The 47,255-nt window shown below is 73.6% G+C and carries 45 protein-coding genes; 16 read left to right on the forward strand and 29 right to left on the reverse strand.

What is annotated here, in order from left to right; translation table 11 throughout:
• A partial coding sequence (hemW, locus tag KC207_RS12615) for a radical SAM family heme chaperone HemW (protein WP_211603530.1) occupies positions 1 to 1,273 on the reverse strand: 1,273 nt, incomplete at its 3' end.
• A 58-nt stretch (positions 1,274 to 1,331) separates the two neighbouring features.
• Between hemW and KC207_RS12620 the strand changes: the two genes are divergently transcribed.
• The 3 genes from KC207_RS12620 to KC207_RS12630 all read left to right on the forward strand — a co-directional run bounded on the left by KC207_RS12620 (position 1,332) and on the right by KC207_RS12630 (position 3,733).
• Positions 1,332 to 2,117 (forward strand): tyrosine-protein phosphatase, encoded by a 786-nt coding sequence (locus KC207_RS12620; protein ID WP_211603532.1) that lies wholly within the window; start codon positions 1,332 to 1,334, stop codon positions 2,115 to 2,117.
• A gap of 155 nt (positions 2,118 to 2,272) precedes the next feature.
• Positions 2,273 to 2,857 carry an NUDIX hydrolase gene (locus KC207_RS12625; protein ID WP_211603534.1) on the forward strand — a complete coding sequence of 195 codons (585 nt, stop codon included), beginning with the start codon at positions 2,273 to 2,275 and terminating at the stop codon, positions 2,855 to 2,857.
• Between the two features lie 60 nt (positions 2,858 to 2,917).
• Positions 2,918 to 3,733 carry a GNAT family N-acetyltransferase gene (locus tag KC207_RS12630; protein ID WP_211603536.1) on the forward strand — a complete coding sequence of 272 codons (816 nt, stop codon included), beginning with the start codon at positions 2,918 to 2,920 and terminating at the stop codon, positions 3,731 to 3,733.
• Here the strand turns inward: KC207_RS12630 and KC207_RS12635 are convergent.
• On the reverse strand, positions 3,694 to 4,941 hold the full coding sequence (locus KC207_RS12635) for an MFS transporter (protein WP_211603538.1): 1,248 nt from the start codon (positions 4,939 to 4,941) through the stop codon (positions 3,694 to 3,696). The two genes, KC207_RS12630 and KC207_RS12635, sit on opposite strands and share 40 nt — an antisense overlap.
• Positions 4,938 to 6,791, reverse strand: coding sequence for a translation elongation factor 4 (lepA, locus tag KC207_RS12640; protein ID WP_211603540.1), 1,854 nt, complete (start codon positions 6,789 to 6,791; stop codon positions 4,938 to 4,940). Before lepA ends, KC207_RS12635 begins: the two co-directional genes overlap by 4 nt.
• Before the next feature lie 176 nt (positions 6,792 to 6,967).
• Here lepA and KC207_RS12645 point away from each other — a divergent pair, with 176 nt between their 5' ends.
• The 5 genes from KC207_RS12645 (at position 6,968) to KC207_RS12665 (ending at position 11,860) form a co-directional block, all read left to right on the forward strand.
• The gene (locus tag KC207_RS12645; protein WP_249138720.1) at positions 6,968 to 8,326 is read left to right on the forward strand and encodes an ABC transporter substrate-binding protein; all 1,359 of its coding nucleotides are present in this window, start codon (positions 6,968 to 6,970) and stop codon (positions 8,324 to 8,326) included.
• Positions 8,323 to 9,267, forward strand: coding sequence for a carbohydrate ABC transporter permease (locus KC207_RS12650; RefSeq protein WP_211603542.1), 945 nt, complete (start codon positions 8,323 to 8,325; stop codon positions 9,265 to 9,267). The genes KC207_RS12645 and KC207_RS12650 overlap by 4 nt, the downstream gene beginning before the upstream one ends.
• A 41-nt stretch (positions 9,268 to 9,308) precedes the next feature.
• Positions 9,309 to 10,136 carry a carbohydrate ABC transporter permease gene (locus KC207_RS12655; protein WP_249138721.1) on the forward strand — a complete coding sequence of 276 codons (828 nt, stop codon included), beginning with the start codon at positions 9,309 to 9,311 and terminating at the stop codon, positions 10,134 to 10,136.
• 48 nt (positions 10,137 to 10,184) lie between these two features.
• Complete coding sequence (locus tag KC207_RS12660; RefSeq protein ID WP_211603545.1) at positions 10,185 to 11,219, forward strand: phosphotransferase family protein; 1,035 nt, start codon at positions 10,185 to 10,187, stop codon at positions 11,217 to 11,219.
• Between the two features lie 95 nt (positions 11,220 to 11,314).
• On the forward strand, positions 11,315 to 11,860 hold the full coding sequence (locus KC207_RS12665) for a type II toxin-antitoxin system PemK/MazF family toxin (protein WP_211603546.1): 546 nt from the start codon (positions 11,315 to 11,317) through the stop codon (positions 11,858 to 11,860).
• A gap of 63 nt (positions 11,861 to 11,923) precedes the next feature.
• On the opposite strand, the gene rpsT is transcribed toward KC207_RS12665, so the two are convergent.
• The 4 genes from rpsT to KC207_RS12685 all read right to left on the reverse strand — a co-directional run bounded on the left by rpsT (position 11,924) and on the right by KC207_RS12685 (position 16,274).
• Complete coding sequence (rpsT, locus tag KC207_RS12670) at positions 11,924 to 12,184, reverse strand: 30S ribosomal protein S20 (RefSeq protein WP_211603548.1); 261 nt, start codon at positions 12,182 to 12,184, stop codon at positions 11,924 to 11,926.
• A 179-nt stretch (positions 12,185 to 12,363) separates the two neighbouring features.
• Positions 12,364 to 13,356, reverse strand: coding sequence for a DNA polymerase III subunit delta (holA, locus tag KC207_RS12675; RefSeq protein WP_437179133.1), 993 nt, complete (start codon positions 13,354 to 13,356; stop codon positions 12,364 to 12,366).
• A 65-nt stretch (positions 13,357 to 13,421) separates the two neighbouring features.
• Positions 13,422 to 14,663 (reverse strand): MFS transporter, encoded by a 1,242-nt coding sequence (locus KC207_RS12680; RefSeq protein ID WP_211603552.1) that lies wholly within the window; start codon positions 14,661 to 14,663, stop codon positions 13,422 to 13,424.
• Between the two features lie 9 nt (positions 14,664 to 14,672).
• Positions 14,673 to 16,274, reverse strand: coding sequence for an SLC13 family permease (locus KC207_RS12685; protein ID WP_211603554.1), 1,602 nt, complete (start codon positions 16,272 to 16,274; stop codon positions 14,673 to 14,675).
• A 111-nt stretch (positions 16,275 to 16,385) separates the two neighbouring features.
• Here KC207_RS12685 and KC207_RS12690 point away from each other — a divergent pair, with 111 nt between their 5' ends.
• On the forward strand, positions 16,386 to 16,946 hold the full coding sequence (locus tag KC207_RS12690) for a P-loop NTPase family protein (RefSeq protein WP_211603556.1): 561 nt from the start codon (positions 16,386 to 16,388) through the stop codon (positions 16,944 to 16,946).
• Positions 16,947 to 16,950: 4 nt separating this feature from the next.
• Here KC207_RS12690 and KC207_RS12695 read toward each other — a convergent pair whose 3' ends face one another.
• From KC207_RS12695 to hflX, 3 genes are all read right to left on the reverse strand, one after another.
• On the reverse strand, positions 16,951 to 19,209 hold the full coding sequence (locus tag KC207_RS12695) for an ATP-dependent DNA helicase (protein ID WP_249138722.1): 2,259 nt from the start codon (positions 19,207 to 19,209) through the stop codon (positions 16,951 to 16,953).
• 9 nt (positions 19,210 to 19,218) lie between these two features.
• Positions 19,219 to 20,286 carry a GNAT family N-acetyltransferase gene (locus tag KC207_RS12700; RefSeq protein ID WP_211603558.1) on the reverse strand — a complete coding sequence of 356 codons (1,068 nt, stop codon included), beginning with the start codon at positions 20,284 to 20,286 and terminating at the stop codon, positions 19,219 to 19,221.
• Positions 20,287 to 20,347: 61 nt separating this feature from the next.
• Entirely contained in the window at positions 20,348 to 21,808 is a 1,461-nt protein-coding gene (hflX, locus tag KC207_RS12705) for a GTPase HflX (RefSeq protein WP_211603560.1), read from the reverse strand.
• A gap of 73 nt (positions 21,809 to 21,881) precedes the next feature.
• Between hflX and KC207_RS12710 the strand changes: the two genes are divergently transcribed.
• On the forward strand, positions 21,882 to 22,493 hold the full coding sequence (locus KC207_RS12710) for a class I SAM-dependent methyltransferase (RefSeq protein WP_211603562.1): 612 nt from the start codon (positions 21,882 to 21,884) through the stop codon (positions 22,491 to 22,493).
• Here KC207_RS12710 and KC207_RS12715 read toward each other — a convergent pair.
• The 5 genes from KC207_RS12715 to ggt form a co-directional block, all read right to left on the reverse strand.
• Complete coding sequence (locus KC207_RS12715; protein ID WP_211603564.1) at positions 22,486 to 24,126, reverse strand: chitobiase/beta-hexosaminidase C-terminal domain-containing protein; 1,641 nt, start codon at positions 24,124 to 24,126, stop codon at positions 22,486 to 22,488. The genes KC207_RS12710 and KC207_RS12715 overlap by 8 nt on opposite strands.
• Positions 24,123 to 24,650 carry a hypothetical protein gene (locus KC207_RS12720; protein WP_211603566.1) on the reverse strand — a complete coding sequence of 176 codons (528 nt, stop codon included), beginning with the start codon at positions 24,648 to 24,650 and terminating at the stop codon, positions 24,123 to 24,125. Before KC207_RS12720 ends, KC207_RS12715 begins: the two co-directional genes overlap by 4 nt.
• Positions 24,647 to 25,780, reverse strand: coding sequence for a COG1470 family protein (locus KC207_RS12725; RefSeq protein WP_211603568.1), 1,134 nt, complete (start codon positions 25,778 to 25,780; stop codon positions 24,647 to 24,649). Before KC207_RS12725 ends, KC207_RS12720 begins: the two co-directional genes overlap by 4 nt.
• A gap of 94 nt (positions 25,781 to 25,874) precedes the next feature.
• Positions 25,875 to 26,375 carry a hypothetical protein gene (locus KC207_RS12730; RefSeq protein ID WP_211603571.1) on the reverse strand — a complete coding sequence of 167 codons (501 nt, stop codon included), beginning with the start codon at positions 26,373 to 26,375 and terminating at the stop codon, positions 25,875 to 25,877.
• A gap of 216 nt (positions 26,376 to 26,591) precedes the next feature.
• Complete coding sequence (gene ggt / locus KC207_RS12735) at positions 26,592 to 28,472, reverse strand: gamma-glutamyltransferase (protein ID WP_211603573.1); 1,881 nt, start codon at positions 28,470 to 28,472, stop codon at positions 26,592 to 26,594.
• 79 nt (positions 28,473 to 28,551) lie between these two features.
• Here ggt and KC207_RS12740 point away from each other — a divergent pair, with 79 nt between their 5' ends.
• The gene (locus KC207_RS12740; RefSeq protein WP_211603575.1) at positions 28,552 to 29,430 is read left to right on the forward strand and encodes an LLM class flavin-dependent oxidoreductase; all 879 of its coding nucleotides are present in this window, start codon (positions 28,552 to 28,554) and stop codon (positions 29,428 to 29,430) included.
• 19 nt (positions 29,431 to 29,449) lie between these two features.
• Here KC207_RS12740 and dapF read toward each other — a convergent pair whose 3' ends face one another.
• From dapF to def, 3 genes are read right to left on the reverse strand one after another with little or no spacing between them, the layout of a single operon-like run.
• Positions 29,450 to 30,328, reverse strand: coding sequence for a diaminopimelate epimerase (dapF, locus tag KC207_RS12745; protein ID WP_211603577.1), 879 nt, complete (start codon positions 30,326 to 30,328; stop codon positions 29,450 to 29,452).
• A complete protein-coding gene (gene miaA / locus KC207_RS12750; protein WP_249138723.1) occupies positions 30,321 to 31,313 on the reverse strand; it encodes a tRNA (adenosine(37)-N6)-dimethylallyltransferase MiaA in 993 nt (330 codons plus the stop codon). Before miaA ends, dapF begins: the two co-directional genes overlap by 8 nt.
• Positions 31,314 to 31,317: 4 nt before the next feature.
• Positions 31,318 to 31,938 (reverse strand): peptide deformylase, encoded by a 621-nt coding sequence (def, locus tag KC207_RS12755; protein ID WP_211603579.1) that lies wholly within the window; start codon positions 31,936 to 31,938, stop codon positions 31,318 to 31,320.
• Positions 31,939 to 32,158: 220 nt separating this feature from the next.
• Here def and KC207_RS12760 point away from each other — a divergent pair, with 220 nt between their 5' ends.
• Entirely contained in the window at positions 32,159 to 32,362 is a 204-nt protein-coding gene (locus KC207_RS12760; RefSeq protein ID WP_211603581.1) for a hypothetical protein, read from the forward strand.
• 72 nt (positions 32,363 to 32,434) lie between these two features.
• On the opposite strand, the gene miaB is transcribed toward KC207_RS12760, so the two are convergent.
• From miaB to KC207_RS12790, 6 genes are all read right to left on the reverse strand, one after another.
• A complete protein-coding gene (miaB, locus tag KC207_RS12765) occupies positions 32,435 to 33,952 on the reverse strand; it encodes a tRNA (N6-isopentenyl adenosine(37)-C2)-methylthiotransferase MiaB (protein WP_211603583.1) in 1,518 nt (505 codons plus the stop codon).
• Between the two features lie 92 nt (positions 33,953 to 34,044).
• On the reverse strand, positions 34,045 to 34,854 hold the full coding sequence (locus KC207_RS12770; RefSeq protein ID WP_249138724.1) for an ABC transporter permease: 810 nt from the start codon (positions 34,852 to 34,854) through the stop codon (positions 34,045 to 34,047).
• A complete protein-coding gene (locus KC207_RS12775; protein WP_211603585.1) occupies positions 34,851 to 35,855 on the reverse strand; it encodes an ATP-binding cassette domain-containing protein in 1,005 nt (334 codons plus the stop codon). The genes KC207_RS12770 and KC207_RS12775 overlap by 4 nt, the downstream gene beginning before the upstream one ends.
• A 116-nt stretch (positions 35,856 to 35,971) precedes the next feature.
• Positions 35,972 to 36,811: a transglutaminase family protein gene (locus KC207_RS12780; protein ID WP_211603587.1), complete on the reverse strand. Its 840-nt coding sequence runs from the start codon at positions 36,809 to 36,811 to the stop codon at positions 35,972 to 35,974.
• Positions 36,812 to 36,813: 2 nt separating this feature from the next.
• Positions 36,814 to 37,740 carry an alpha-E domain-containing protein gene (locus KC207_RS12785; RefSeq protein WP_211603589.1) on the reverse strand — a complete coding sequence of 309 codons (927 nt, stop codon included), beginning with the start codon at positions 37,738 to 37,740 and terminating at the stop codon, positions 36,814 to 36,816.
• Positions 37,734 to 39,386 carry a circularly permuted type 2 ATP-grasp protein gene (locus KC207_RS12790; RefSeq protein WP_211603610.1) on the reverse strand — a complete coding sequence of 551 codons (1,653 nt, stop codon included), beginning with the start codon at positions 39,384 to 39,386 and terminating at the stop codon, positions 37,734 to 37,736. Before KC207_RS12790 ends, KC207_RS12785 begins: the two co-directional genes overlap by 7 nt.
• Positions 39,387 to 39,538: 152 nt before the next feature.
• Between KC207_RS12790 and KC207_RS12795 the strand changes: the two genes are divergently transcribed.
• A complete protein-coding gene (locus KC207_RS12795) occupies positions 39,539 to 39,949 on the forward strand; it encodes a YccF domain-containing protein (protein WP_211603591.1) in 411 nt (136 codons plus the stop codon).
• A 19-nt stretch (positions 39,950 to 39,968) separates the two neighbouring features.
• Here KC207_RS12795 and KC207_RS12800 read toward each other — a convergent pair whose 3' ends face one another.
• The 5 genes from KC207_RS12800 to KC207_RS12820 form a co-directional block, all read right to left on the reverse strand.
• On the reverse strand, positions 39,969 to 40,679 hold the full coding sequence (locus KC207_RS12800) for a regulatory protein RecX (protein ID WP_249138725.1): 711 nt from the start codon (positions 40,677 to 40,679) through the stop codon (positions 39,969 to 39,971).
• An 84-nt stretch (positions 40,680 to 40,763) separates the two neighbouring features.
• Positions 40,764 to 41,828, reverse strand: coding sequence for a recombinase RecA (gene recA / locus KC207_RS12805; RefSeq protein WP_211603614.1), 1,065 nt, complete (start codon positions 41,826 to 41,828; stop codon positions 40,764 to 40,766).
• Positions 41,829 to 42,222: 394 nt separating this feature from the next.
• A complete protein-coding gene (locus KC207_RS12810; RefSeq protein WP_249138726.1) occupies positions 42,223 to 43,041 on the reverse strand; it encodes an ABC transporter permease in 819 nt (272 codons plus the stop codon).
• A complete protein-coding gene (locus KC207_RS12815; protein WP_211603593.1) occupies positions 43,038 to 43,883 on the reverse strand; it encodes an ABC transporter permease in 846 nt (281 codons plus the stop codon). The genes KC207_RS12810 and KC207_RS12815 overlap by 4 nt, the downstream gene beginning before the upstream one ends.
• On the reverse strand, positions 43,883 to 44,851 hold the full coding sequence (locus KC207_RS12820; RefSeq protein ID WP_211603595.1) for an ABC transporter ATP-binding protein: 969 nt from the start codon (positions 44,849 to 44,851) through the stop codon (positions 43,883 to 43,885). Before KC207_RS12820 ends, KC207_RS12815 begins: the two co-directional genes overlap by 1 nt.
• A gap of 155 nt (positions 44,852 to 45,006) precedes the next feature.
• On the opposite strand from KC207_RS12820, the gene KC207_RS12825 reads away from it, so the two are divergent.
• From KC207_RS12825 to KC207_RS12840, 3 genes are all read left to right on the forward strand, one after another.
• A complete protein-coding gene (locus tag KC207_RS12825) occupies positions 45,007 to 45,846 on the forward strand; it encodes a peptidoglycan-binding protein (protein ID WP_211603596.1) in 840 nt (279 codons plus the stop codon).
• A 64-nt stretch (positions 45,847 to 45,910) separates the two neighbouring features.
• A complete protein-coding gene (locus tag KC207_RS16945; RefSeq protein WP_249138728.1) occupies positions 45,911 to 46,780 on the forward strand; it encodes a peptidoglycan DD-metalloendopeptidase family protein in 870 nt (289 codons plus the stop codon).
• Positions 46,781 to 46,892: 112 nt separating this feature from the next.
• The coding region (locus KC207_RS12840; protein WP_211603598.1) for a peptidase inhibitor family I36 protein at positions 46,893 to 47,255 on the forward strand (363 nt) is incomplete at its 3' end.

The raw sequence follows: 47,255 nt of genomic DNA on the forward strand, positions 1-47,255 counted from the left end.
GCGGGGGCGGGGGGGGGGGGGGGGGGGGGGGGCGCGCCCCCGGGGCCGCCCCCCCCCCCCCCCCCCCCCCCCCCACGACCGTGTCGGCGAGCAGCCGACCGCGCCGGGTGAGCACGACGCGGCGGTCGCGGACGGCCGCGGCGCCGTCGACGAGGCCCTCGGCGACGAGGCCCGCCACCGCCGTCCGCCCCTCGGGGCCCAGCCGGTCCACCGCCAGCCCCTCGCGCAGCCGCACCCCGAGGAGCACCTCCTCGTCGTGTCGCTGCTCCTCGGTGAGCACCTCGCGCCCCGCGGCCGGTGACTCCCCCACCGCGAGCCGGGCGGCGTACGCCCGCGGGTGCTTGACGTTCCACCACCGCACCCCGCCGACGTGCGAGTGCGCGCCGGGGCCCACGCCCCACCAGTCGCCCCCGGACCAGTAGCCCTCGTTGTGGCGGCAGCGACCGGCCGGGGTCCGCGCCCAGTTGCTCACCTCGTACCAGTCGTACCCCGCCGCGACGAGCGACTCGTCGGCCGCCTCGTACTTGTCCGCCTCGTCGTCGCCGTCCGGCAGCGGCAGCTCGCCGCGGCGCACCTGGGCGTCCATCCGGGTTCCGTCCTCGACGACGAGCGCGTACGCGGACACGTGGTCGGGCTCGAGCGCCAGCGCCGCGTCGAGGCTCCTGCGCCAGTCCTCGAGCGTCTCCCCCGGCGTGCCGTAGATGAGGTCGAGGCTCGTCGCCAGCCCGGCGTCGCGGGCCGCGTCCACGGCGGTGGCCACCCGCGCCGGATCGTGGGTCCGGTCGAGGGTCGCGAGGACGTGCGGCACCGCCGACTGCATCCCGATGCTCACCCGGGTGAACCCGCCGTCGGCCAGCGCGCGCAGGTCGGCCGCCGTCACCGAGTCGGGGTTGGCCTCCGTCGTCACCTCCGCGCCGGGGGCGAGCCCGAACCGCGCGCGCACCTCGTCGACGAGCCGCACGAGGTCGGCGGCCGGGAGCAGGGTCGGCGTCCCCCCGCCGACGAAGACGGTGTCGACGGCAGGTGCCCCGTCGCCCAGGACGCGGGCGGCGAGGTCGAGCTCGCCGACGGCGGTCGCGGCGAAGTCCTCCGTCGAGGCGCCGGGGCCGAGCTCGGGGAGGGTGTAGGTGTTGAAGTCGCAGTACCCGCAGCGCACGGCGCAGAACGGCACGTGGAGGTAGATGCCGAAGGGCCCGTCACCGAGCCGGTCCGTCGCCGATGCGGGGAGCCGGCCGTCGTGCGGGGCGGGGTCGCCGTCGGGCAGTCGGGGCACCGCCTCATCGTGTCACCCGCCGCGGGGCCCGTCCGCGCCCGGACCTAGGATCGGCCCCATGCCGGAACGCTGGATCCACCTCGACGGTCTCGTCAACATGCGCGACCTCGGCGGGCTGCCGACCCGCGACGGGGGCACCGTCGTCCCGCGCCGGCTCATCCGGTCCGACAACCTCCAGGACCTCACCCCGCAGGACGTCGACCGGCTCGTCGGCGAGCTCGGGGTCACCGACGTCGTCGACCTGCGCACCGAGACCGAGCTCCACCTCGAGGGCGAGGGCCCGCTGCGTCGCGTCGATGCTCTGACGCACCACCACCACTCGCTCCTGCCACGGCGCGAGCCGCTCACGGCCGACGAGGTCGCCGCCCGCGCGTTGGCCCTGCCGCCGCGCGAGGAGCGCTCACCGCAGGGCGCGCAGTTCTGGACCGAGCACTACCTCGGCTACCTCGCGAAGCGCCCCGACTCGGTGTCGGCGGCGATGTCCGTCGTCGCCGACGCGGCGGGCGCCGCCGTCGTCCACTGCGCGGCGGGCAAGGACCGCACCGGCACCGTCGTCGCGATGTGCCTCGACGTCGCGGGTGTCCCCACGGAGGAGATCGTCGCCGACTACGTCCTGTCCGCCGAGCGGATCGAGGCGATCATCGCCCGCATCGTCACCACGGACAGCCACGGGCCCGCCCTGGCCCGCCAGGCGGTCGCCGACCAGACCCCGCAGGCCGAGACCATGACCGCGATCCTCGAGGCCGTCCGGGACGGCTGGGGCGGGGCCGAGGGGTGGCTGCGCGACCAGGGCTGGACGTCCGAGGACGTCGACCGCCTGCGCCGACGGCTCACCCGCGCCTGACGGACCCGAGCCCCCTGCTCGGCGGCACGCCCGGCGCGGCGGGCCCTCGCCCACGGTGGGCGGTGACGACGCCCTGGACCGGGACGGTGCCGCCGGTCCGTCCCGGCAGGCTCCCGGCAGGCTCCCGGCGGGTACGGCGCGACTACGGTGGCGGGGTGAGCGCCCAGCCCCTGCCCGGCCAGCCGGGCTTCGTCCGACCGGACCCCCGGGACCGGCCGCGCATCGCCCGGCGGGCGGTCCGGCTGCTCGTGCGCGACCCTCGGGGCCGGGTCCTGCTCTTCCTCGACTCCGACCACGGCCTCGAGCCGTCGGTGCACTTCTGGGACACCCCCGGCGGAGGCGTCGACCCGGGCGAGACCGACCGCGAGGCCGCGGTCCGGGAGCTCGCGGAGGAGACCGGTGTCGTCCTGTCCCCCGACGCCGTCCGCGGGCCCGTCCTCGAGCGGCTCGTCGTCCACGGCTACAGCGACAAGGTCGTGGACCAGACCGAGGTCTGGTTCGTCGTCGACACCCCCGCCTTCCAGGTCGACCCGTCCGGGTACACCGAGGAGGAGCGCCTCTGCATCGTCGACACCCGGTGGTGGGACCCCGCCGACCTGGACACCGCCACCGAGGCCGTGTGGCCGGCCGACGTCCCGGCCCTGCTCGCCCTCGCCGCCGACGCCGACCGCTGGAGGGACGGCCCGGTCCCGGGGTCGTCGGTCGAGGAGTCGACGGTCCCCGACGGCGCGCAGGCCTGAGCGGCGGCCCACCGGGACAACCCGGTGGCCGCCGGGCGCCCGACCTGCCACCGTGGGCCGGTGGACCTTCTCACGACCAGACCCCGGTGGGCCGGGCTCGTCGGCCCCGGCATCTGGACCGACCTCGTCGTCTCCTCCCTCACCGGCTCCGAGGTGCACGACGAGGGCGACCACCTCCGGGTCGTCACCCCCGACAACCCCACGTTCCGCTGGGGCAACTACCTCGACGTCCTCGACCCCGACCGGGCCGACGACGTCGACCTCTGGCTGCGCCGGTTCGAGCGCGCCTTCCCGCACGCACGCCACCGCACCGTGGGCCTGCCCGGGCCGGTCGCGCCGGCGTGGACCGAGCGTGGGTTCGAGCCCGACGTCGTCGTCACCCTCCTCGCCGACGGGCCCGTGCGGGAGGTGCCGCTGCCCGAGGGCTACGTCGTCCGCGAGCTGGGGCGGGAGGCGGCGTGGTCGGACGCCGTCGGCCTCGTCGCGACCCACGACGACGGGTCGGAGTCGGCGCAGGAGCACCGGGTCTTCCTCGAGCGACAGGCGGACGCGAGGCGCCGCGCCGTCGAGGCCGGGCACGCCTGGTTCGCCCTCGTCACCCACGGGGACACCCCGGTGGCCCACCTCGGGATCGTGCGGTGCGGTCCGGTGGGGCGCTTCCAGTCCGTCCTCACCCACCCCGACCACCGCGGGCGCGGACTCGCCGGGCACCTCGTCGGACGGGCCGCCGCCTGGGTGCGGGCCCACGGCGCGCAGGGGCTCGTCATCGTCACCGAGGAGCACAACCCCGCGGGCCGGCTCTACCGCTCCCTCGGCTTCGACGGGACGGAGCTGTCCTACGGGGTGAGCGTCCCCGACGTCGACCGTCTCGCCTGAGCCCGGCGCCGGGCCAGCAGCCGGGAGACGACGAGGACGCCGCTCCCGAGGACCACGAGACCGGCACAGCCGGCGAACACCCCGGTGTAGCCGAACGCCGATCCGCCGCCGACGGCGAGCACCGGGCCGGCGACGATCGCCCCGACCCGGGTCGTGTTCATGAAGAGCGAGGACGCGAGCCCGGGCCGGCCGACGACGTCCTGGTAGAGCGTGAGGCCGACCCCGGACATCGTCGCGATGTACACGGCGTTGAGCACCTGCCCCCCGACGAGGACCACCTGGCTGCCGACCGTGAGCAGGAGCGCGTAGTAGGTGAGCCCGGCGACGCAGCCCACGCCGACGAGCCGCCAGGACCCGAAGCGGCGGGTGAGCCGGCCGAGCGAGAGGAGCAGCGGGATCTCCAGGGCGGCGCAGGTGCCGAGCGCGATGCCGCTCCACTCGACGTGCAGCCCGAGGACCTCGGTGACGTAGAGCGGCATCACCGCGACCGAGGCCGTGACGGCCGCCATGAGCGCGACGAAGGTCCCGAGCAGGGCGAGGACCGCCGGGCGCCGCAGCGTCACCGACATCCGGTCACCCCGGGGCGGCGGGGCGCCCGCGTGCCGGGACCGGGCGTGCCGGACGGTCATGAGCCGGGTGAGGCCCAGACCGACGAGACCGAGCCCCGCGATCGACCACAGGACGGCGCGGGACCCACCGGCGCCGATGATGAACGCGGCGAGCGGCGGTCCGCCGACCCAGGACAGCGAGAAGATCGCGCGGGTGCGCATCACCTGGTCCGGGGTGGCCCCGGTGTGCCGCTGGTGGGCGAAGATCAGCCCGATCGCGACACCGGCCGGACCGCCGAGCGCGACTAGCGCGAGGACGGCCAGCTCGAGGGTCGGCGCGAGCGCCAGGGCGGTGACGAGCGCGATGGTGAACCCGCCGCACCACAGCAGCGGCCGCAGGTAGTCGCCCTTGCGGTCGGCCCGGGTCGGCACGACGAGCGTCGCGACGAACGCGCTGGAGTTGTACGCCGCGAGCGCCACCCCGATCTGGGTGGCGTCGGCGTCGTAGAGCGCGGCGAGGATGATCCCGATCGCCGGGGTGAGGAACGCGAACTGCGTGCCCCAGAGCAGCGCCGACAGCGGCAGCAGCAGCCGGGTGGTCGGGAGGTCCTCGACGGGGTGGTGGGGAGCGACGGTGCTCGGGGCGGCGGGGGCACTCACTTCTTCGTGGCGTCGGCGCCGCCGTCGGAGGTGAGGGCGGCGATGAACGCCTCCGGCGGCACCTCGACCGAGCCGATGTTCTTCATCCGCTTCTTGCCGGCCTTCTGCTTCTCGAGCAGCTTGCGCTTGCGGGAGATGTCACCGCCGTAGCACTTGGCGAGGACGTCCTTGCGGATGGCCCGGATGTTCTCGCGGGCGATGATCCGCGCCCCGACGGCGGCCTGGATGGGCACCTCGAACTGCTGCCTCGGGATGAGCTCCTTGAGCTTGCCGGCCATCATGACGCCGTAGCCGTAGGCGCGGTCCTTGTGGACGATGGCCGAGAAGGCGTCGACCGGTTCGCCCTGGAGGAGGATGTCGACCTTGACGAGGTCGGCGGCCTGGTCGCCGTCCGGCTCGTAGTCGAGGGAGGCGTACCCCTTGGTGCGCGACTTCAGCTGGTCGAAGAAGTCGAACACGACCTCGGCGAGCGGCAGCGTGTAGCGCATCTCGACGCGGTCCTCGGAGAGGTAGTCCATCCCGAGCAGCGTGCCGCGCTTGCCCTGGCACAGCTCCATGATGGCGCCGATGAACTCGCTCGGGGCGAGCACCGTGGTGCGCACCTTCGGCTCGCGGACCTCGGCGACCTTGCCCGTCGGGAACTCGCTGGGGTTCGTCACGAGGACCTCGGTCCCGTCCTCCATCGTCACGTCGTAGACGACGTTCGGCTGGGTGGAGATGAGCGCGAGGTCGAACTCGCGCTCGAGCCGCTCACGGACGATCTCGAGGTGCAGCAGGCCGAGGAAGCCGCACCGGAAGCCGAAGCCGAGGGCGACGGAGGTCTCGGGTTCGTAGACGAGCGCGGCGTCGTTGAGCTTGAGCTTGTCGAGGGCCTCGCGCAGGTCCGGGTAGTCCGAGCCGTCGAGCGGGAACAGCCCCGAGAAGACCATCGGCTTGGGGTCGCGGTACCCGCCGAGGGCGTCGGTGGCCGGCTTGCCCGCGTTCGTCACGGTGTCGCCGACCTTGGACTGGCGGACGTCCTTGACGCCGGTGATGAGGTAGCCGACCTCGCCGACGCCGAGACCGTCGGAAGGCTTGGGCTCCGGGGAGATGACGCCGATCTCGAGGAGCTCGTGCGTCGCCTTCGTCGACATCATCGCGATCCGCTCGCGCGGGGTGAGGTGGCCGTCGACGACCCGGACGTACGTGACGACGCCGCGGTAGGTGTCGTACACGGAGTCGAAGATCATCGCCCGGGCGGGGGCGTCGGCGTCGCCGGTGGGAGCCGGGACCTGGTGGACGATCGCGTCGAGCAACGGCTCGACGCCCTGGCCCGTCTTGCCCGAGACCTGGAAGCAGTCCTCGGGGTCGCAGCCGATGAGGCCGGCGAGCTCCTCGGCGTACTTCTCGGGCTGGGCCGCGGGGAGGTCGATCTTGTTGAGGACCGGGATGATCGTGAGGTCGTTCTCCATCGCCAGGTAGAGGTTGGCGAGGGTCTGGGCCTCGATCCCCTGGGCCGCGTCGACGAGGAGGATCGCGCCCTCGCACGCCGCGAGGCTGCGGGAGACCTCGTAGGTGAAGTCGACGTGGCCGGGGGTGTCGATCATGTTGAGGACGTGGCTGCTGCCGTCGACCTCCCAGGGCATGCGCACCGCCTGGGACTTGATCGTGATGCCCCGCTCGCGCTCGATGTCCATCCGGTCGAGATACTGCGCCCGCATCGCGCGGTCGTCGACGATGCCGGTGATCTGGAGCATCCGGTCCGCGAGCGTCGACTTGCCGTGGTCGATGTGGGCGATGATGCAGAAGTTGCGGATCGCCTCCGGCGGCGTCGCGTGCGGCGGCAGCACGGTGCTGGCACGGGGAGACACGGGCGGTCGAGTCCTCGGGGTCGCGGGGTCAGGGCACTCCTGCCAGTCTCCCACGTCGCGGCGTGCAACCCGAACCGGTGACGGGAGCGGCCCGCGCCGAGGTTCGACAGGGTCGGGTCGGATCCGGGTCGGGTCGGTGACCGACGTCCTCGCTCGCGCCTAGAGTCGTCTCGTCCGTGGTCGAGCAGCGTGCCCGGGCCTTCTCCCATGCCAGCACGACAGACCAGGAGGCCCCCGTGCCGCTCACCCGTCGCCAGCTCCTGTCCGCCGGCGGAGTCGCCGCCGCCCCCTTCGCGCTCGGCGCCTGCGCGGGCTTCTCGACGTCCGGCGACGACGCCTCCACCGACGAGGGTGGGATCACCTTCACGACGTGGGGCACCGACGCCGAGCTCGCAGGCTTCCGGGCCGCGATCGCCTCGTTCCAGGAGGCGGAGGGTGCCACCGTCACCCTCAACGCCGTCCCCTACGAGCAGATGTTCACGACGATCGACGCCCAGATCCAGGCCGGCAACCCGCCGGACGTCTTCCGGGTGCCGTACTACACCTTCGGCAGCTACGCGGGCCAGGACCAGCTCCTCGACCTGACTCCCCACCTGCCCGAGGGGTTCGCCGACCGGTTCACCCCGCAGGCGTGGCAGGCGGTCCAGCGCGAGGGGGCCCCCTACGGCGTGCCCCACCACACCGACACGTCGGTGATCCTCTACAACGAGGACCTCCTGTCGCAGGCCGGCGTCGCTTCGGTCCCGACCTCCATCGAGGACGCCTGGTCCTGGGAGGAGTTCCTCGAGGTCTCCCGCCGGGTCAAGGGCTCGCTGCCGGACGGTGCGTGGCCGTTCGCCTACAACTGGCAGGGCAACGGGGTCACCCGGTGGCTCAGCTGGCTGTTCGAGGCCGACGGCCGCTTCCTCGAGGACGACCTCGTGACCGCCGCCATCGACTCCGACGCCGGGGCCCGGGCGGTGCGGTTCACCCAGGGGTTCTTCACCGACGACCTCGTCCCGCCGAACAGCTCGGTGAAGTCCTCGACCTACGCCGCGGACATCTGGTACTCCCGCACGACGGCGATGAACTTCGCGGGGGCCTTCCTCGTCCCGGACGCCACCTCGACCCTCGACTTCCCGTGGGGTGCGACCTTCCCGCCGCGGGACGTCCGGTCCGCCGGCGACTTCGGCGGCAACGCCCTCGTCGCGACGAAGGACGTCCGCGACCCCGGTCTCGTCGCGCGGTTCCTCGACCACGTGACGGAGCGCGAGCAGATGGAGACGTTCTGCGCCGGCGCCTCGCTCCTGCCGACGCGTGCGGACCTCATCGAGTCCGGCATCGACTTCGAGGTCCGCCCGGAGCTCGCGCCCGTCTTCCTCCAGCAGGCCGCCGCCGTCCTGCCGCAGGACTCCGGCCAGGTCGCCTCCCCCTCGATGTCCGCGATCATCACGGTGCTCCAGGACGAGCTCGAGCGGGCGTTCGTCGGTGGACGCGGCGTCGACGCGACCGTCCAGGCGCTCTCGAGCGGCATCGGCGAGGCGACGGCACGGTGACGACGACGGCGCGCACGGGCGCCGCACCGCCCGCGGCGCCCGCTCGCCCCGACGGCGGGGGCCGGCGTCCCGGCGCCCGGCGCGAGGCCTTGACGGGGTACGGGTTCCTCGCCCCGCTGCTCGTGCTCGTCGGCACCTTCGTCGCGGTGCCCCTCCTCGGGGCGGCCGCGCTGAGCCTGCAGCGCACGAACGGCTTCGGCGAGGGGACGTGGGTCGGCGCCGAGAACTACCTGCGCCTGGCCTCGGACCCGGTCTTCTGGCGCGCCTGCCTCAACACGGTGCTCTTCACTGTCATCGTCACCCCGGCCTCGATGGCCCTCGGCCTGGGCGCCGCGGTGCTCCTTAACTCGGTGCTGCCCGCCCGGGCGCTGTTCCGCTCGGTCCTCATCCTGCCGATGGCGGTCTCGGGCGTCGCGACGGCGCTCATCGGGGTCCTCGTCTTCGACCAGAACAGCGGCATCGCCGACGGCCTGCTCCGGGCGCTCGGGCTGCCGACGGTCGACTGGCAGTCCGACGGTGTCGCCGCGTTCGCGTCCGTCGTCCTCGTGACCCTGTGGTGGCGCACCGGCTTCAACATGCTCATCTACCTCGCGGGGCTCCAGGGCATCGACGCCGAGCTCATCGAGGCCGCGACCCTCGACGGCGCCGGACCGTGGCAGCGGTTCCGGTACGTCGTCGTGCCGATGCTCGGGCCGTCGTCCTTCTTCCTCGTCATCATGAACGTCATCTACTCCTTCCAGGTGTTCGACATCGTCTTCGTCCTCACCGGGGGCGGGCCGCAGAACGCGACGACGGTCCTCGTGACCTACGCCTACGACAACGGCTTCGTCGTCCGGGACCAGGGCTACGCCGCGACCATCGGCGTGGTCCTGCTCCTCGTGAGCCTGCTCTTCACCGGCCTGCGCTGGCGGACGAGCCGGACCCGGGACCTCGTCGGATGAGAACCGCCACGCCCACGAGGCCCGCCACGCCGGACCGGGCGGTGCGGCGGCGCCGTCGCGACCGCTGGATGCCGGTGCGCCTCCTCGGCGCCGTGCTCGTCTCGCTCGCGCTGCTCTTCCCGCTGTACTGGATGGTCGTCGTCGCCTTCTCCAGCCGGTCCGAGCTGTTCAGCGGTGAGACCCGCCTGTGGCCGCGGGCGGTGACCCTGGAGAACTTCGAGCGGGTCTTCGACGCGTTCCCCGTCGTGACGTGGGTCGGCAACTCAGTCGCGATCGCGCTCGTCGTGTCGCTGCTGTCGGTGACGGTGAGCATGCTCGCCGGCTACGCGTTCGCCCACCTGCGCTTCCGCGGGTCGACCGCGCTCTTCCTCCTGTGCGTCGCGACCCTCATGATCCCGCTCCAGGTCATCATGGTGCCGCTGTTCCGGCTCGTGACGTCGATGGGGCTCTTCGGCAGCTACTGGGCGGTCATCCTGCCCACGGCCGCGACGGGGTTCGGCGCCTTCCTCGCCCGCCAGTTCGTCATCGGCATCCCCCGCGACCTCATCGAGGCCGCCCGCCTCGACGGGGCCGGACACGTGCGGATCTTCCTGCGGATCGTGCTGCCGCTCAGCCGGCCGCTCCTCGCGGTGCTGTTCTTCATGAGCCTGCTCCAGTCGTGGAACGACTTCGCCTGGCCGCTCGTGGCGCTGCAGGACAACACGCTGTACACCCTGCCGATCGGGCTGCTCTACCTCCAGGGCCAGCTCGGCTCGGACTACGGCGGCACGATGGCCTTCGCGCTCCTCAGCGTGCTGCCGATGGTCGTGCTGTTCCTCGTCTTCCAGCGGTACTTCGTGCAGGGGTTCGCCCGCACCGGTATCCGCTGACCCGATGTCCCGGTGCGGCGGCTCGGCCCGCCTGGCACGGTGGGGCTCGTGTCCACGGCATCTGGCGTCCCCGAGGTCGACTACCTCGCGACGAGCGTGCGACCCCGCTTCGAGAGCCTGCCGAGCCCGGTCCGGGAGTCCGTCGCTCGGATCGCCGGCTCTCCGGTGCGACGCGCCGCTCCCCCGGCGTCGTCCGGGTTCGGCGGGGCGTATGCCGGCCTTCTCGACCTCGAGGACGGTGGCCGGGTCTTCGCGAAGGCGGCGCCGCCGACGATGCCCTTCGTCCTCGACGCGACCCGGCGCGAGGCGCAGCTGCTGCCCCTGCTCACGGGGCTCGACTGCGCGACGCGCCTCGTCGGCTTCGAGGTCGTGCACGGGGCCGCGGGGCCCGGCCCGTGGCACGTCCTCGTGCTCGAGGCCGTGGACGGTGTGCAGCCCGGCCGACCGTGGACCGCGGCCGACGCCGACGCCGCCCACGGCGTCTGTCTCGAGGTCGCCCGGGCGACGCTCTCGGCCGCGCCGAAGGCCGGGCTCGCACACCTCTCGGACCTGCTCGCCGGCGACCCGACGCCCGTGGCCACCGTCGACTCCCTCGTCGTCGGTGACCGCCACTGGCCCCTGGGTCACGGCGTTCCGGACGCGACGGCCGCAGCGGACCTCGCGCGCCTCGCCCGGGGAATCGCGGACGCGGTGCGCGGTGACGCCCTCCTCCACTGCGACCTGCGCCCGGACAACCTCGTGCGGGAACCGGACGGCCGGATCCGGGCCGTGGACTGGAACCACCTGTGCCTCGGGGCGCCGTGGGTCGACCTCGTCACGCTGTGGCCTCTCATGCACCACCAGGGCGTCGACGTCCGGCGGTTCGCGACCTCACCCCTCCTCGACGGCGTGCCGCACGACGCGGTCGACACCCTGCTCGCGTGGTTCGTCGGCTTCATGCTCGCCGACCTCGACGAGCCGCCTCCGTTCGGCTGCACGCCGGCATTGCGGTCCCACGCGCTCTTCTTCTCCGACACCGCGCTCCGCCTGCTCGCCCACCGCCGCGGGTGGACGCTCGGCGGGGGTGCACCGCCACGCCGGTGACACCCGGTCGAGTGACCCGCGCTCGGGGCCTCGCGCGGGACCACCTCCACCCCGGACTCCGGCGGCGAGCGGCCGGGGCTCAGTAGGGTCGGGGGATGAACTGGCAGCGCGCCCTCCGTCCGCTCGTGCGCACCGCGGTCCGTGAGGCGATGAAGGCGGCGCGGACCTCCACCGACCGCTCGCGACCCCGCCGACCCGGGCCGTCCCCGCAGGCCCCCGCGCCGACGACCGGCGACGCCTACCCCGGCGACTTCACGGGACCACTGGACCCGGTGTACGCCCCCGAGCCGGACGGCGAGCCCGACCCCGGGGAGATCGTGTGGACGTGGGTGCCGTACGAGGAGGACCACGGCCGGGGCAAGGACCGTCCTGTCCTGCTCGTAGGCCACGACGGCCCGTGGCTGCTCGCGCTGCAGCTGACGAGCAAGGACCACGACCGCGACGAGGAGCAGGAGCGCCGCGCCGGCCGCCGGTGGGTCGACATCGGGAGCGGGCCCTGGGACTCCCGCGGCCGGCCGAGCGAGGTGCGGGTCAACCGGGTCGTGCGGGTGGCCCCTGCTGCGGTGCGGCGCGAGGGCGCCGTCCTGGACCGGGCCCGCTTCGAGGAGGTCGCCGCGGCGGTGCGGGCTGCCACCGGCTGACCGGCCGACACGCGCGAGGGCCCGCCACCGTGGTCGGTGGCGGGCCCTCGCGGTGGGCGCGGCTCAGAGCCGAGCGGCGCGCTTGGCCATCGCGGACTTCTTGTTCGCGGCCTGGTTCTTGTGGATGACGCCCTTGCTCACGGCCTTGTCGAGCGTGACCGACGCGGCGGAGAGCGCCGTGCGGGCCTCCTCGGCGTTGCCGGCGTCCGCGGCCTGGCGGAAGCGCCGGATCGCGGTCTTGAACTCGGACTTGACGGCGCGGTTGCGCTCCGTCGCGACCCGGTTGGTCTTGATGCGCTTGAGCTGGGACTTGATGTTCGCCACTGGTTCGTTGCCTTCGGTCGATGATCGGGTTGCCGTAGAGGGCGGCAGTCGCGGGTCGGGACCGGGCGTGGGGCACCCGTGGTTGACCTGCGCTGAATGGTGCTCGTGCGCGCGCGACCACACGCGCACGCAGTCGACAAAGTACCAGCGGCCGGCGAGGCCACCAAAACGCGCCCCGCTCAGGCGTCCCGGCCCCGCTCGTGCTGCCCGGTGATGACGAGGAGGACGTGCTCGACCGCGTACACGGGGTCCCGACCCCCGCCCTTGACCTCGGCGTCGGCCGCGGCGATGGCCTGCAGGCTCGTGGCGAGCCCGTCGGCGCTCCACCCCGACAGGGTGCGGCGCGCCTTGTCGACCTGCCACGGGGCCATCCCGACGTCGCGGGCCACGTCGGCCGAGCGGCCGCGTCCCGCCGAGCCCACCTTGACGAGCTGGCGCACCTGCTGTGCGAGGACGGCGACGATCGGCACCGGGTCGACGCCGACCCCGATGGCGTGCCGCAGCAGTCGGAGCGCCTCGGCCGCGTCGCCGGCCATCGCGGCGTCGGCGACGCGGAAGCCCGTCGCCTCGACCTTGCCCCCGTGGTACGTGAGGACGACCTTCTCGTCGATGACGCCGGTCGTGTCCTCGACGAGCTGGCGACAGGCCGCGGCCAGCTCACGGACGTCCTTGCCGACCGCCTCGACGAGCGCGTGGACCGCCTCGCCGGTCGCCTTGCGCCGGGCCCGGCGGAACTCCGCCGTCGCGAACTCGGTCTTGTCCCGGTCGGTCTTGATGGCGGGGGCGTCGAGCACCCGGGCCCTCGCCCCGCGCAGCCCGTCGAGGACCTTCTTCCCGCGCTGCCCGCTCTTGTGCAGCACCACGAGGGTGAGGTCCGGCTCGGGGCCCCCGGCGAGCAGGTTCAGCAGGTCGGTCTGGAGGTCGTCGGGCGCCTCGTCGAGGTCGTGGACGACGATGCACTTGGCGCCGCCGAACAGGGAGGGACTGGCGTGCAGGCCGAGCTGTCCGGCCTCGTAGGCCCCCGCGTGGAGGGTGATGACCTCGAGGTCCGGGTGCGCGACCCGGAGGTCGTCCAGGGTCGCGGCGAGCGCCCGCTCGGCGAGCACCCCCTCCGGCCCGCTGACGAGGACGTACGGCGGGACCCCGCTGGCGACGGCGACGACCTCGGTCATGGCGGCCATCGTGCCACCTCCGGCCGACAGCACGCCCCGCTCCCCCGGCCGGGCCGACGTCCGGCTCAGCGCGTGGTCGCGGCCCGGCCACCGCCCCAGGTGATCGGCTCACGCGGCGGCCGGCGCTCGAGGTCGGTCCGGAAGCCGCGCCGGGCGAGCAGGACGAGCAGCCCCGCGACCACGAGCAGCCCGCCCGCGACGAGCCACGTGGGACGGAAGCCGACGTCGCCGGCCATCGCCCCGAGGAGCAGCGGCCCCGCCGCCCCACCGACGAACGCACCCGCCTGGATGACGCCCGACGAGCGTGCGGGGCTGTCCCGGCCGATCCGGGCGACCGCGTAGAGGAGCAGCCCCGGCCAGCCCCAGCCGATCGCGAAGGCGAGGAACCCGAAGACGAGCAGCGACCACGGCGTCCCGAGCGCCACGGCCGCCATGCACACCGACCCGGCGAGCATCTGGGCGGCCACGACCGGCAGGTTGGCCCCCTGCCGGCGGTCCGCCCGCCACCCGGACACCACCCGCACGGTGATCGACCCGGCGGAGCCGACCGCCATGAGCAGGCCCATCGCCGTCGCGGTCAGCCCGGACTCGTAGCCCCACGAGGCGAGGAAGGCCCCGAGGAAGTTCGCGGCCGCGCTCGCACACGTGATCGCGAGCCCGCAGAGCAGGAGCGGACGCCACGGAGGCTCGTCGGGGCTCGTCGCGCGGGCCGGACGGGCCGCGCCCTCGAGCGGGGGTCGGACGACCGCGGAGAGCGCCACCGCCGCCCCGACGAGCGCGCTCGCGACGAAGGTGCTGCGCCAGCCGAACCAGCTGCCGAGGGTGGGTACGGCGAGGCCGCCGGCCATGATCGCGACCTGGACGGCGGACTGCTTGACGCCGAAGCCGAGCCCGCGGCGTCCGGGCGGCAGGGCGCGGGCCATCGAGGCGTTCGCGGCGGTCTGGCAGGCGGCGTTGCCCAGCCCGAGCCCGACCATGCACAGCACGAGCGAGAGCGGCCCGGAGACGAGGGTCGCCATGACGAGGCCGCCCGCGAGGAGGATCGACCCCGCGAGGGTGATCCCCACCCGACGCCCGGCGCGGTCCAGGAGCACCCCGGCGAGGACCGACCCGGTGGCGGCCGCCGCGAAGAACGCGCTGACCGCGGCCCCGAGTTGGCCGAGGCCGATGCCGAGGTCGTCACGGACCCACACCGCCTGGGCGCCGAGGAGGAAGGGCGGCAGCGCCCCGAGGGCGGTGAGCCCGGAGGCCGCGCCCATGAGCCGGAGGCTGCGCCCGCCAAGGACGGGGAGGGCGGGGACTCGCACCGGCCCAGGCTAGATGACCAGCCCCAGCGCGACCGGCCCGAGGACCACCGTGAAGAGGGTTATGAGCAGCACGCCGACGACGTTGAGCAGCGCACCGCCGCGCGCCATCTCGCTGATCTTCACGGCCCCGGAGCCGAAGACGATGGCGTTCGGCGGGGTGCCGACCGGCAGCATGAAGGCACAGGTGGCCGCCAGCGCCGCCGGGATGAGGAGGGTGATCGGGTCGACGCCGATGCCGACGGCCACGCCTCCGAGGACGGGGATGAAGGTCGCTGCGGTCGCGGTGTTCGACGTGACCTCGGTCAGGAGGAGGACGAGCGCGACGACGGCGAGGAGGATGAGCACGATCGGCAGCGCCCCGAGGCCGCTGACCTGCGCACCGAACCACTCGTCGAGGCCCGTCTCGGCGACGGCACCGGCGAGGCTCAGGCCACCGCCGAAGAGCAGGAGGACACCCCACGGGAGGCCCTTCTCGGCGTCCTGCCACTCGAGGGTCATCCGGTGGTCCTTGTCGGCGGGGATGAGGAACATGACGAGACCGGCGGCGATGGCGATGACCGTGTCGTCGAGCTCGCCGAGCCACGGCATCGCGTCACCGACCGGGCCGATGTTCGACAGGAGGCCGGGCACGATCCACAGGAACGCCGCGCCGAGGAAGACCATGAGGACGACCCGCTCCCCCCGGCTCACGGGCCCGAGGCCACGGATCTCCTCCTCGATGAGCTCGTCACCGCCGGGGATGGAGTCCAGGTCGAAACGGAACATCACCCGGGTGATGAGGACCCAGGCGATGCCGACGAAGACGACGACGATCGGGACCCCGAGCATCATCCACTGCGCGAAGCCGATCTCCTGGTCGAGCTCGCTGCTCACGTAGCCCGCGACGATGGCGTTCGGCGGGCTGCCGAGAAGGGTGCCGAGGCCCCCGATGGACGCCGACCACGCGACGGCGAGCAGCAGGGCGACGCCGAAGAGCCGGATGCCCTTGTCACTGACGATGTCGCTGATCGTCTCGTCGCCCTCGAGGCGCTCGCTGAGGCCCTCGTGCTCCCGGTCGCCGGTCTTGTCGCTGTTCTCGATGACGAGGGTGAGGACCGACAGGGCGATCGGCAGCATCATGAGCGTCGTCGCGGTGTTCGAGACCCACATCGACAGGAACGCCGTGGCGATCATCATGCCGAGGACGATCCGTCGCGGCTGGGTCCCGACGCGGCGCAGGGTGAGCAGCGCGATGCGGCGGTGGAGGTTCCACTTCTGCATGGCGATGGCGATGAGGAAGCCACCGAGGAAGAGGAAGACGATGGGGTCGGCGTACGGCGCGGTCGCCGCGTCGACGTCGAGCTCGGTGAGCCACGGCAGGGCCACGATGGGGATGAGCGCGGTCGCCGAGAGCGGGATCGCCTCGGACATCCACCACACCGCCATGAGCACGGCGACGGCGGCGACGACGCGCCCGTCCTGGGAGAGCTCGGCACCGCCGAGGGCGAGATAGACGACCCCCGCGAGGACGACGCCGAGCAGGCGCAGCCCCCAGACGGTCCTGGCCGGACGACCGGTGGGGGCGTCCTCCGTCCCGGACTCGGTCCGGGTGTTGCGAGCGGCGTTGCTCATGGGGGTCCTTCCGCGGGGGAGTCGACTGGGCTGGACACTACTGCCGCAGACGGGCCCGTGGCGCGACAGGGACGGGGGGATGCGGTGGCGGGGCTCGCGTAGCCTCCCGGGGTGCTCGTGGACCCCCCGCCGGACCTCTCCCGCCATCGACGGATCGTGCTGTTCGGGGTGACGGGGTCCGGGAAGTCGACGGTCGCCGTTCGGCTCGCCGCGGCCGGTGGGATGCCCTACGTCGCGGTCGACGACCTCTACTGGCGGCCCGGCTGGGTGCAGCTGGGCAAGCCCGAGCAGGTCGAGGCGGTCCAGCCGCACGCCGAGGGTCCGGCCTGGGTCATGGACGGGCTGTGGTCGGCGTCCCGCGACGTCGTGCTCCCCCGCGCCGACCTCGTCGTCGCGCTGGACTTCCCGCGACGGGTGAGCCTCGGCCGGCTCCTCACGCGCACGGTGCGCCGGGTGCGGACCCACGAGGAGGTCTGCGGCGGCAACACCGAGTCGTGGCGCCAGGCCCTCTCGCGGGACTCGATCGTCGCGTGGCACTGGCGGTCCTTCGAGCGCAAGCACCGCGAGGTCGACCGGCTCGTCTCCGACCCCGACGCCCCGCCGGTCGTCCGGTTCACCGACCCCCGGGCCCTCGACGCCTGGCTCCGCGCGCTCGAGGACCGGGCCGCCTGACCGCTCAGTCGAACGTCAGCGTGCCGCCGTCGCCGGGCTCGAGACCGAGCCCCTCGAGCCGGGCCGCGACCGCGTCGAGCGGGCGCTCCATCGACTCGGCGAGCTTCTCGAGCGAGAGGCCGAGCGAGACCCCGTCGCGCAGCTCCTCGTCGTCCTGGGCGCTCCAGGCGTGGCCGTGGGTGACGGCGGTCCGCGACGACTCCGGGGGCGGCGGCGGGTGGGCGACGGGACGGTCGGCGGGGGCCGGCGTCGCCTCGACCATCGCCGTCCCGGCCACCGCGCCGGTGAGCCCCCGCAGCGTCGGCTCGGCGACGGGCAGCGGCGGCGGGGCGGTCTCGTCGAGGCGGCGGAGCGCGCCGAGGACCATCTCGCGGTCGGCGGTCGGCCAGAACGGCGGCAGCGACCGCTGCAGGAAGCCGGCGTAGCGCGCGGTCATCATCCGCGAGTCGAGGAACGCGACGACGCCGCGGTCGTCGGACCGCCGGATGAGCCGGCCCGCCCCCTGGGCCAGCCGCAGCGCGGCGTGCGTCGCCGAGACCGCCATGAACCCGTTGCCGCCCATCCGGGCGATGGCCTGCGAGCGCGCGGAGGCGAGCGGGTCGTCCGGCCGCGGGAAGGGGATGCGGTCGACGAGGACGAGCTGGCAGGACGAGCCGGGCACGTCGACGCCCTGCCAGAGCGACATCGTCCCGAAGAGGCAGGTCGTCGGCTCCCGGGCGAAGTCCCGCACGAGGGTGGCGATCTGGTCCTCGCCCTGGCAGAGCACCGTGACGCCGCTGCCCTCGAGCCGCTCGCGCATCACCTCGGTGGCCTCGCGGGCGGCGCGCATCGAGGAGAAGAGCCCGAGGGTGCGTCCGCCGGCCGCGCGGACGAGGGCCTCGATCTCGTCGAGGGTCTCCGGCGCCGTCCCGTCGCGCCCCGGCGGGGGCAGGTGCTTCGCGACGTACGCGATCCCCTGCTTCGGGTACTCGAAGGGGCTGCCGACGTCGAGGCCGCGCCACGGCGGCGCCTCCTCCCCCCGCAGGCCCACGGTGCCGGCGACGGCATCGAAGGTCCCCCCGAGCTCGAGGGTGGCGGAGGTGACGACGACGGTCCGCTCGTCGAAGACCTTGTCGCGCACGAGCATCGCGACGCTCATCGGTGCCACCCGCAGCACCGGTCCCCGGCGGGGGTCCTGCGAGAGCCACACGACGTCGAGCTCGCGCTCCTCGAGCATCCGGGCGGCGGTGTCGAAGAGGTCGTCGACGGCGGCCCGGGCCACCTGGCGCGAGCCGTCCGGCTCCTCCCCCTGCTGGGGCTTGAGCTCGCTCTGGGCGGCCCGGGCGACGTCCCGGATCCGGCCGAGGGCCATCGCGAGGGCGTCCGGCAGGGCCGTGAGCCTCCCCTCCGGGACGCCCTCGAGCGCCGACTCGAGGATGACGGCGGCGTCCTCGAGCGCCTCGGCGGCGTCGGCCTGCCTGCCGGCCCGCTTCGCGGCGGCGCGGCACGCTCCGGCGGTGAGCTCGTCGGTGATCGTCGAGGTGACCCGGTCGACGAGCTCGTGGCCCTCGTCGACGACGAGGACGTCGTGCTCGGGCAGCATCTGCCGTCCCTCGAAGGCGTCGATCGCCATGAACGAGTGGTTCGTCACGACGACGTCGACGTCCCGGGCGGCCTCGCGCGAGCGCTCGACGAAGCACTCGGCGACCATCGGGCAGCGCGAGCCCAGGCACTCCTCGGCACTGACGGACACCTGGCGCCACGCGCGCTCGGAGACACCGGGGACGAGCTCGTCGCGGTCGCCGGACTCGGTCCGCCCGGCCCATTCGCGCAGGCGGACGACCTCCTGGCCGAGTCGTGAGCTCTCCCGGTCGACGTCGCCGACGGACAGGAGGGTGTCGGCGTCGTCGTCGGGGAAGCCGCCCTCGAGCTTGTGGAGGCAGACGTAGTTGCGGCGCCCCTTGACGAGGGCGTACGTCGGCCGGCGACCCAGGACCGGCTGGAGGGCGTCCGCGAGCCGGGGCATGTCGCGGTCGACGATCTGCGCCTGGAGGGCGAGGGTGGCCGTCGCGACGACGGCCGTGCGGCCGGTGTCGACGGCGTGCTGGACCGCCGGGACGAGGTAGGCCAGCGACTTGCCGGTGCCCGTGCCGGCCTGGACGAGCAGGTGCTCCCGGGTGTCGACGGCCTTCGCGACGGCCCGGGCCATCTCGACCTGCCCGGGCCGTTCGGTGCCGCCGACGCCCGCGACCGCGGCGTGGAGCAGGTCGTCGAGGTCGGGCACCCGGACAGCCTAGAGGTGGCGGATCATCGTGATGTCGTCGCGGTCGTCCCCCGGGGCGACCCGGATGCCGCCCCGGACGCGGCCCGCCTCGGTGTACCCGAGCGCGGCGTAGAAGCCCTCGGTGCCGGTCCCGCCGCGCACGCCGAGGTCGGCGATCTCGACGCCGTCGGCGCGGGCCGTCCGGTGCATCGCGGCCATGAGGAGGCGGCCGAGGTTGCGGCCCCGCCGGGCGGGGTCGGTCATGACCCGGTACGCGGTCCGCCGGTGCGCGAGGAGGGGCGAGCCGGTCGCGGCCCACCAGCCGGCGGCGACGACGCCACCCCAGGGGTCCCGGAGCAGCACGGCCACCTGGAGCCCCGCGGCCATCCCCTCCTCGTGGCGGGCCAGGGCGGCGGCGACGTCCGCGCGGGGCGCCCCCGGGGTGAAGCCCACCGCTCCCCCGGCCTCCGTCACGGCGCACCACAGGTCGAGGACCGCCGCACGGGTGTCGGCGTCGAACGGCTCGCGGCGGACGTCGGGGCGGGGGGCGAGGAGGACGACGGCCGCGGGCACCTCGGCCGGGTCGTTCGCCCGCGCCCTGGCCACGACGTCCGCCGGCACCCCCGCGAGGTCCGCACCGTCGACGGCTCCGACGAGCGCGAGGCCCGCGGACTCGGCGGTGCGGATCGAGGCCCGGTGGTCGGGTCGGGCCGTCGCCGTCAGCGGCAGGTCCGGCCCGTGCTCGACGGCGTCGGCGACGACGGCGCGCGCCACCTCCCGGCCGAGCCCCTCGCCGTGTGCCTCGAGGTCGAGCCGGTAGTAGAGGTTGAGGTTCGTCCGCTCGGCGCCGAGGACGACACCGGCGACCCCGAGTGCGCGACCGTCCTCCCGCGACTCGACGACCCCGTAGCCGAAGCCGTGCTCCTCGTGGTGGGCGAGGACCCGCTCGAGGAACTCCTCGGCCTGCGCCTCGGTGCTCACCCACCACGGGGCGAAGGGGTACTGCTCGGGATCGGTGTGCAGCCGGACCCACAGGTCCCGGTCGGCCGGGGTGGCCGGGCGCACCCGCGTCCGACGGGTCGTGATGTCCTCGCTCACCGCGCCAGCCTATTGCAAGGTGTTCGCAACAGAGCGCGTGGTGCGGGCGGCGGCTACGCGGTCAGACCGCAAAGGCGGAGAGGTCCTCGGCGAGCTCGGCGTCGACCCGGGCGGTGAGCCGGGTGCCGTCGGCGACGTGCTCGCTCGCGAGCACCTCCCCCACCTCGTGGACCCGGCTCACGAGGTCGCCCCGGTCGTACGGGACGAGCACCTCGACGTCGATGTCCGGCTGCGGCAGCTCGTCGGCGACGAGAGCGCGCAGCGCGTCCATGCCGGCGCCGGTCCGCGCGGAGACGACGATGCAGTGCTTCTCGTGGCGCAGGAGGCGGTCGAGCGTCTCGGGGTCGGCGATGTCGGCCTTGTTGACGACGATCACCTCCTTGACGTCGTGGGCCTCGACGTCGGCGAGGACCGACCGCACGGCGCTGATCTGTCCCTCGGGGTCGGGGTGGCTGCCGTCGACGACGTGGAGGAGCAGGTCGGCGTCGGCGACCTCCTCGAGCGTGGAGCGGAACGCCTCGACGAGCTGGTGCGGCAGCTGCCGGACGAACCCGACGGTGTCGGCCAGCGTGTAGAGGCGTCCGTCCGGCGTCTCGGCGCGGCGCACCGTGGGGTCGAGGGTCGCGAACAGCTGGTTCTCGACGAGGACGCCGGCGTTCGTCAGCCGGTTGAGCAGGCTGGACTTGCCGGCGTTCGTGTAGCCGGCGATGGCGACGCTCGGCACCCGGTTGGCCCGGCGCCCGCCGCGCTTGGTGTCGCGGACGGTCTTCATCCCCTTGATCTCGCGCCGCAGCTTCGCGATCCGGGAGTTGATCCGGCGCCGGTCGAGCTCGATCTTCGTCTCACCCGGTCCGCGCGACCCCATGCCCTGGCCGCCGGCGGCCTGACCACCGGCCTGCCGGGACATCGACTCACCCCAGCCGCGCAGCCGTGGGAGGAGGTACTGCAGCTGGGCGAGCTCGACCTGGGCCTTGCCCTCCTTGCTCTTCGCGTGCTGGGCGAAGATGTCGAGGATGAGGGCGGTGCGGTCGACGACCTTGACCTTGACGACGTCCTCGAGGGCACGCCGCTGGCTCGGGGCGAGCTCGGTGTCGCAGATGACGGTGTCGGCGCCCTCCTCGACGACGATGTCGCGCAGCTCCGCCGCCTTGCCCTTGCCGAGGTAGGTGGCCGGGTCGGGGTTGCTCCGTCGCTGCATGACGCCGGCGAGGACGTCGGAGCCGGCGGTCTCGGCGAGGGCGGCGAGCTCGCGGAGCGAGTTCTCGGCATCCGTGAGCGAGCCCTCGGACCACACCGCGGCGAGGACGACGCGCTCGAGCCGCAGCTGGCGGTACTCGACCTCGGTGACGTCCTCGAGCTCGGTGGAGAGCCCGGTGACGCGGCGCAGCGCCGCCCGCTCCTCGCGGTCGTACTGGTCACCGTCGTAGGTGAGCCGGTCGTCGTCCAGGACGAACCCGGCGTCGTCGGAGCCGTCGGCGAGCGCGTGGGCCCGCCCGGAGAGGATGTCTCGTGCAGCAGTCATGTTCTCCTCATCGTCCCCGATGGAACGCCTGCGGGCGAGTCGTTTCTTCCGTGGGGGCTAGCCTTCGGTCCCGATGAGCGAGCACGAGCACTACTTCACCGCGGAGCCGGCGAGCGCGGCCGACCGGCGTCCACTGCGGGTCCGCCTCGCCGGTCGCGACGTCGAGGTCGAGGTCGCTGGGGGGGTGTTCTCGCCCGGCGGCCTCGACAAGGGGACCGCGGTCCTCCTCGACGCGGTACCCGATCCCCCGGCGTCCGGGACGTTCCTCGACCTCGGCTGCGGCTGGGGTCCGGTCGCGCTCACCCTCGGCCTGCTCGCGCCGGAGGCGACGGTGTACGCGCTCGACGTCAACGAGCGCGCCCTCGACCTGTGCCGCCGGAACGCCGCTGCCCTCGGGCTGGGCGGGGTGGTCGCCACGACCGCGGCCGGCATCCCCGAGGGCGTCCGGTTCGACCGCATCTGGTCCAACCCACCGATCCGGGTCGGCAAGGCGGTCCTCCACGACCTGCTGCGGACGTGGCTGCCCCGGCTGGCGCCGGACGGGGTCGCCTCGCTCGTCGTCCAGAAGAACCTGGGCTCGGACTCCCTGCAGCGGTGGGTCGAGGCGGAGGTCGGGATGCGGTGCGAGCGGGTCACCTCGAGCAAGGGCTTCCGGGTGCTCGAGGTGACCCGACCGGTCAGTTGAACGTCATCGAGAGTGTGGCCGACGCGACGGGATCGCCCGATGTGGAGCCGGACGCGGTGACGGTCCGTGTCTGCGGGGAGTTGCCCGGCGGCGAGTAGGTCACGGTCCCGGACTGGGCCACGCCGACCCCCAGCGTGATGCTCGACGTGGACACGCTGCCCGACGAGGTCGTGAACGTCACGGTGACCGAGCTCCCGAGGAGCGAGTTGCCGAGGTCGTCCACGGACCGTCGGGCGATCGCGAAGGAGACGGTTCCGCCACGAGGGGCGGACGTCGATGCCGTCGCCGAGTTCGGGGTGCACGTCGCAGTGCCGGAGCAGGCGGTGAAGGACAGCTGGCCCTGGGCCTTCGGGGCGACCGTCACGTTCGTGCTCCCGGACCGACCGTCGGCGGTCAGGCTGACCGAGACCGTCTGCGCCCCGGCGCGGACCGCGGTCACCTGGATCGTCGCGACGCCGTCGGTGAACGTCGCCGTCCCGGGTGCGCTCGGCGCGGAGCCGTTGGGCGACGTCGCGAGCCCGGTGACGGAGATCGCGCGGCTCCCGGTCACGTCGGCGCCCGTCGTGAGGGTGAGTGTGAACGGGGTGCCGGCCGTGGGGGTCGTCGTCGAGGGCGTGACGACCAGCGAGGCGTTGCGCACCGAGACGGGGACGGCTGCGGTCGTCGTCGAGTTGCCGGCGACGTCGGTGACGACGGCACGCAGGGACCAGTCGCCGTCGGCGAGTCCGGCGGTGGCCCAGGTGGTCGACCACGTCCCGCCCGGGGCGGCGACCGGCCCACCGAGCGGCACGAACGACCCCGCGCCCTGACGCACCTGGACCTGCACGCCCGCCACCCCGGAGCCGCCGGCGTCCGCCGCGGTCCCCGAGACGGTGACCGTCCCACCGACGACCGCACCGGCGGCCGGGCCGGTGAGGGCACCGGTGGGGCTCGTGCCGTCGATCCGGACCTCGAGGGTCCGCGGGACCTCGAGGTTGCCGGCGGTGTCGACCGAGAGGTAGCGCACCGTCGTCGACGTGGACACGGCGAACGGGCCGGTGTAGGCGGTCGAGGCCGTCGTCGGGGCGCTCCCGTCCGTCGTGTAGTGGGTGCTCGCGACCCCCGAGGCGTCGGACGCGGAGAGGGTGACCGTCACGGGGGTCCGGTGCCAGCCGGCGGCGTTCGGGGTGGGCGAGGTCGTCGCGGTCGTCACCGGGGGCGTCGTGTCACCGTTCGCGACGACGGCGGTGACGGTGCGGGGCGTCGGCGACTCCCACGCCGTCCCGGCCAGCTGCGCGTGGACGGTGTAGGTGTTCGTCGTGCCGGCGACGGGTGCGGGGTCGGTGCACGTGGCGCCCGTCCCGCTCGGGGCGCAGACGAGCGTCGCCGCCTGCGGCGCGGTCCGGACGGCGCGGTACGCCGTCGGGGTGGGCCCGGTCGCGGGCGGGGTCACCTCGACGACGACCGCCGACGGGCTCGACGACGCCACGGTGGCGCCGGGGGTGCCGAGGGTGGCGACGACGGCGGCGCCGGTCGCCCCGTCGGAGAGCACCGAGAAGAAGGCCCAGGCCGGGGCGGCGAGGGCGAGCACCGTCGCCGCGGCGGCGAGGAGACCACCGAGCAGACGAGCGAGCGGGCGCTGGGATGTGGTCACGAGGTCCTCCCGTCGAGCACCACGGGGACGGTGAGCGAAGCCCCCTGGCACCCGGACGGCGCACCTGCCCCGAGGGCCACGGCGTCCGGGAGCGTCAGCGTGACGGTGCCTCCGGCCGGGACGGACGAAGAGGTCGCGGCGTCCACCGTCACCGGGGGTGCCGTGCACGCCCCGACGGCACCGGAGACCGCCACCGGGCGCGAGCCGTCGAGGCGCACGGCGGTGACGAGCACCGACGTCGGGTTCGGGTTGGTCACCGTGAGGACGAGAGGGGCCGAACCTCCGGGCACCAGCGCCGCGCCGGACGCGACGGAGGCGGTCGTCGTGAGGGCGACGGGGGCGCCGACCGTGCCGTCGCCGCTCCCGGCGCCGGTCGTCGACCACCAGGCGAAGGCGGAGCCCCCGGCGAGGACGGAGCCGACGGTGACGACGGCAGCGACGACGAGGCCGCGCGAGCCGCACCGGGAGGGTCGCCCGTCCTTCCGCGGGCGCGGCGCGCGACGGGGGGAGGCGATGAGGGTCACTGGTTCGTCGCCGATCCCGTGAGGGCCAGGGAGACCGTCACGCCCTTGCAGGCGTCCTGGTTCCCCGCGCGGTTGAGCATGGCGACCGTGGGCAGGGCCGACGGGGGGACGCCGAGCGTCGTGAGGCGCGTCCCCTCGGTCCGGGCGGGCACCGTCACCGGGTAGGAGCCGGCGTACTGGCGCACGGTGAACTCCGAGGCGCCGCACCGCGGGTCGGAGGTACCGGTCACGGTGACCCCGAGGTTCGTGACCGGGAGCGGCTGGTTGTTCGGGTTGGTCACGGCGAGCTCGACCGGACGGGGCGCGATGCCCGGCCCGAGGGCACCGCTCACCGTCGCCGCGAGGGAGAACGCCTTCGCGCTCTGGTTCGTGTCGACGACGAGCTCCGGGGCCACCTGCGAGCGGATCACCGGACTCGCGGCGGTCCCGGTGGCCGTCACGGTGACCGGGGTCGTGGACCCGGGCGTGGCCGCGGAGGTCCGGACAGTGAGCGTCACCGCGACGGGCGAGGTCGTGCCCGCCGGGATGCTCGCGGGGCTCACCGTCGCGCTGACGCCGGCCGGGAGGGGGCCGCTCGTCGCGAGCGACACCGGTCCCGTGTACCCGCCGAGCCGGGAGACCGACAGCGCGTACGTGGCGGTCGATCCGGGGGCGACAGTGACGGTGCCCGGGGTGGCGCCGACGGTGAGGGACGGCGACGCCGGCGCGGAGACGACGACCGTGAGGTCGAGCGTGCGCTTCGTCGGGCCGCTCGCGGCGGTGAGGGTGAACGTCTGCGTCCCGACGGCGGCCGCGGCCGTCGTCGAGAGGGTGAGGGTGCTCGTCCCCGTGCTGGGTCCCACCGCCACCCTCGCGGGGCTGAGCGAGAGCGTCGTCCCCGAGGGGGCCTTGCCCGTCGAGAGCGACACCTGGCCGGTGAACCCCGACACCGGGGCGAGCGAGATGCGGTACGTGACGCTCTGCCCGCGCTGGACGGTCTGGCTCGCGGGTTGCGACGTCACCGTGAAGTCACGGGCGGGCGCGGCCGCCAGGGCGCCGTCGACGCCCGGGAGCCGGCCGACGAGGGCGACCACGACGAGGGCAGCGAGCATCACCAGGGCGGCTGCCCGGGTCATGACGAGTGCCTTCATCGGTGGTCCCCTGCGGTCGGCCGGCTTCCCGGCGCGTGGACGGTGGTGCCGGACGGGTCCGGCGAGGACGCCGGGCGCGGGGCCCGGCGCCGGGTCACTGCGCGCTGTAGGCGAAGTCGACCGTCGCGCCCTTGCAGCCGTCCTGGTTCGTCGTCTTGTTGTTGAACTTGATCGAGTCGCCGGCGGTGGACTGCGACCCGCCGCTCGCGAGGTCGACCGGGGCCCAGGTCATCGTGAAGGCACCGTTCGCCGGGAGCGGGCTGCCGTTGTACGTGTAGTCGGTCGGGTCGCAGGCACCGACGGCACCGGGGGCCTGGGTGACGCTGGCGACACCGGTGACCGACGTGACGTAGGCGGCGTTCTCGGCGTTGTTCGTGACCTTCACGACGAGCGACTGCGCCGCGTCGCCCGGGTACATGTTGATGACCGAGCTCGTCTGCTCGAGCGTGAGGTTGGCGGCGCCGGCCGAGGTGGTGGCGGACCCGGTCCCGGACCCGGTGCTGGTCCAGTAGGCGTACGCGGCGGTGCCGGTACCGAGGACGACGACGGCGGCGACGCCGGTGACGGCGACCTGCTTCTTGGTGAACGTGCGCATGGCGATATTGCCCTTTCCCCTGCATGAGAAGACCGCCAAGGACGTTTTTTCGGCGGTTCGGGGAGAAGAGTGCGGCCCGCTGACCTGCGCCGACATCAGCCGTACGGTCGAGGAGCGACTCCGTTCAGGGATCTCTCAACGCCGAACGTCCGAGGCTCCCGTCGGGCGTGTGGCCGATTGATTCCACGGGCGTGGAGTGCCGGCTGCGGTGGCCGCTCACTCGGGGCGGACGACCATCGCCGAGCCGCCGCCGCGCCGGGTCGGTTCTGCCGCAGCCGAGTACCGGTCGGGCCCGAGGACGGCGATGCCGGTCGCCGCTCCGATCTCGTCGGTGCTCGACAGCCGATGGCCGAGCGCGGTGAGACCGGCGCCCAAGGGACCGCCGGCGACGGCCGGCTCGGCCGACTCGCTCGAGCCGTTGCGGCTGGAGAGCCGGGGCGCGGCGATCGCGTCCCCGACGTCGAGGCCGCGGTCGTAGTGGCCGAGGAGGACCTGGGCCACCGTCGTGATGATCGTCGAGCCACCGGGGCTGCCGGCCACGAGCTCGAGGCCGCCGTCGCCGACGACGACGGTCGGGGCCATCGACGAGCGGGGTCGCTTGCCCGGACCGGGCAGGTTCGGGTGCGGGACGCCCTCGGTGATCGGCTCGAACTCGAAGTCGGTGAGCTCGTTGTTGAGCAGGAACCCCCACCCGGGGACGGTGATGCCCGAGCCGCCCGTCTGCTCGATCGTCGAGGTGTACGACACCGCGTTGCCCCACCGGTCGACGACCGACAGGTGGGTGGTCGACATCCCCTCGTGCGGCAGCACCCCGGCGGGGCTCCCGCCGTCGCAGTCCGCGTAGTCGCCGTCGGGGCTGCCGAACGGGACGGGGCGCGGGAGGGTCGAGCGGGCGTCGAAGAGGCAGCTGCGCTCGTCGGCGAAGCCCTGGGAGACGAGCTCCTCGGCCGGGACGCCGGGCACGTCGCCGATGTACCGGTTGCGGTCGGCGAAGGCCGTCGCGGACGCCTCGGAGAAGCGGTGGAGGTACTGGACGTCGTCGACGTCGGACATCGGCTCGCCGGTCCGCTCGTCGTACGCCTCGACGAGGTTGAGGATCTCGGCGACGGTGATGCCGCCGCTGCTCGGCACCGGCATCCCGTAGACGTCACGGCCTCGGAACCGCGAGTGGACGGGCTCCTTGTCGAGCGCCTCGTAGGTCGCGAGGTCGGCGCGCGTCATCCGCCCGTGGAACACCTCCGCCCCGGCCACGGTCGTCGGGTCCTGCACCTCGGCGACGACGGCACGCCCCAGGCGGCCCTCGTACAGCGACTCGACGCCGCGGGTGCGCAGCTCGCGGTAGGCGCGGGCGAGGTCGGGGTTGCGGAACACGGTGCCGACCTCGGGCGGGGCACCGCCGGGGAGGAAGACGTCCGCGGTCTCGGGGAAGAGCGAGAACCGCTCGGCGTTCGCGGCGGTCTGGTCGTGGAAGGTCGCGTCGACGACGAAGCCGCGCCGGGCCAGCCGTTCGGCCGGCTTGAGGAGCGTCGACAGGCGCTGGGTCCCCCAGCGCTCCGCCGCCCGCTCCCAGGTGGCGGGCGTGCCGGGCACCCCCACGGACAGCCCGGAGCCGACGACGTCGCGGAAGGGCAGCGGCTCCCCGTCCGCGTCGAGGAAGACGTCCTCGCCGTAGCTCATCGGCGCCGTCTCGCGGCCGTCGATCGTCTCGACGGTGCCGCTCGCCGCGTCGTAGTGCACGAAGAACCCGCCGCCGCCGATGCCCGTCGAGTACGGCTCGGTGACCCCGAGGGCGGCGGTCGTCGCGATCGCCGCGTCGGTCGCGTTGCCCCCGGCGGCGAGGACGTCGATGCCGACCTGGCTCGCGACGGCGTCGACGCTCGAGACGGCACCGCCGGACCCGGTCATCACCGCCACCTTCGGCAGGTCGTGCCCGACGGGGGGCGGTCCTCCCCGCCCCGCCGGGGGCCCGCCCCGGCCGTCCGGCGGCCCCGCGACGGCGGGCGTGCCGAGGGCCAGGCCGCCGGCGACGGCGCTCGCGAGTGCGACGACGAGCACCCGGCCTCGGCGGGACGGACGGGGGGCGGGACGGGTCTCCATCCCGGAAAACTAGGCCCGGCCGGCGAACGCCGCCACCGGAGCGGGACGACCTGTCGGTCGCCCGTGCCACGATCGGTCGATGAGCCCCCGTCTCGGTGTCGTCCTCGTCCCCAGCCTCCCGCCCGAGGCGTTGCGTCCGCTCGCCGTCGCGGCCGACGAGCACCTCGACGACCTGTGGCTGTGGGAGGACTGCTTCAAGGAGTCGGCGATGGCCGCCGCCGGCGCCGCGCTCGCCTGGACCGAGCGCGTCCGGGTCGGGGTCGGGCTCGTGCCGGTGCCGCTGCGGACCGTCCCGCTGCTCGCGATGGAGCTGGCCACCCTGCACCGGATGTTCCCGGGGCGGCTCGCTCCGGGCGTCGGACACGGGGTGCAGGGCTGGATGGGCCAGGTCGGGGTGCGCCCCCGCTCCCCCATGACGCTGCTCGACGAGTCGGTCACCGCGCTACGGGCCCTCCTCGACGGCGAGGAGGTGAGCACGTCCGGCGAGTACGTCCGGCTGGACCGGGTGCGCCTCGACTGGCCGCCCTCCCCCGGGACACCGCTGCTCGTCGGCGGCTCCGGGCCGCGGACGCTGCGCTTCGCGGGTCGGCGGGGCGACGGGGTGCTGCTCGCGTCGGCGCTCAGCGAGGCCGAGGTGGCCGAGCAGGTGGGCTGGGCGCGCGAGGGGTGGGCCGAGGCCGGCCACGAGGGGTCACCCCCGGTCACGACGAACCTCGTCGTCGCGACGGGCCCGGACGCCCACGAGCGGGTCCGCCGCGACCTGGCGCGGTGGGGCGTGGACGACGGGGCGCCGGGCCGTGCGGCCGCCGGCGGCGCGGAGGAGGTCGCCGACACCCTCGGCCGCCTCGCCGACCTCGGCGTCACCGAGGTCGCGGTCCAGCCGGCCGCGGACGAGCCCGACGTCGACGGGCTCGTCCGGTTCGTCGGCACCGACGTCCGGGCGGCCCTCGGCGGCTGACTCCTCGCGGGCCCTGTCGTCAGTCCGGGAGCGTCGCAAGATCGACCATGCCGTCGGCGACGAGGACGGCGGGGCCGGCGAGCTCGACGCCGCGGTCCGGCAGCAGCCGCACCCGCAGCCGTCCCCCGGGGACGTCGACGACCCACGTCGAGCCGGTGTCGAGGGCCCCGGCCCAGAAGCTCGTCGCCACCGCGGCGGCGCAGGCGCCGGTCCCACACGAGCGGGTCTCGCCGACGCCGCGCTCGTGGACCCGCAACGCGATGTGCCCGGGCCCGATGGGGCGCACGACCTCGACGTTCGTGCCGTGGGCCGGCACCGGGTTGACGACCGGGACGCGGGTGAGGTCGAGGTCGTCGAGGTCCAGCCCCTCCGGGAGGGCGACGACCGTGTGCGGGTTGCCCATGTCGACCGACAGCGCCGAGAAGGGATCGTCCGCCCCGACGTGGACGAGCGCGTCGAAGCCGTCCCGGTCGGCGGTCCCGGGGTCCGCGAGCGCCCAGGGGCCGAGGTCGACGGCCCAGCCGTCGCCGTCGGACCGCACCTCGACGGGTCCCCGCCGGGTGGCGACGACGACGGCGTCGCCGGCGGCCAGGCCCTCACGGCGCAGGTACTCGGCGAAGACCCGCGTGCCGTTGCCGCACATCTCGGCGAGCGAGCCGTCGGCGTTGCGGTAGTCCATGAACCACTCCGCCCGGTCGGCCGTCTCCCGGACGTCCGCCTCGTCGGCGGCGGCGGTCCGCACGACCCGGATCACCCCGTCGCCCCCGACGCCGGCGCGCCGGTCGGCGAGGGCGGCGGCGCGGGCCGGGCTGAGCCCCACCGTGCCGTCGAGGTCGGGGACGAGGACGAAGTCGTTCTCGGTCCCGTGCCCCTTGGTGAACGCGAGTCGGTCAGCCATGCGACCCATCGTCCCACTCCCCGCGGCGCAACCGGACCGCCGCCGCCTCAACGCGCTCGCGGGCCCGGTCGGCCAGGTCCGGCTCGAGCGCGTCGAGCCAGAGAACCCGCGGGTCGGCGCCGAACCAGGACTCCTGACGTCGGACGAGCCGGCGGGTGCGCAGCGCGATGTCGGCCTCCGCCTCCTCTGGGGTCGACGTGCCGTCGAGGACGGCGAGCATCTGGGCGTACCCGACCGCGCGGCTCGCGGTCCGGCCCTCGCGGAGCCCCTCGCCCTCGAGCCTCCGGACCTCCTCGAGCAGCCCGTCCGCCACCATCCGGCGGGTGCGGCCCGCGATCCGCTCGTCGAGGGTCGCCCGGTCGACCCGGAGCCCGAGGACGAGCGTCGGTCGCAGGTGCTCGCGGGCCGGCATCGTCGCGCTGAAGGGGCGTCCGGTGAGCGTGACGACCTCCAGGGCGCGCACGATCCGCCGCCCGTTGGACGGCTCGATGGCGCCCGCCGCGACCGGATCCACCCGTTCCAGCTCGGCGCGCAGGACCTCGACGCCCTCACCCTCGAGCCGCTGCTGGAGCGCGGCCCGGACGTCGGGGTCCGTCGGCGGGATCTCGAGCCGGTCGAGCGCGGCCCGGACGTACAGCCCGGAGCCACCGACGACGAGCGGGACGGCGCCGCGGGCGAGGACGGCGTCGACGTCGGCCCGGGCATGCCGCTGGTAGGCGGCGACGCTCGCCTCCTGCGTGACGTCGAGGACGTCGAGCTGGTGGTGCGGGACCCCCCGCCGGTCCGCGACGGACAGCTTGGCCGTGCCGAGGTCCATCCCGCGGTACAGCTGCGAGGCGTCGGCCCCGACGACCTCCCCACCGATGCGCCGTGCGAGGTCGACGGCGAGGTCGGACTTGCCGGTGGCGGTCGGGCCGACGATCGCGACGACGAGACCCGAGCCCGGCACCCCGTCGCCGTCAGGCCCTTCCTCGAGCGCGTGCACGGGCTCAGTCGACGCGCTGGGCGTCCAGGTCCTCGTCGACCTCGTCCTCGTCGTCGTGCCCGAACGGGTCACGGTCCGCGCCGGGCTGCCACGTGTGGCCGGGGACCCCCCAGCCCTGGTTCTTCACGGCCTTCTTCGCCTTGCGGGCCCAGGAGCCGGAGAGCCGGTCGACGTAGAGGAAGCCGTTGAGGTGGTCGTACTCGTGCTGGAGCATCCGGGCGAACCAGCCGGTGGCCTCGTACCGGATCTCGCGCCCGTCGAGGTCCTGCCCGGTGAGCGTGGCGCGCTCCCCGCGGCGCAGGGGGAAGGACTCCCCCGGCACGGACAGGCAGCCCTCGGACTCCTCGGAGGGGTCGGGGTCCCCGACGACCGGCTTGGCCGCGGTGAGGAAGGGGTTGATGACCACACCGCGTGGCGGGATGCCGTCGTCGTTCCCGAGCTGCCAGGTGAAGATCCGCAGCCCGACCCCGATCTGGGGGGCGGCGAGGCCGACGCCCCGGGCGGCGTCCATCGTCTCGTACATGTCCGCGACGAGGTCGCGGACCTCGTCGTCGATGACCTCGACCGCGGTGGCGCGACGATGCAGGACGGGGTCCCCGGTGATGACGATGGGTCGGACGGTCATGGCGTCGATTCTTCCAGAGACCCGGGCCCGCTCCTGCCCCGTCCCGGCGGCCTCGCCGCGCCCCCGAGGCGAAGCGCCGCGGTCACGTCGTCCGTTCGGCCCCTTGCGTCACGGTGTTCGGCCAGAAGCCGCGCGGCGCGGCGCGGTTCACGCCCTCGGGGACCGCTGCGTCCCTACTCTGTGGGACACCCCATCCGGCCTCTCACGGAAGGACGTCACCGTGTCGCACTGGCACTCGGGACTCCCGAAGCTCGACATCAAGCCGTTCGATCCGACCCCGCTGTACGACGCCGTCCGCGTCACGGCGGCCGAGAACCGGGCCGAGGAGGCCGCCCGCCGGGGACGCCGGCGGCCGTACGTCATCAGTGGGGTCGTCTTCGCCGTCGCGGTCGCCCTCGGCGCGGCGTTCGCGATGATGGTCTGACGCCCGACGTCACCGACGCCGGGACCCGAGGCGACCGGCGCCCCCGTCAGAGCGAGCAAACCGGCGCCCCCGTCAGAGCGAGCAGGCCGGCGCCGCGGTCGCGACCGTGGCCGGCGCGCCGACCGACGGCATCCCGAGCGAGACCGCCGGCTTGCCCGGCACCGCCCCACCCTGGAGCGCCTCCCACGCGTCGCCGCCGCGGGTGCGGCGCACCGAGTACGCCCCGCCCTGCACGCCACTGTCCGCGACGAGGTGGTGCGGCGCCCCGTACGTGATGGCGGCCGTGACGACGTCGCCGGGCCGCGGACGCTCGGCGCCCTCGGGGACCGCGACGTGGACGAGCCGGTTGTCCCGGGCCCGACCGCTGATGCGCGCGGTCTCGCCGTCCTTGCGGCCCTCGCCCGGCGCGACGAGCACCTCGACCTCACGGCCCTCGACGCCGCGGTTGCCCGCCCACGACACCTCCTCCTGGAGGGCGATGAGCCGGTCGAACCGCTCCTGGACGACCGCCTTGGGGACCTGGTCGTCCATCGTCGCCGCCGGGGTACCGGGCCGGATCGAGTACTGGAAGGTGAAGGCGCTGGAGAAGCGCGAGGCCTCGACGACCCGCAGGGTCTCGGCGAAGTCCTCCTCGGTCTCGCCGGGGAAGCCGACGATGAGGTCGGTCGTTATCGCGGCGTCGGGCATCGCGGCCCGGACGCGGTCGAGGATCCCGAGGAACCGCTCGCTGCGGTAGCTGCGCCGCATGGCCTTCAGGACACGGTCGGAGCCGGACTGCAGCGGCATGTGCAGGCTCGGCATGACGTTGGGCGTCTCGGCCATCGCGTCGATGACGTCGTCGGTGAAGGCCGCCGGGTGCGGGCTCGTGAACCGGACCCGCTCGAGGCCCTCGATCTCCCCGCAGGCGCGCAGGAGCTTGCCGAAGGCCTGCCGGTCGCCGAACTCGACGCCGTAGGTGTTGACGTTCTGCCCGAGGAGGGTGACCTCGACGACGCCCTGCGCGACGAGGGCCTCGACCTCGGCGAGGACGTCGCCGGGACGGCGGTCCTGCTCCTTGCCCCGCAGGCTCGGCACGATGCAGAACGTGCACGTGTTGTTGCACCCGACGGAGATCGACACCCAGCCGGAGAAGGCGGAGTCCCGGCGCGTGGGCAGCGTCGACGGGAACGTCTCGAGCGACTCGAGGATCTCGACCTCGGCCCGCTGGTTGTGCCGCGCCCGGTCGAGCAGCGCGGGCAGGCTGCCGATGTTGTGCGTGCCGAAGACGACGTCGACCCACGGGGCGCGCTGCACGATCGTCTCGCGGTCCTTCTGCGCCATGCAGCCGCCGACGGCGATCTGCAGGTCGGGGTTGCGCTGCTTCGCGGGTCGCAGCTGGCCGAGGTTGCCGTAGAGCTTGTTGTCGGCGTTCTCACGGACGGCGCACGTGTTGAAGACGACGACGTCGGCGACGTCCGGACGCTGCGGTGCGGGCACGCTCGCGAGGTCGACGTAGCCCGCGGTCTCGAGCAGCCCGGCGAGCCGCTCGGAGTCGTGCACGTTCATCTGGCACCCGTGGGTGCGCACGTCGTAGGTCTTGGCGTCAGTCATGGCGCCCCCAGGGTACGAGCGCTCACCCCGCCCGCGGAAACCCGGCGTCCCGAGCGGCGAGGACAGGGTTCCCGGCCCGCGGGTGACGGACGTCAGCGCGACGTCGTGCGCTGGTACTGCCGCACCGACAGCGGGACGAAGACCGCCATGACGGCGACCGACCACAGGAGGCTGTAGAGCACCGGGTGCTGGAGGGACCACACGTCCGGCGGCGGGAAGTTCGGGTTCGTGTTGCCGAACAGCTCGCGGGCCGCCTGCGTGACGCTGGAGACCGGGTTCCAGTAGGCGAAGTTCTTCAGCACGGTCGGCAGGGTCTCGGGGTTGACGAAGGTGTTCGCGATGAACGTCAGCGGGAAGATGACGATGAAGCTCGCGTTGTTGACGACCTCCGGGGTGCGCACGATGAGCCCGACGTAGGCCATGATCCACGAGATCGCATAGGCGAAGACGAGCAGCACGAGGGCGCCGGCGAGGGCGTCGAGCGGGTTGCTGCGGATCCGCCAGCCGACGAGCAGCCCGGTCAGTCCCATGACGACGAGGCTGATGACGTTGTTGACGACGTCGGACATCGTGCGCCCGATGAGCATCGCCGACGGGGACATCGGCAGCGTGCGGAACCGGTCGATGAACCCCTTCTGCAGGTCCTCGGCCAGGCTGAAGCCGGTGAAGGTGCTGCCGAAGACGACGGTCTGGGCGAAGATCCCCGCGATGAGGAACTCCTTGTAGTCGACGCCGGTGTTCTGCTCACCGATCGCGCCCGCGAAGATGTAGGCGAAGAGCAGGACGAACATGATCGGCGACAGCGTCGTGAAGACGAGCAGGTCGGGGACCCGCTTGATCTTGATGAGGTTGCGGCGGGTGACGGTCACCGCGTCCGCGACGGTGTGCGACAGGGCGCTCACGACGCCACCTCCTCGGTCGAGGGCTGCTGGTCCTCGGTGTCGTCGATCTCCTCCGCCGAGCGTCCCGTGAGGGTGAGGAAGACGTCGTCGAGCGTGGGACGGCGCAGGGCGAGGTCGGACACGGTGACCCCGGCGTCGTCGAGCCGGCGGACGGCCTCCACGAGGACGGAGGCACCGCCGGAGACCGGCACGGTGACGCGCCGGGTGCGGTCGTCGACCCCGACCTCGCCGATCCCGATGCCGCCCAGCACCTCGTGTGCGCGGCCCAGGTCCGCCGCGTCGGCGACGACGACCTCGACCCGCTCACCGCCGACCTGGTCCTTCAGCTCGTCCGCGGTGCCCTCGGCGATGACCCGCCCGTGGTCGATGACGGCGATCCGGTCGGCGAGCTGGTCGGCCTCCTCGAGGTACTGCGTCGTGAGGAGGAGGGTCGTCCCCTCGCGCACCAGCTCGTCGATGACCTTCCACATGCCGAGGCGGGAGCGCGGGTCGAGGCCGGTCGTCGGCTCGTCGAGGAAGAGGATCGGCGGGCGGGCGACGAGGGCGCCGGCGAGGTCGAGCCGCCGCCGCATGCCCCCGGAGTAGCCCTTGACCTGACGGTCGCCGGCGTCGGCGAGGTCGAACTGGGCGAGCAGCTCGCGGGCGCGCTCACGAGCCGCCTTCGCCCCCAGGTGGTAGAGGCGGCCGACCATGTCGAGGTTCTCGAAGCCGGTGAGGTACTCGTCGACGGCGGCGTACTGCCCACTGACGCCGATCGTCCGCTTGACACCCGCCGGGTCGGCGACGACGTCGGTGCCGTTGACGCTCGCCCGGCCGCCGTCGGGGACGAGCAACGTCGTGAGGACCTTGATCGTCGTCGTCTTGCCCGCCCCGTTCGGGCCGAGGAGCCCGACGACGGTGCCCTCGGCGACCCGCAGGTCGAGGCCGTCGAGCGCCCGGACCTCACCGTCCCCGGACCCGTAGACCTTGACGAGGCCCTCGGCCTCCACCGCGTCCGTCATCACCCGTTCCCTTCGTGCGTCCTGTCCTGGCACATCGTAGGGATGCCCACCGACGGCCCCCACCGGGTTTCCGGCGGGGGCGGTGACGGGGACGTGAACGTCCGGTGTCGCTCCGGTCAGGCGAGCCGGGTCGTGCTGACGACGACCTCCTGCTGAGCGCTGGCCCCGCCCGAGTAGACGCCCTTGAACGGCGGCACGTCCTCGTAGTCCCGACCCCGGGCCACGACGACGTGCTCGACGTCGACGGCGACCCCGTTCGTCGGGTCGGCCGGCACCCACGCGTCGTCCCAGAACTCCACCCAGGCGTGGCTCTCGCCGATCGCGGTCTCGCCCACCTCGAGGTCCCGCCGCGGCACGAGGTACCCGGACACGTACCTCGCCGGCACCCCGAGCGAGCGCAGCGCGCCGATCGTGATGTGGGCGAAGTCCTGGCAGACCCCGGCCCGGTCCGCCCACGCCTCCTCACCGCTGCTGTGCACCCCGGTGGATCCCGGCTTGTACGTCATCTCCTCACGCACGACCCGACACAGCTCCTCCGCCGCCGCCCGCGGCGTCGGCCGCGACCGCGCCGCCTCCGCGAGCGCGGCGACACCCTCCCCGGGCCGGGTCAGGGTGGCGAGCATGAGCCACTCGTAGAGCCGGTCCTGGACGGACGGGTCGCGCACGGCCGACCAGTCCGAGGCGGCCCCCGGCTGCTCGACCGGGGTCTTCTCCACGGTGGAGATCGCCTCGATGTCGAGCCGGGTGTGCTCGGCGAGGCTCTCCATCGCCATGACGTGGGTGCCCCAGTGGTCGCGGTAGACGTTGCTCCAGGTCATCGGACGGATCCGGATGCGGTTCTCGAGCGTGGTCTGCCCGGCCTCGTTGAGCGGGGTCATCCGCAGCTCGTTGTGCGCAGAGCGGACCGGGCCGTCGTAGGCGAGGGCGGTCGTGTGGACGATGCGGTAGCGGCGCACGGTCAGATCCTGTCCTTGGTCCAGGTCGGCAGCGGTCCGGACTGGAAGTACCGGGTGGCGATGGCCGACGACGCGGCGGTGACGGCCGACTGGACCCGGAGCATCTGGGCCGGCAGGTCGGCGATGACGTCGGCGGTGGCGCGGTACTCGAGCGAGGTGCGGATCCGGCCGAGCTGGCGCCGCGCCTCGTCCGAGACCCCGATCCGCTCCTCCTGCGGCGGCGCGATCGCCTGGAGGCGCTGCTCGGCCTCGGTGAGCGAGAAGACGACCGAGCGGGGGAACTCGCGGTCCAGGACGAGGAAGGCCGCAGCGCGGTCGTCGCTCAGCAGGCCGCGCTGGCTGCGCATGAACGCCTGCTGGGCGCCGCAGCTGGCGAGGACGACCGACCAGGGCGCTCCCCCGCCGGGCAGCCCGCCGGTCGCGACGAGCCGCGCCGTCATGTCCGCCCGTTCCAGGCTGCGGCCGAGGACGAGGAAGTCCCACGCCTCGTCGTGCGACATCGTGGAGTCCGCGATGCCCGAGACGAGGGCCGCCCGTTCGCGCACCCACGACAGGTGCCGGTCGGTGACGATGCCGCGGCCGAAGCCGTGCCACCGGTGCCACGTCGTGTTGATCCCCTCCCACAGCTCCGTCGAGAGCGTCTCGCGGGCCCGGCGGGCGTTCTCCCGGGCGGAGAACCACGCGCCGGTGATCGAGCTGGGGTGGGAGCGCTCGAAGACGAGCGAGGCGCCGACGTCGTCGAAGGTCGTCGGGCCCTCGCTCGGCATCCCCATGATGACCGACAGGACCATCCGGGACGCCTGGTCCTCGTCGGCGGCCGGGTCCTCGAGCAGCTGCAGGCGCAGGACGTCGACGATCCGGGCGGTGCCGTCGGCGCGCTCGGTGTAGCGGCCGATCCAGAAGAGCGACTCGGCGATGCGGCTCAGCACGACGCGTCACCCCCGCTCGCGGCGTCCGGACCGGCCGGCGGACCGGCCGGTGGGCCGGCCCGCCGTGCCTGCTGCTGCTGTTGCTGCTGGGCTCGCATGCTGTCCTCGAGGGAGGCGGTCGGCGCGCTCATGACGACGACCTCGCGGTTGTCGGCGGGGCCGGCCGTCGGCGGGAGGGCGGCACGGCGGTCCGAGAGCACCCAGGTGTCCTTCGAGCCACCGCCCTGGCTGGAGTTCACGACGAGCTCGCCCTCGGGCAGTGCCACGCGGGTCAGGCCTCCGGGAAGCACCCGGACGCCCTCGCCGTCGTTGACGGCGAAGGGGCGCAGGTCGACGTGCCGCGGCGCGAGCGAGCCGTCGATGAACGTCGGCACCGTGGAGAGCTGGACGACCGGCTGGGCGATCCAGCCGCGCGGGTCGGCCTCGAGGGTGCGGCGCAGGGTGTCCAGGGTCGCCCCGTCGGCCTTCGGCCCGACGACGAGCCCCTTGCCGCCCGAGCCGTCGACCGGCTTGACGACCATCTCGTCGAGGTGGTCGAGGACGTGCTGGAGGGCGTCACCGCCGTCGGCGCACCGGTAGGTGTCGACGTTGGGCAGGATCGGGTCCTCGTCGAGGTAGAAGCGGATGAGGTCGGGCAGGTAGCTGTAGATGAGCTTGTCGTCGGCGACACCGTTGCCGACGGCGTTGGCGACGGTGACGCGGCCGGCCCGCATCGCCGAGACGAGGCCGGCGACGCCGAGCACCGAGTCGCCGCGGAAGTGGACCGGGTCGATGAAGTCGTCGTCGACGCGGCGGTAGATGACGTCGACCGGCTTGTCGCCCGTCGTCGTGCGCATCCGCACCTGGCCGCCGACGCACACGAGGTCGCGGCCCTCGACGAGCTCGACGCCCATCATCCGGGCGAGGAGGGCGTGCTCGAAGTAGGCGGAGTTGAAGACGCCCGGGGTGAGGACGACGACGGTCGGGTCGCTCGCGCCGTCGGGAGCGGCGGCGCGCAGCGCGGCGAGGAGCATCCGCGGGTAGTCGTGGACGGGGCGGATGCGCATCGTCGCGAACGCCTCGGGGAAGACGTTCGCCATCGCCCGGCGGTTCGCGATGACGTAGCTGACGCCGGACGGGACGCGGACGTTGTCCTCGAGGACGCGGAAGGTGCCCTGCTCGTCGCGGATGAGGTCGACGCCGGCGACGTGGACCCGCACGCCGTTCGGCGGCCGGATGCCCATGACGGCCCGGTGGTAGTGGCTCGAGCTCGCGATGAGCCGCCACGGGACGATGCCCTCGTGGACGGCACGCGGGATCTCGCCCTCGCGGCTGTAGATGTCGTCGAGGAAGGTCTCGAGCGCCGTCACCCGCTGCGCGACACCGGACTCGACGGTCTGCCACTCGTGGGCGCTGATGACCCGCGGGACGGCGTCGAGCGGGAACGGGCGCTCCTCGCCGGCGTAGTCGAAGGTGACGCCCTGGTCGAGGTAGGAGCGGGCGAGGATGTCGGCCCGCTCCTTGAGGGTCGCTCCCTGGATCGAGCTCAGGGTGTGGAAGACCGCCTTGTACGGGGTCCGCGGCTCGTGGGGTGCACCGAGCATCTCGTCCCACGCCGCACCGAGGCGGTATCCGTCGAACAGGCTCTCCGGGTTCTCGGTCGTCATCGGGTCGCTCACCCGTCCGAACCTATGGGTAATCGGTGAACGCGTCATCACCTGAGCGTCTCCGGCGTGTTTCCGGGGCGTCTCCGGGAGGACCCCGACGGCGGACCGGCCGAGCGCCTGCGAGGCTGGGAGCCGACGAGAGGGAGAACACGGTGCGCACGCTGCTCAACATCATCTGGCTGGTCTTCGGCGGGTTGTGGCTGGCCCTCGGGTACGCCCTGGCCGGGGTGCTGCTGTGCGTGCTCGTCGTGACGATCCCGCTGGGCGTCGCGTCCTTCCGCATGGCGTCGTACGCGCTGTGGCCCTTCGGCCGGGCGGTCGTCGAGCGTCCGGGCACCGGCGCGGGCTCGGTCGTGCTCAACGTCGTGTGGATCCTCGTCGCCGGGTGGTGGCTCGCCCTCGGGCACGTGACGACCGCGGTGGCGCAGGCGGTGACGATCATCGGCATCCCGCTCGCGGTCGCCAACCTCAAGATGCTGCCGGTCTCACTCGTGCCGTACGGCAAGGACATCGTGGCGAGCGACTCCCTGCCGCCGGGGGCCCGCCCGCTGCACGCGCTCTGAGCGGGCGGTCCGGGCCCGGTCAGTCCGGCCGGTGCTCGGGCGCCTCGCGGACGGCCTCGCGCACCACACGCATCGCCACCTCGGCGTCGTAGCCCTTCCGAGCGAGCATCCCGGCGAGCCGACGGGTCTGGACGTGCGCCTCCAGCCCGTGCATCGAGCGCATCTTCCTCGCGACGAGCCCTCGGGCGCGTTCCTCCTCGGCGTGCGGGTCGACCTCGTCGAGCGCGGCGGCCGCCGTCTCGTCGTCGACGCCCTTGCGCCGCAGCTCCTGGCGCAGCGCACGTCGGGCGAGACCACGTCCGGCCTGCTGGGAGCGGACGAGCATCCCGGCATAGGCCTCGTCGTCGACGAGACCGACCTCCTCCATCCGGTCGAGGACGGCGGTCGCGACCTCGTCGGGGCAGTCCTTGCGCCGCAGGGTCTGTGCCAGCTGGGACCGGCTGCGGGGCGCGGCCGTGAGCTGCCGCAGGACGATCTGGCGGGCCCAGTCGTGCGGGTCCGGCTCCTCGCCCCGACTCCGCGGGTCGGCCTCGGGGTCGGGCGGGACGTCCCGCCGGCCCCGGCCGCTCCCCCGGCGTGAGCCTCGGCGGCCGGAGCGGGGGCCCCGGCCGTCACCGACGTCGCGGGGGTCACCCGAGTCGTCGGTGAGGACGGCCCGCAGGTCGTCGAGGCCTGCGCGCCGGTCCGTGGCCGGCGGCCCGTCCTCGCCGACGATGGAGGATGGTCCCACCGCGAAGTCCTCGGAGCCGGTCGGCCCCATCGCCCACGGGGGCGGTGGGGCCGATCCGTCACTGAACGCCATCCGGCGTCACCCTCAGAAGTCGACGGGGACGTCCGCCGACTGCTCGGGCTCGGGCCGGACCCCGATGCCCAGCTTCTCCTTGATCTTGCGCTCGATCTCGTCGGCGAGCTCGGGGTTGTCCTTGAGGAAGGTGCGGGCGTTCTCCTTGCCCTGACCGAGCTGGTCGCCCTCGTAGGTGTACCAGGCACCCGCCTTGCGGACGAAGCCCTGCTCGACGCCCATGTCGATGAGCCCGCCCTCGCGGGAGATGCCCTGCCCGTAGAGGATGTCGAACTCGGCCTGCTTGAACGGCGGAGAGACCTTGTTCTTCACGACCTTGCACCGGGTGCGGTTGCCGACCGGGTCGCTGCCGTCCTTGAGGGTCTCGATGCGGCGCACGTCGAGCCGGACCGAGGCGTAGAACTTCAGCGCCTTGCCACCGGTCGTGGTCTCCGGCGAGCCGAACATCACGCCGATCTTCTCGCGGAGCTGGTTGATGAAGATCGCCGTCGTGCCGGTGGTGTTGAGCGCACCGGTGATCTTGCGCAGCGCCTGCGACATCAGGCGCGCCTGGAGGCCGACGTGGCTGTCGCCCATCTCGCCCTCGATCTCGGCGCGCGGCACGAGGGCCGCGACGGAGTCGATGACGATGATGTCGAGGGCGCCGGAGCGGATGAGCATGTCGGCGATCTCGAGCGCCTGCTCCCCCGTGTCGGGCTGGGAGACGAGCAGGGCGTCGATGTCGACCCCGAGCTTCTTCGCGTACTCCGGGTCCAGCGCGTGCTCGGCGTCGACGAAGGCGGCGATGCCGCCGTTCTTCTGGGCGTTGGCGACCGCGTGCAGGGCGACGGTCGTCTTACCGGAGGACTCCGGCCCGTAGATCTCGACGACCCGGCCGCGGGGCAGCCCGCCGATGCCGAGCGCGACGTCGAGGGAGATCGACCCGGTCGGGATGACCTCGATCGGCGGGCGCACGTCGTCGCCGAGGCGCATGACCGCACCCTTGCCGTGCTGCTTCTCGATCTGGGCCATCACCGAGTCGATGGCCTTCTGCCGCTCGCTCGTGCCGCCGCCGTTCTTCGGGGCCGGCGGGGTCAGGACGGCACCGCGTGCGCCGTTGGGTCCAGCCATGTCACACCTGTTCCTTCGTATCGTCATCGAGCGCGTCCACCGGCGACCAGCTCTCGCCGTCGGCCTCCTCGCGAGGTCTGGTCAGACGCTAGGGGGAGGCACCGACAACGGTCACCGGTCGCCGTGGAACCTGTGGACGAGTGCCACCGGCGCCTCCACCTGGGGACGAGCGTAGGCGAACACGTGTTCGAGATGGGGAGGTGGGGTCGGCGACACGCCGCGTGTCGTCGGCTGGCCTGCTTACGCGTCGCTCGGTGCGACCTCGCTCGCCGGCTGCACCCTGCGGCACCGACCCGGCGGGCTCACACCGACCCGGCGACCTCGCGCCGAGCCGGCGATCTCGCGCCGAGCCGGCGACGGCTCAGGTGAGCAGCAGCGTCGAGATCCGGCGCGACGTCGCCCAGACCCCGGCCACCCCGACGACGAGGAGGTAGGCGACGTGGCCCAGCAGCCCCCACCCCACCTCGCCGAGGAGCAGCCCACGCTCGAGCGCCACCCCGTGGTAGAGCGGCGTCGCCCGCACGAGCCACTGGAGCGCCTCGGGGTAGGTCGAGAGCGGGAAGAAGGTGGCGGAGAAGAGGAACATCGGCTGCACGGCGAGGTTGACGTAGTCCGCGTGCTGCCACGAGCGCATGAACGTCGTCGCGACCATCCCGACCGCCCCGAACGCCAGCCCGACGAGGGTCGCCGCCGGCACCGCGAGCAGGGCCCACCAGGACTGGACGAGCCCGGCGGCGACGGCGACGACGAGGAACATCGTCGAGTAGAGCCCGCCCCGCAGCAGCGACCAGCCGATCTCCCCGACCGCGACGTCGCGCGGCGAGACCGGGGTCGCGAGCATCGCGTCGTAGACCTTCGCGTGCTTGAGCTTGTAGAAGAAGTTGTACGTGCTGTCGGCGACGGCGCCGTTCATCGCCGACGCCGCGAGGAGGGCGGGGGCGATGAACGCCGCGTACGTCACGACCGAGCCCTCGTCGGTCGTCACCGTGCGGATCAGGGCACCGAGCCCCACCCCGATCGAGAAGAGGTAGAAGACCGGCTCGACGAACCCGCTGAGCAGGAGCAGCCACATCCGGCGGAACGCCGTGACGTTGCGCAGCAGGACGAAGCGGGCCAGGCCCAGGGTGAACGGCGGCGGCACGGACCGGGCGGCCCTCGCGAGGGTGTCCGGCCCGCTCACGGCAGCAGCCTCCGGGCGAACCCGCTCCGGGCGAGGACCCAGCCGACGCCCACGTAGACGAGCAGCACCGCGAGGTGCCCGGCCGTCGCCCACCCCGGCGCCACGCCCTCGGCGGCGTCCCGGGAGAGTACGACGCCGTGCCAGAGCGGGGTCACCCACGCGACCGGCTGCATCCATCCGGGCAGCTGCTCGATCGGGAAGAAGGTCCCCGAGAAGAGCATGAGCGGGGTCATGACGAAGCGGAAGACGATGCTGAAGCCGCTGTCGGTGTCCAGCCGGGCCGCGAACGCGAACATCGGCACCGCGAAGGCCATCCCGGTGAGGACGGCGACCGGCACGGCGAGGACGACCCACGGCGACCCGAACGCCCCGAAGGGTGCGGCGACGAGGACGAAGACGCCCGAGGCGAACGTCAGCTGCCCGGCGACGACGAGGAGGTGGCCGAGGAGGACCTCGTGGACCCGCAGCGGCGTCGAGAGCATCGCCGAGTACATCTGGTTCCACTTGATGTACCCCATGACGGCGTACGTCGACTCGCCGAACGCCGTCATCATCGCCTGCATCGCGATGATGCCCGGGACGACGAAGCGCAGGTAGGGCACGCCGTCGACACCTCCGGCGCGCTCGTCGACGAGCGTCCCGAGGCCGAGGCCCATGGCGAGGAGGAAGAACAGCGGCGACAGGAACCTGCCGACGACCGACCCCTTCCACGTGCGGCGGGCGACGAGCAGGTGGTGCGCGGCCACGGATCCCACGCGCTCGGTCGCCGTCGTCGGCCGCCGCGGACCGGCGCCCAGCCGTCCGCTCGGGGTCGCCGTCGTCAGCGGCTCGGTCGTCGCCATCAGTCGACGAGCGTGCGGCCGGTGAGGTGGAGGAAGACGTCCTCGAGCGTCGAGCGCCGCACGAGCGAGGACAGGGGGTGCACGCCGCGGCGGCCGAGCTCGGCGAGCGCGCCGTCCCCGTCCGCGGTGTAGACGAGGAGCCGGTCCGGCAGCACCTCGACGCGCTCCCCGACCCCGTCCACGGCCGGCAGGTGCTGCTCCTGCTCGTCGACGGCGAAGCGCAGCTCGACGACCTCGCGGGTCGAGTACGCCTCGATGAGCGCCCGCGGGCTGCCCTCGGCGACGATCCGGCCGTGGTCCATGACGACGAGGCGGTCGCACAGCTGCTCGGCCTCGTCCATGTAGTGCGTGGTGACGATGAGCGTGACGCCGTCGCGCTTGAGCCGGAACAGCCGGTCCCACAGGACGTGCCGGGCCTGGGGGTCCAGACCCGTCGTCGGCTCGTCGAGGAGGAGGACCTCCGGGTCGTTCATGAGCGAGCGCGCGATCGTGAGGCGCCGCTTCATCCCGCCGGACAGCGGCTCGACCCGGTCGTGGCGGCGGTCGGTGAGCTGGGCGAAGTCGAGGAGCTCGTCGGCCCGCCGGCGCACCTCGGCCCGGCTGAGCCCGAAGAACCGGCCGTACACCCAGAGGTTCTCCTCGACGGAGAGCTCCTCGTCGAGGATGTCCTTCTGCGGGCAGACCCCGAGCCGGGCCCGGATCGCCGGCCCGTCGTGCGCCGGGTCCATCCCGAGGATGCGCAGCTCGCCGCCGGTCACCGGCGAGACGCAGCCGACCATGCGCATCGTCGAGGACTTCCCCGCCCCGTTGGGCCCGAGGAAGCCGAACGCCTCACCGCGTCGCACCTCGACGTCGATGCCGTCGACGGCGGTGAAGTCGCCGAACGTCTTCGTCAACCCCCGTGCGCTGAGCAGCACCTCGTCCGTCACGTCCCGCACGCTAGCCGACCGTCCCGACACGTCCGGCATCTCCCCACCCGGGCGCACGTCATCGCAGGTCAGGGGCCTGACAACGGGCGTCGGACGTTCGGGGACAGTCAAGGACTTCCGGACACCCCGGATCTCGTGGAGGTTCTTCACGACCCCGCCGGACACGTCCGGTCCACCACCACCCGGGAGACCCGATGCAGACCAGCCGACGCCGCGTCGTCGCCGCAGCCCTCCTCGCACCCGCCGCCGGCCTCGCGACCGGTGGCGGGACCCAGGTCGCCCGGGCGGCGGCCGACACCGTCGACATGGAGGCCCTCGTCCTCGCGGCGCAGATCGACCCGCGCCGCGCCGGGACCGACCTGACCCCCGGGGCGGGCGCGAGCGTCCGACTCGTCGAGCGGGCGCTGCGGGCCGAGGGGCGGCTCGAGCGGGTGTACGTCGACGGGCACTTCGGGACCAAGACGGTGGGCGCCTACGCCGCCTGGCAGCGCTCGCTCGGGTACTCGGGCCTCGCCGCGAACGGCCTGCCCGGCTCGACGTCGCTGACCCGTCTCGGCGAGGGACGGTGGAGCGTCGTCCGGCCCCTCTCCCCCGGCGGGAAGGTCGCCTGGCGGGGCGTGACCGTGAACACCCGGACCCGCGCCATGTGCCTGGAGGCCGAGCGCCGGGCCGGTCGGACCTTCCTCGTCGAGCAGGGCTCGTACAACGTCGGGGGCGACCCGACGTCCGCGGGGACGCACGACGGCGGCGGCGCCCTCGACCTCGACGCCGAGGCGCTGAGCGACGGCCAGCGCACGGTCGCCGTCCGCTCGCTGCGCGAGGTGGGCTTCGCTGCCTGGCTGCGCTCCCCCGCACAGGGCGACTGGCCCTGGCACATCCATGCCGTCGCGATGAGCGACACCGACCTGTCGAGCGCCGCGCAGCACCAGGTCGGTGACTACGTGCTCGGCCGCAACGGGCTCGCGAACCGCGGACCCGACGACGGCCCGAGGATCCCGATCCACACGTGGGAGGAGTACCGGCGAGCCCGATGACCGACGACCGCACCCCGGGGCGACCGCCCCACACCACCGCACGACCGGAGAGGAACACATCCCGATGAGACGCACCAAGAGGACGGCCCTGGCCGCGGCGGCACTGCTCGCCGCGACGACCGGGGTCATCGCCACCAGCGCACCCGCGCAGGCCGCCGCCCGTGACGGCGTCTGCCAGAGCGGCGAGTTCTGCTACTACTACAACTCGAACCACGAGGGGTCCGTCAGCGACTTCACCGGGTCGATCGCCGACTACGGCACCACCCAGCCCTCCTGCTACGACTACAAGGGCCCCGGCGCCGGCAAGGGCCTGTGCATCAAGAACGACGCCGCCTCCGTGTGGAACCGCACCGGCAAGAAGGTCCGCGTCTACTACAACACCGGCTACGACGGCAGCCGCGCCTACCAGGACTTCGCCGCCGGCGCCAAGAAGAACCTCAACGCCACGATGAAGAACAACAACGCCTCCCACAAGATCGGCGTCAGCGGCGGCACCGGGTCGCAGTTCCTCGTGCCGTTCCCCTGCAACGAGACGTGGGCCGGGCAGACCCGCTCGAACCACAGCCCGGTCAACTCGGTCGACTTCAACCACTACCCCGACGACTACGGCTACAAGGTCTACGCCTCGGCCGCCGGCACCGTGAGCCGGGTCGGCAACACGGGCAGCACGTCCTACGGCCGGTACGTCTACATCGACCACGGCAACGGCTGGCAGACGCGCTACGCCCACCTCAGCTCGCAGAACGTCTCCGTGGGCCAGCAGGTCGGCGTCCGGACGCTCATCGGCCGGGTCGGCAGCACCGGCGGGTCCTCGGGTCCGCACCTGCACTACGAACAGCGCCTCAACGGCAACGACGTGAAGGTGACGTTCAAGAGCGGCAACGCCGTGTACTTCGGGACGAAGAACTTCGCCCGGACCACCGGCTGCCCGTGACGTCACCGGGGTGGGCGGGTGCCGAGGGGGCCCGCCCCCCCCCCCCCCACGCCGTGGTCCGCGTCGGACCGCGACCGACCTCCCCTCCCGTCCCGACCAGGAAGCCAAGGCCATGAAGAAGCTCGCGACCCTCGTCGCCGCGTCCGCCGTCCTCGCGGTGTCCGTCGTCACCGCCCCGGCCGCGCAGGCCGCCGCCCGTGACGGCGTCTGCCAGAGCGGCGAGTTCTGCTACTACTACAACTCGAACCACGAGGGGTCCGTCAGCGACTTCACCGGGTCGATCGCCGACTACGGCACCACCCAGCCCTCCTGCTACGACTACAAGGGCCCCGGCGCCGGCAAGGGCCTGTGCATCAAGAACGACGCCGCCTCCGTGTGGAACCGCACCGGCAAGAAGGTCCGCGTCTACTACAACACCGGCTACGACGGCAGCCGCGCCTACCAGGACTTCGCCGCCGGCGCCAAGAAGAACCTC

The organism is Phycicoccus avicenniae (assembly GCF_018139485.1).
In the GTDB taxonomy this organism is placed as follows: Bacteria; Actinomycetota; Actinomycetes; order Actinomycetales; family Dermatophilaceae; genus Phycicoccus; species Phycicoccus avicenniae.

Bases quoted from the DNA above. Each gene is read 5' to 3' on its own strand.
- KC207_RS12620 (WP_211603532.1), top strand. From the start codon at position 1,332: ATGCCGGAACGCTGGATCCACCTCGACGGTCTCGTCAACATGCGCGAC.
- KC207_RS12665 (WP_211603546.1), top strand. From the start codon at position 11,315: ATGAACTGGCAGCGCGCCCTCCGTCCGCTCGTGCGCACCGCGGTCCGT.
- holA (WP_437179133.1), bottom strand. From the start codon at position 13,356: ATGACCGAGGTCGTCGCCGTCGCCAGCGGGGTCCCGCCGTACGTCCTC.
- KC207_RS12685 (WP_211603554.1), bottom strand. From the start codon at position 16,274: ATGAGCAACGCCGCTCGCAACACCCGGACCGAGTCCGGGACGGAGGAC.
- hflX (WP_211603560.1), bottom strand. From the start codon at position 21,808: ATGACTGCTGCACGAGACATCCTCTCCGGGCGGGCCCACGCGCTCGCC.
- KC207_RS12710 (WP_211603562.1), top strand. From the start codon at position 21,882: ATGAGCGAGCACGAGCACTACTTCACCGCGGAGCCGGCGAGCGCGGCC.
- KC207_RS12725 (WP_211603568.1), bottom strand. From the start codon at position 25,780: ATGAAGGCACTCGTCATGACCCGGGCAGCCGCCCTGGTGATGCTCGCT.
- KC207_RS12730 (WP_211603571.1), bottom strand. From the start codon at position 26,375: ATGCGCACGTTCACCAAGAAGCAGGTCGCCGTCACCGGCGTCGCCGCC.
- ggt (WP_211603573.1), bottom strand. From the start codon at position 28,472: ATGGAGACCCGTCCCGCCCCCCGTCCGTCCCGCCGAGGCCGGGTGCTC.
- KC207_RS12740 (WP_211603575.1), top strand. From the start codon at position 28,552: ATGAGCCCCCGTCTCGGTGTCGTCCTCGTCCCCAGCCTCCCGCCCGAG.
- dapF (WP_211603577.1), bottom strand. From the start codon at position 30,328: ATGGCTGACCGACTCGCGTTCACCAAGGGGCACGGGACCGAGAACGAC.
- def (WP_211603579.1), bottom strand. From the start codon at position 31,938: ATGACCGTCCGACCCATCGTCATCACCGGGGACCCCGTCCTGCATCGT.
- miaB (WP_211603583.1), bottom strand. From the start codon at position 33,952: ATGACTGACGCCAAGACCTACGACGTGCGCACCCACGGGTGCCAGATG.
- KC207_RS12775 (WP_211603585.1), bottom strand. From the start codon at position 35,855: ATGACGGACGCGGTGGAGGCCGAGGGCCTCGTCAAGGTCTACGGGTCC.
- KC207_RS12790 (WP_211603610.1), bottom strand. From the start codon at position 39,386: ATGACGACCGAGAACCCGGAGAGCCTGTTCGACGGATACCGCCTCGGT.
- KC207_RS12815 (WP_211603593.1), bottom strand. From the start codon at position 43,883: ATGGCGACGACCGAGCCGCTGACGACGGCGACCCCGAGCGGACGGCTG.
- KC207_RS12820 (WP_211603595.1), bottom strand. From the start codon at position 44,851: ATGCCGGACGTGTCGGGACGGTCGGCTAGCGTGCGGGACGTGACGGAC.
- KC207_RS12825 (WP_211603596.1), top strand. From the start codon at position 45,007: ATGCAGACCAGCCGACGCCGCGTCGTCGCCGCAGCCCTCCTCGCACCC.
- KC207_RS16945 (WP_249138728.1), top strand. From the start codon at position 45,911: ATGAGACGCACCAAGAGGACGGCCCTGGCCGCGGCGGCACTGCTCGCC.